This is a genomic window from Streptomyces sp. YGL11-2, assembly GCF_050054615.1.
Taxonomy (GTDB): Bacteria; Actinomycetota; Actinomycetes; order Streptomycetales; family Streptomycetaceae; genus Streptomyces.
The window spans coordinates 170,916-226,406 of the sequence record NZ_JBNHIN010000004.1 but is presented as its reverse complement, the minus strand read 5'-3'; the positions used below and the strand labels follow the sequence as shown (position 1 = coordinate 226,406).

The following is a 55,491-nucleotide window of genomic DNA, read 5'->3' as shown; positions in this document are numbered from 1 at the left end:
GACCAGAGCTCTCAAGTGGCTTGCGTTACTCATGGGGTTCGCCTGCGTCGCGATCGGCGCCTACCACCTCGTTCTCGGCATCAGCTCGGTCCCCGGCGAGGGCGCGACCGGCCCGACCGTCGACAGCCGGGAACGCTTCTACAACGCGATCTTCCTCGGCTACGGCCTCGCCTGGATCTGGACGGCCCGCCGGTCACCGATCCCCTCCACGGCGGTGCGCGCGCTGGCCGGCGTCTTTCTCCTCGGCGGAATCGGACGGGTCCTGTCCGTACTCGTCCACGGCTGGCCGCACTGGTTCCAGATCCCCCTGTCGGCCCTCGAACTCGCCCTTCCCCCGCTGTACTTCTGGCTCTCGACGGCGGACGAGAGGGCGCCGGCGGAGGAGAAGGGGACGGCCGAGGGGGAAGGGCGCGGCTGATCGCGGCCCGTGGGCAGCGGAGGTCCGGCGGACGGCGATGCGTCAGGGCGGCGTCCGGGCCCCCGGTGTCTCGGCGGCGCCCCCTTCGCGTACGGCATGCAGGACGGCCCGGTGGAGAAAGCGCAGACCGCGCGGCGGGATGGGGACGGGGCTGCCTTCGAGGTCGTAGCCCTCGTCGGCACCGGTGTACCGGATGCCGACGCGGGCCGTGCCGTCGCCCTGGTCGGTGGTGGTGACGGTCAGGTCGCCGGTGATCACGCCGACCTGGACCGTCATTGCCCCACCGGGGCCGGCCGTGACCTCGTCACTGATCGCGTCACGGGCAGGGGAGTTCACGTGCAGGTGTCCAGCATCTCGTCCAGCTTGGCCTTTTCCGGCTCGGTGACGTTCAGGTGGTAGACGTGCTTGACGACGGTCCAGGCGCGGGCGTAGGTGCACCAGTACGCATGACGCGACGGGGCCCACTGGTCCGGGGACTGGTCGCCCTTCTGCCGGTTGGACCTGGCAGATACCGCGATGAGTTGGGAATGAATCAGGTCGTTGGCGAACTCCCTGCGCTTGGGCGTCGTCCATTCGTCGGCACCGGAGCGCCATGCGTTCGCCAGGGGCACGATGTGGTCGATATCGAGGCTGCGGGCCTCGGTGAAGGTCTCGCCGTCGTACTCGCTGTACCACTTTCCGGAAATCGCCCGGCACTTGTCGTCCTGTTTCACGTCCTCGCCGTCGCGGGCGAGAACGACTTCCCGGGTGTCGCATTCTCCGTACTGCTTGATCCAGTGCGGGAACTTCGACCGGCTGTAGCCGTTCATGGAATGCGGCGCCGCCACGGGCAGTCCGGCCAGTTCCCTGCGGACGACGCCGGCGGGAGGCGGTTCCGGCGGTACCAGCGTCTCCGCGGGGAACGCGCTTGCGCCGGGTGCGGTGTCGGGATGGCGTGCGGTCGTGGGGGCGGCTGACGCGGCGGACGACGTGGCCGGGGCAATTGCGAGGGCCAGCAGGGCGGTTGTGACGGTGGCTCGGCGCCACCAGGAATTTGCGAACACGTCGAGAGCTTCACCAGGAGAGCGATTCGCCATCCCTCAATTCACTCCAAGGAGCGGCTTTCCCCTTGGCGTGCATACATCGTTGAGCGGCGCGCGAGAGCGGATGTCAGCTGCCGCGTAATGCGGCAGAGGGCGGTGTTCCCTTCCTTCGGGCAGGGCGGGCAGACGGGCCGTCTCCGTCGTCCCGGCCCGGCCTGGCAGCCGCGGTCCGGCACCCGGGCGGGCGGTGTCCGCAGCAGGCTGCCCGGGGGGCGCACCGCGCAGGCACCCGCTTCGGCCAAGCCCGGCGGACGTCCGAAGCCGGCCGCGGGCGGGGGCATCGCGGCTGCGGCCGCCCGGCGATCATTCACGTGTCGGCCGCCCAGGGTCTTCAAGGAGTTTCCCGAGCATGATTTCCTGGCCGGGACAGGCGGACCCTGCGGGCGCGGAGGCGGCTGGTGGCGGGATTGGGCGGGTTTCCCTCTCGGGGGGTGTGGCGGCGGCCGGCGCTGCGCTGGGTGGATGTCGTGGTGGCGGGGGCTCTGGTGGCCCTGCTGTACGGGCTGCTGCGACTGGCGCCTTCGCTGAACGCGCCCTTTCTGCCGAGCACGGCGCCGAGCAGCGTGTCGACGGATCCCTCGCAGCTGCCGTATTACGCGGTGCGGTCACTGGTGCGGATGTTCGCCGCGCTGGTGGTCTCGGTGCTGTTCACCTTCGTGTACGCCACGGCGGCAGCGCGGTTGCGCCGGGCCGAGAAGGTGCTGCTGCCGGTGCTGGACATCCTGCAGTCGGTGCCGGTGCTGGGGTTCCTGTCGGTGACGGTCACCGCGTTCATCCATCTCTTTCCCGGCTCCGAGCTGGGGCTGGAGTGCGCCTCGATCTTCGCCATCTTCACCGCGATGGCGTGGAACATGACGTTCGCCTTCTACTACTCGCTCATCTCGCAGCCGCGGGAGCTGGACGAGGCGGCGCGGGTGCTGCGGCTGACCAAGTGGCAGCGGTTCTGGCGGCTGGACGTGCCCAGCGGGGTCATCCCGCTGGTGTGGAACGGGATGATGAGCTTCGGGGGCGCCTGGTTCTTCCTGGCCGCCTCCGAGTCGATCTCGGTGCTCAACCACCAGTACGCGCTGCCCGGAGTGGGGTCGTACGCGGCGGCGGCGATCGCGCAGGGCGACCTGGGCAAGGTGGGGATCGCGGTCGCGGTGATGGTGGTCCTGGTGATCGGGGTGAACGCGCTGTTCTGGCGGCCGGTCACGGCGTGGTCGGAACGCTTCCGGGTGGAGGAGGCACAGGCCGCGGAGCGCCCGCGCAGTGTGGTGCTGGACATGCTGCGCCGCTCGTCCGTACCGGGTCTGCTCGGCCGGCCGCTGAAGCGGCTGTGGCCCGCGCTCGACCGGGTCACCAGGCCGTTCGGGCTGGCCGAGCACCCCATCGGGGTCTCCCCGGTGCGGGAGCGGACGGGGGACGTGTTCTTCGCCGGGGCGGTCAGCGTCCTGGTGGTCTACGGGGCGTGGAAGGCGTTCGGATACGTCCACTCCACGGTGGGGCTCGGCGAGTTCGGCCACGCCCTGGCGCTGGGGGCGGCCACCTTCGGGCGGGTGGTCGTGCTGACCGCCGTCGCGACGCTGGTGTGGGTGCCGATCGGAGTGTGGATCGGGATGAACCCGAAGGTGACCCGGTTCGCGCAGCCGGTCGTGCAGGTGCTCGCCAGCTTCCCCGCGAACCTCCTCTTCCCGTTCGCCACGGTCGCGTTCGTGGTGCTGGGGATCTCCCTGAACGCCGGGGCCGTCTTGCTGATGGCGCTGGGCGCACAGTGGTACATCCTCTTCAACGTCATCGCGGGCGCGTCCGCGATCCCCTCCGACCTGCGCGAGTCGATGACGATGTTCCGGGTGGGCGGACGGCTGCGCTGGCGCCGGTTCATCCTCCCGGCGATCTTCCCGTCGTATGTCACCGGTGGGATCACCGCGGCCGGCGGGGCCTGGAACGCCTCGATCGTCGCGGAGGTCGTCTCCTACGGGAACCACCACCTGACCGCGACCGGCCTCGGCGCGTACATCACCCAGGCCACCGCCACCGGGGACTTCCCGAAGATCCTGGTGGGCATCAGCGTGATGAGCCTGTACGTGGTCGCGGCGAACCGGCTGTTCTGGCGCCGGATGTACCGGATCGCCGAGACCCGTTACGCCCTCTGACGATCCGGCCGACGACCGATGCCCGACGCCTTCCCGTCCCTCCCCGCTTCCCCGTCCCTCCCCGAGGCAGGATCCCCTCCGTGACCAGTAGCGAACTCCGCTCCGCCGCCCCGCGTCCGACCGGGGACGTCATCATCCGGGCCGAGGCGGTGACCAAGACGTTCACCACTCCCGACGGCCGGGCCCTGCCGGTGCTGGACGGGATCAGCTTCGACCTGGCCGAGGGCGAGATCGTCGCGCTGCTGGGCAAGTCGGGGTCCGGCAAGTCCACGCTGCTGCGCTGTGCCGCCGGGCTGATCGCGCCCTCGACGGGCAGCGTCGCCTACCGGGGCACACCGCTGACCGGCGCCAACCCGGGTGTGGCGATGGTCTTCCAGTCGTTCGCGCTGCTCCCCTGGCTGACGGTGCAGCAGAACGTCGAACTCGGCCTGGAGGCCCGCGGTATCGGCGAGGAGGAGCGGCGGCGCCGGGCTCTGAAGGCGATCGACCTGATCGGCCTGGACGGGTTCGAGAGCGCCTACCCGAAGGAGCTGTCCGGCGGGATGCGGCAGCGGGTCGGCTTCGCCCGCGGCATCGTCGTCGAGCCCGACGCGCTGCTGATGGACGAGCCGTTCTCCGCGCTGGACGTGCTGACCGCCGAGAACCTGCGTACGGAGCTGGTCGGCCTGTGGGAGGGACACGAGGCACCGGTCAAGTCCATCCTCATCGTCACCCACAACATCGAGGAGGCGGTGCTGCTGGCCGACCGGATCCTGGTGCTCTCCGCCAACCCGGGCCGTATCCAGGCCGAACTCACCGTCGGCCTGCCGCGGCCCCGCGACCGCCAGCACCCCCGCTTCGCGGCGCTGGTCGACACCGTCTACGACATCCTCACCGGCCGCGAGGAGGCCGCCGCCGCGGCGGTCGGGGCGGAGCCCGCCGGCGCGCCGGCGGTCGGGGCGGCACACCGGCCGGCGCCGGCGCCGACGCCGATCAGCGCCCCGCTGCCGAATGTCAGCGTCGGCGGGCTGGCGGGCCTGCTGGAAATCCTGGTCGCCCGCGGCGGGGAGGACGNGTGGTCGGGGCGACACATCGGCCGGCGCCGGCGCCGACGCCGATCAGCGCCCCGCTGCCGAATGTCAGCGTCGGCGGGCTGGCGGGCCTGCTGGAAATCCTGGTCGCCCGCGGCGGGGAGGACGGTCTGGCGGAGATCGCCGACGAGCTCAACTTCGAGGTCGACGACCTCCTGCCGCTCGTCGACGCCGCGGTGCTGCTGGGCCTGGCCCGGACCGACGGCCCGCGGATCGTCGTCACCGACGCGGGCCGGGAGCTGGTCGCCGCCGACATCCTCACCAGCAAGCAGCTCTTCGCCCGCCACGCCGCCACCCACGCGCCGCTGGTCCGCGCCATCGTCCAGGCGCTGGCGGCCACCGAGGACCACACCCTGCGCGAGGACTTCTTCCTGGACCTGCTGCGCCGCGGCTTCTCCGCCGAGGAGGCACGCAACCAGCTGGAGACCGCGGTGGACTGGGGCCGTTACGCCGAGCTGTACGACTACAACCGGGACGACGCCGAACTCACCCTGGAACCGGGGGCGCAGGCGAAACTGTGACCCCGGGCCCGTCCGGCGAGTCGGGCCCCGGAGCGCACACGGCACCGGGTGGGCAGGCGGTCTCCCAGGCGCCGGCTACGGCTGCTGGGCGGCCGCCACGATGCGGTACGCGGCGGCCCACGGCAGCCCCACATACCGGGTCAGCCACGCCGCGTCGCGCCCCTGCTGGGCGAGGACGTAGGAGAGGTGGACCCAGACGTCGTACGACGGCGGGGTGTCGGTCGCGAGCGCGGCGGGCGTCGGCGATTCGAGCAGATAGGTGCGCTCGATCCCGTCGTCCAGGACGAGGCGCAGGGCGTTGAGTGCAGGGTGGGTCATGGCGTACCTCCCGGGGGTGCCGTTCAGGAAACGGACGCGACGGACGCGATGGACGCGATGGACACTGCCGGCACGACGGGGCCGGCGGGCGCCGGCGGCTCGGCGAGTCCGGCCGGCTCGATCGTCTCCAGGAATTCCAGGCGGTTGCCCACCGGGTCCTGGGTGTAGAAGCGGCGCTGGCCGAGCCGGCTGACACACCAGACGACCGGGGCGCCGTGCCGTTCCAAGTGGGCGGCGAGCGCATCGAGTTCGGTCACCCGGACCGCGGGGTGCGCCCGGCGCGGCGGACGGAAACCGGTCTCGACGTCCACCCGGATCTGCACCTGGCCGCCGTCGGCCTCGAACCAGCAGCCGCCGTGCCGGGCGAGCCCGGACGGTTTGGGGACCTCCGTCATCTGGAGCGCGGTGAGGTAGAAGGCGCGCAGGACGTCTTCGGAGCCGGCCGGGGCGGCCAGCTGGACGTGGTCGAGTGCGACGAGCATGGTGAACGGACCTCCGTTCCCTGTCCCTTGGTCAGAGGGGCAGCCCCTTGGTCAGAGGGGAGTCGAGGGCCGCGGGGTGGCTACCGCGTGCCGGAAGAGTGCGAGGACAAGCGGGGAAGGGGCCGATGACGGCCCGGACTACTGCAACTGCAATCCATGTCTCTCGCCTCCTTCCGGCCCGGGACGCATGCGGTGCGCGTCGGTGACATCTCGACTCGGCGAAGGGCACACGGCCGGTCCGGCCGCACCGGCCGGCCTGCCCGACTCACCGCGGTTCGAGGGGGCCTGCGCGAAGCGGCCTCTGCGAACCTCAAAGAGTGTAGGCCCGGGTTCGGACGGCGGCACAACCGCTTGGCGGTTTCTTAACTGACCGGCAATGTGTGTACGGGGTCGGCGAGGTACGGAGTCGGCCGGGTGCCCGTCACGGCGAGGCGAGTGCGGTCCCCCTCCCCCGCGGGGAGAAGGACCGCACTCGCCGTCGTTCCGGACCGGCTCGGCTCACCCGGCCTTGTGGACGACCATGGCGGATCCGCCGTCGCGCCGGACGGGTTCGGCGACCGCCTGGATCGTGCCCTGGGGCCGGAACTCCAGCGCGGCCACCGCGCCGATCTCGGGCGACGGGGTGAAGGCCGGCGGTGCCAGCACGAACTTCTGGCCGAGGGCTTCCAGCGCGGCGCGGTCGGGCGACTTGAGGAAGGCGGGTTCGGCTTCGGTCGTGGTCCGGTTCCGCTGCGAGATGCGCGGGGCGGCCACCGCCTGCGGCAGCGTCATGCCCAGGTCGATCCGGTTGACCAGGGTCTGGAGCACGGTGGTGATGATGGTCGCGCCGCCCGGCGAGCCGACGGCGAGGTACGGCTTGCCGTTCTTCAGCACGATCGTCGGCGACATGCTGCTGCGGGGCCGCTTGCCGCCGTCGGGGAGGTTCGGGTCGGGTACGCCGGCCGAGATCGGCGCGAAGTCGAAGTCGGTCAGCTCGTTGTTGAGCAGGAACCCGCGCCCCGGCACGGTGATGGCCGAGCCGCCGGTCTGCTCGATGGTGAGGGTGTACGAGACGACGTTGCCCCAGCGGTCGGCGGTGACCAGGTGGGTCGTCGACGGCCCCTCGTGGGCTTCCGGGCTGCCGGTACCGGCGACGCAGCGCGAGCCCGGCCTGCTCGGGTCCGCGGGAGCCAGCGGGCTGGTGAGCGCCGCTTTCGGACTGATCAGGCAGGCCCGGTCCCTGGCGAACTTCTTGGCGAGCAGGCCCTGGGTCGGCACCCGCGAGAAGGCGGGGTCGCCCACCCAGCGGTTCCGGTCGGCGAAGGCGATCCGGCTGGCTTCCAGGTAGTGGTGCAGGGCCTGGACCCGGTCGGCCGGGGAGAGGCGGAAGTTCTCCAGGATGTTCAGGGCCTCGCCCACCGTGGTGCCGCCCGAGGAGGAGGGCGCCATGCCGTAGACGTCCAGCCCGCGGTAGGTGGTCCTGGTCGGGGCCTGCCCCAGGGCGTGGTAGCTCGCCAGGTCCCTCGGCTTCATCAGTCCGGCGCGCACCGCGGGCGCCCCGGCGGCCATCGGCGGCTTCTGGACGGTCTTGACCACGTCCCGGCCGATGTCGCCGTGGTAGATGGCGCCGACGCCCTTGCGGGCGAGTTCGCGATACGTACGGGCCAGGTCCGGGTTGCGGAAGCGCGAGCCCACCACAGGCAGTTTGCCGCCGGGCAGGAACAGCTCGCGGGTGGAGCTGAACTGCCGGAACCGGGCCTCGTTCATCTCGGTCTGGGCCCGGAACTGGCCGCTGACGACGAAGCCGTCGCGGGCGATGGCCGTGGCCGGTTTGAGGGCCTTGGCCAGCGAGATGGTCCCCCAGTCGTGCAGCGCCTTCTGCCAGAGGGCGGGCGTGCCCGGAACGCCCACCGACAGCCCCGAGTTGACCGCGGTGTTGAAGTCGATCGGCTTGCCCGTCGACGGGTCGATGAAGGAATCCGGCCGCATGCGGGCCGGCGCGGTCTCGCGACCGTCGATGGTGCGGATCTGGTGGGTGCGGGCGTTGTACGAGACCAGGTAGCCGCCGCCCCCCACGCCCGCCGAGTAGGGCTCGACCACACCGAGCGCGGCCGCGGTGGCGACCGCCGCGTCCACGGCGTTGCCGCCGTGCTTGAGCACGTCTATCCCGACCTGGGTGGCATAGGGGTTGACGCTGGAGACCGCACCGCCGTTCCCGACGGCGACGGCTTGTTTGGTGGGGGGCCGCTGCCCCGCCCCGGTGGACGGCTGCGAAGGGGCCGAGCCAAGAGCGGTGGAGGAAACGAGGAAGGGGACGGTGACCACAGTCGCCGCGGTGACGGCAGCGGCAAGGACACGACGGATAGCCATAAACGCTCCGTATACCTCGGGTGCTGAGGGGGGTACCGAAACCCTGGCAGCGAGTGACGGCACCAGCAACGAATGGCGAGAAGAATTGCGCTAAACCTGAGGTTCCCGGCCAGTAGCCGGCCGCGGTCCTCGCCCGTGTCGTCCCGGCCGGCACGTCGCTGCCGCGATGGCGGGAAGCGCCCCCTGCCGGCGCCCGCCGCTTGCCGGTCCGTCGGGTACGGCACTAGCTTCGCCTCGCACCGGCGCCCCGGTGACCTTGGTACCAGCGCGCAGCGACATCGACGGACCACCAGTGGGAGCGCCAACGTGAAGATCTTCGTCTCCTCCGACATGGAAGGCACCACGGGAGTCGTCGACTGGTCCCAGTGCCGGGCCGAGGAGTCGGCCGCCGAATACGCCTACTACCGGGGCCTGTTGCAGCACGAGGTCAACGCCGCGATCGACGGGGCGCGGGCCGGCGGCGCGACCGCGTTCCTGGTCAACGACTCGCACGGACGGATGGCCAACCTGCGCCCGGACGCCCTCTCGGGACGGGCCCGCTATCTGTCCGGCCGGCACAAGCCCCTCTACATGATGCAGGGCCTGGACCCGTCGTTCGACGCCGTCTTCTTCGTCTCCTACCACGGTTCGATGGCGGGCTCCCCGGCCGCGCTCTCGCACACCTACAACCCCCGGGCCATCAGCGAGGTGCTCCTCAACGGCATCACCGCCGGGGAGAGCGCGATCAACGCCCTGGTGGCGCTGGGCCACCGGGTACCGGTCGCGCTCATCACCGGCGACGACACGACGGCCGCCGAGATCGCACCGTTCTGCCCGGACGTCCGCAGCGTCGTCGTCAAGTCGTCCGTCTCCCGGTTCGCGGCGGACAGCCTGCACCCCGAAGACGCCCGCGAGTTGATCCGCAGGACCGCCCGGGAGGCCGTCCGCGCGCTGCCGGAGACCGGCCTCCCGCGCATCACGCTGCCGGCCACGCTGACCGTGCGGTTCCGCAATCCGGACCTGGCCGACATGGCCGCCTGGATCACCGGCGTCGTCCCCGTCGACGCCGTCACGGTCCGGCTCACGGACGAGGACCCGGTCCGCCTCTACCGGCGGTTCGTGACCGTCGTCCTCCTCACCCGGGGCATCGCGGAGTGAGGCAGGCGGCTGCCGACACCCGGATCCCGCAGGTCTGTTGACGTACCGCCGCCCCCTCCGCTGAGGTAGGCGCTGCATACCGTCGGCGGAGGAGAACCCATGCGCATACCGCGATTCCCGGAGCCCGGGGCGACCGGCTCGGTGACCATCCGGACCACGCCCGAGGACGCGTACCGCGTCATCAGCGACCCGCCCGTGATGGTCCGGTTCGCCGAGGAGGCGCATCGGGCCCGGTGGTTGGGGGGCGCCGGAAACGCGGCGGTGGGTGCCCGCTTCCGTGGCTACAACCGCAACGGTCTCCGCCGCTGGGTCACCACCTGCCGCGTCACGGACGCCGACCCGAGCCGGCGCTTCGCCTACGAAGTGGCGGCGTCACCGCTGCGCATCCCCATCTCCCGCTGGCAGTACGACATCGAGCCGACCGCCGAGGGCTGCACCGTCACCGAGACGAACTGGCTGCGGGTACCGCAGTGGTTCGTCCCCATCGCCATCGCGATCACCGGCGTCTCGGACCGCATCGGGACCAACGACGCCCACATCACCACCACCTTGCAGCGCCTCAAGACACACCTGGAGCCGTAGCGCACGAGCCCGCGGATCGCCGGATTCAGGCGAACAGCGCCGGGTCGACGGCGTCGGCGAGGGCCCGGGCACCGGCGCCTCCGGGATGGACGCCGTCGCCCGAGTCGTACGCCGCCGCCAGCCGGGCCGGGTCGTCCGGGTCCGCGACCGCGGTCGCGAAGTCCACGACGGGCCAGTCCCGTTGGGACCTGACCGCGTGATTGACCTCCTGCCGGATGCGCTCGTTGCCCGCGGTCCGGAACGACGCGAGGGTGCTGCCGCCGAAGGGGGTGATGGTGCCCAGGACGGGCCGGATGCCGTGCTGCCGGGCGCGCGAGGCCAGGGCGAGGAGCCCGCCGGTGATCTCGTCCGCGGCCGGGGGCCGTTCGCCGAGCAGACCCGGCAGGGCGATGTCGTTGGCGCCGCCCATGATGATCACGTGGGTGGCCTCGGCGACACCGAGGACGTCACGCCCGAACCGCTCCCCCATCGACGGCCCGAGTCCCGTCCGCAGCAGGCGGTTCGCGCCGAGCCCGGCGTTCAGCACCACGGCGCCGCCGGCTCCCGCGGCGTGCAGCCTGCGCTGGAGGTGGTCGGGGTAGCGCTGCTCGCGGTCCGCCGGGGTGCCGTCGCCCCTCGTGATCGAGTCGCCGTACGCCACCACGACCGGACCGCGCGCCGGTGCGTCGACGAGTACGCGGGCGATCCAGTGCAGCGAGCGGAACGGTTCGGCGCCGGTCAGTCGCGGCCGGTCCCGTTGGTTCCCGGGCGCCGCCTCCCCGGTCCGCTGAGCCGAGTGCAGATAGGTCGCGGAGGGGACGGCACCGGCGAGGAAGCAGCTGACGAGCAGTTCGTCCCCGGCCGCTGCGGGCAGCGTGACGGGGTCGCTGAGCGCGGTCTCCCCGGCCGGCACCTCCCATCGCGCACGGCCGTCGCGGAGTACCGGCCGAGCGCTCCGGGGCCCCCGGTCGCCGTCCGGCGGCCCGCCGCTCCCGCTGACGGCCACCGTGATCCCGTCGATGACCAGCGGGCCGTCGCCGTACTCGTTGCTCAGCACCAGCCGGACGGCCGCGCCGCCGCGCCGGAGGCGTACGGCCTGCCGGACCGTCCGGCCGGCGAGGTCCGGCGGCTGCGGAACGAACGCGAAGGCGGCGTCCTGCCAGGCCAGCGCCGCGAGATGGGCGGTGGTCCAGTTGTCCTTCATGCTTCTCTCCCCCGGTTTCGCTGCGTTGGGTGGATCTGCTCATCGCCAGGAGTTCGATGGCGAACGATCAGATCGACAGGCATCGAACTGTACGATGAGCATCGACATAGCACAACGCCCGTTCTACGCTTGCCCCATGAGGCGAGCCGAGGCGAGGGGGACACCATGACTGAACCGGGCAAGGCGGCTGCCGCCGGCTCGGCGGCCGGGCACGGCGGGGACGACCGGCATCCGGACACCGCCGATCTGCGACTGCCGAAAGTCCTGGCGGCACTGGCCGATCCGGTGCGGCTGACGACGGTCCGGACCCTCGCCGCGCTCGGTGAGTCACCGTGCAGCGAGCTGCACCGCCTCGCGGAACTACGGGTCAGCCGCTCGACGTTCTCGCACCACCAGCGGATCCTGCGCGAAGCGGGCGTCATCCGTGAGCGCATCCACGGCCCGCAGCGCATCCTCACCGTCCGCCGCGCGGACCTGGACGTCTGCTTCCCGGGGCTCCTCACGGCCGTCCTCGCGACATCTGCGGAGTTGACGGGCACGCTGTAGGACGTCGCCACCGGAGCACCGGGCCCGTCAGCACAGGGCACTGCGGCGACCGCGCGGAGGGAGGCCCGCTGCCGGCACCGGACGGTCCCCGGCAGGGCGCTCATACGGCAGCGGTCCCCGGCAGGCCGTGTGACCGTCCTGCCGGGGACCGCTGCCGCGCGATCAGCGTGCCGCGCTCACGCGCCGGCCGCGGTGACGACGGCGTCCGTGGCGAAGCCGAGGATCAGGCCGAGGAAGATGCAGCAGGTGGTGAGGTTCTTGAGACCGGTCTTGCGGGCCACGGCGAGCAGTTCGATCACGACGTAGAGGATCGAGCCGGCGGCCAGGCCGAGGAAGGCGATCGACAGGGTGTCGTTGACCAGGTGCTGGCCGACGACGGTGCCGATGAAGGTGGGGCCGCCGCCGATCAGGCCGAGCAGGAGCAGGGTGGTCCAGGAGGGGCGTTCGCCCTCCGCCGCGAGCGGGGCGACGATACCGAAGCCCTCGGTGGCGTTGTGCAGACCGAACCCGATGATGAGCAGGACGGCGAGCGAGAGTTCGCCCTGCGCGGCGGAGTTGCCGATCGCCAGGCCCTCGGCGAAGTTGTGCAGCCCGATACCGGTCGCGATCATCAGCGCGAGCGAACCGGCCTGGCTGCGCTGCCGCGGCGCCAGCTCGGTGGCCGCCGCGGCTCCGGGGCCGGCGGGACGCCCGGCGGCCTGCCGTCGGCGGGCCATCCAGCCGTCGTAGTACACGAGCCCCACCAGCCCGATCGCCAGCCCCGCGACGAGCACGAGCCCGCCGGACGCGACCGGCCCCCAGTGGTGCTTGCTCAGCCCCTCGTCGATGGGCTCCCAGGCATGGGTCAGCACATCCCACACCAGGAAGATCAGAATGCCGATGGCGACCGCGTTCAGCCCGGCCTTGAGCCGCGGAGTCGGCGTACGCAGCCGGCCCAGTGGCAGGCCGAGGTAGATGGTGAAGCCGGCGATGGCGCCGAGCAGGGCGATGTTCGTGCTGGACATGACGGGGACTCCAGTCAGCATGCGCGGGGACGACCACAGACAGTAAGTCAGGCAAGGCTCACCTAACAGCCCCACGGGTCGGTTTTGGGAAACCTTGGCGAATTCATGGACCGCGGCCGGGTGCGTGGCGGATCGACGGACAACTGGAGGCGAAGGAGGGCGAAACGGTCCCCTTCACCTCATCCCGGACCCCCTTCTAATCAAATTTGACTAGACCCCCTGTGGAGCCTACCCTCGGCCCACTAGTCAAAGTTGAAGACTGTTCGTCGAGTGCTGCCCAAGGAGCCCCTGTGACCGTTCTGCCCGACACCGGGTACGTCCCCACCGATGAAGACCGCACGAGCCTGGACGACTGGTTCGCGGAGTACGACGCGCACAGCGCGCGTCGGAAGATCGAGCGGATGGCCGACATGGCGGTGTTCCCGCTCAACCTCGTGAGCGACGACTCGGCCGGCAACGGCCGTACGGCGCAGTGGAACCGGGAGCAGTTCGTCGCCACGATGACGCGGGTGATGGGCGAGGGCGGCGAGGACATTGCCTTCCGGTCCACGCGGACGCCCGTCTTCCTCTCGCCGTCCCTGGCCGTGGTGTTCACCGATTCGACAATGACGGTGGAGGGCCGGACCCGGCAGTTGCGCTATGCCGACATCCTGGTCAGGCGGCACGGCGTCTGGGCGTTCCAGACCATGATGCAGAGCGGCTGGGGCGACAACCTCTAGCACCCCTGCCGGTAGGGCTCCTCCGTCGGGACCGTTGTCCGCCCGACGTCAGGGCGTCCACATGCCGCCGGAGCACCTGGCGTAGCCGCTGTGGCGGCATGTGGCAGCGCCGCACCGAGGGCACCTGGAAAACGCGCCGGCCGGCGAAACCCGGGTGCGGGGAGGCGGACGCGGCTGCAAGGATGCCCGGTTCGTGGAGGGAAGGGCGGAGATCGGGATGGGGAGAGGGGCCGGAATGGAGGCTGCGGGGGCGGGGGTGCGGTCCGCGGGGTGTCTGGTTCTCTCGGGGATGCCGGGGGCGGGGAAGTCGACGGTCGCGCCGCTGGTGGCCGCGCATCATGAACGGGCGGCGCAGATCAGCGGGGATGTGCTGTCGTACATGGTCGTCCAGGGGCGGGTCGGGTTTCAGGGGCGGCCCGCGGAGGAGTCCCGGCGCCAACTGCGGCTGTGCGCACGCAACATGTGCACACTGGCCAACAACTTCGCCGAGAACGGGATCTTTCCGGTCGTCGAGTACACCGTCGCCGACCGCGAGACGCTGGACCTGATGGTGGCCGTGCTCCGGCCGAGGCCCGTCATGTTCGTGGTGTTGGCGCCCCCGGTGGAAGTCTGCCGGGAGCGCAATGCCACGCGGGCGGCGGTGGCACGCGTCGACTACGACGTGGCACCGTTCTACCGGGCGATGGAAGAGGAGTTGGCCGGGGTCGGCTGGTGGCTGGACAGTGCGGGGCTGACGGCCGAGCAGACGGCCGCGGCGATCGCGGCGGGGGCCCATGACAAGGCCGTTGTCTGAGGCGAGGGGCGGGGAGCGGGAATGAAGGGGCGGACGGTCACCAGCCGGCAGCGCGGCGATCGGCCGCCGCTGGCGCAGGCCGCGTTCGGGGTCGGCGTCATCGTTCTGGACGCGGACGGCAGGATACTGCTCGGGCGGCACCGGGCCGGTACGTGGGAGCTTCCCGGCGGCAAGGTCGAGCCGGGTGAGAGCGTGCAGGCCGCCGCCGCACGGGAGTTGGCGGAGGAGACCGGACTGCGCGCCGAACCGGCCGCGGTCCGGGTGTTCGCGATGCTGCACGATGCGGTCCACGGCCTGAACCGCATCACGATGGCCGCGGTCCTCACCGCGTACGCCGGTGTGCCGTACGCGGCCGAGCCCGAGCACGTCAGCGCGTGGGAATGGCGCTCCCCGGCCGGTCTGCCCAGCCCGCTGTTCACGCCCTCCGCACAGATCCTGGCGGCCTGGCGCCCGGACATCGCCATCGTGTTTCCGGCGGCGCACCGGTTGCCCGTGACGGGAGTCGACGACGGTGCGGTCGACGGCGATGCGGGAGGTGACCGGCCGCGCCTCGTACCGGGTCATCGGCCCGGGAACTCGTGAACCGGCGGCGGACGCGGCTCCGTCGCAGCGGGAGCGACCGGCCTCGGGGCGGTCACGTAGCGGCGCATCACGGGTGGGCGGGGTCGTCGGGGCGCGCGCCGTCGGGGCGGACGAAGCGGCTGCCGGTGGTTCCGGCGAGGTGGGTGCCCTGCTCCACATCGGTGTCGGCGATCACCACATGGTCTCCCGCCGCCGCGAAGCGCCGGACGATGGCCGCTCCGATGCCCTGAGCGCCGCCGGTGACCCGTACGACGCGGGGATGCGCGATCGGTTCAGCCGCGGCCGCGCACCTGGGCGAGGGCGCCGCTGCGGCGGCCGTACACCATCACGACGGCCTGTGCCAGGCAGAGCATCACGACCAGCGCCACCACGCCGAGCGAGGGAACGCTGTCGACCGGGAGCGTATAGGCCATCACCACGCGGGCGACGGCGTCGAGCAGGAACGCGCTGCCCCAGGCCACGCTGGACACCGTCAGCCACCGGCGGACGACGGGGCTGTCGTGCTCCAGGCACTCCAGGCGCCGCGCCATGCCGGGCGGTGTGACCTTGACGGCGACGTCCAAGAGGAAGGGGCGGGCCAGCGCCAGGGATCCGAGGATCCACAGCCCCAGCGCCGCGGTGATCCAGCTCTCCCGCGCCAGCAGCACCCGGGGGTCACCGGTGACCATGGCGACCAGTACCGACAGCAGCATGGCGGCGAGCACGAACAGCGCGGTGGGGTCGGCGCGCCGCTGCCGCACCCAGGTCAGGGCGAGGCCGGCGAGCGGTGCGATGCCGGCGAGGACCAGCGACAGCCACTGGCCGGCGCCGGCGGCCCGGCTGCCGTAGAACACCCCGAGGGGAACGACGACATCGAGCGCCAGCGCCGCCCACGCGCGCCCGCCGGGCGCTCCCCCGTCGCGCGTTCCCCGCGGCTGTGCCGCCTCGTTGGTGACCCCGCGGTCGGCGCGCCGGTCGTGTGTGTGGTCCATCCCTGACTCCCCGTTGCGTGGTGGGGCGTTCCCGGCGAGCGGGCTCATGCCCGCTCCTCCTTCGCTGTGGCGCGGCCGAAGAGCTGGACCAGGTCGCGGGCGTAGCCGTCCAGGTCGAGTGCGGGCAGCGCGCCGAGCTGCGGTCCGATCGCGTCGATGGCCGCGCGGATCGTCATCGCCATCGTGCGGGTGGTGAACTCCCCGAACTGGCCCTGCTCCTGGCCGCGCCGGAGGATGTCCTGGAGTGGCGCGAGGCTGTCGCCGTAGACCGACGCGTCGAGCGGCAGGAGCCGGGAACGGCCGTCCTCGTCGGTGAAGTTCATCGCGATCGACACCAGCGCCCTGACCCGGTCGCGGTGACCGGCGATGTAATCGACGTTGGCCTCGATGTAGGCCCGCAACTCGTCGGCAGGCGTGGGCTGCCGGCGTGACCGCTCGGCCATGAACTCCGCGCCCTGCCGCGTGGCCACGGCCAGGACCTCGTGGATCAGCGCGTCGCGGGTGGCGAAATGGTAGAAGATCGCCTGCTTGGTGATCCCCGCCCGTCGCGCGATCTCGGCCAGCGACGCCCGGTGCAACCCCAGTTCCGCTATGGCCTCAATCGCACAGTCCACCAGCTGCGCACGCCGCGCCTCCTCGATGAAGGTCCGTTCATGTTTACCGCTTGCTCTGTTTTTTGACCGCACGGTAAAAACGTAGCACGCGTCGAACTGGGTGGGTGACCAAATCGGTTTCCACGTCGTGCCGTTGGCGGCAGTCTGGGGCCCCGGGGGGGCGGGCTCAGCCGGCTGCCGGCCCGTCGTCCGGTGCGGGCGGCAGGGCCAGGCAGAGGGCGTCGAGGGCGCCGCCGAAGGCGTGCTCGGGCGGGGTGCCGTAGCCGAGGACCAGGCCGTCGTGGGCGGGCATCGGGCTGTCGGGGTGGCGGTAGGGGGCGAGGCCGTTGAGGGCGAGGCCGAGGCGGTTGGCGGCACGGAGGGACTGCTGCTCGGTGCCGGGCGGGAGAGCCAGGACGGCGTGCAGTCCGGCGGCGATGCCGGTCACCCTGATGTGCGGGGCCTGTTGGGCGAGGGTGGCGAGGAGCTGGTGGCGGCGCCGGCGGTAGATCTGCCGGGTCCGGCGCAGATGGCGGTCGTAGGCGCCGCAGGCGAGGAAGTCGGCGAAGGTGAGCTGCTCCAGGGAGCCGCACCACAGTTCACGGGCGCCCTTGGCGGCCAGGAGGGCGTCGACGAGGTGGTCGGGCACGGCCATCCAGCCGATGCGAAGGGCCGGCGAGAGGCTCTTGCTGAGCGAGCCGAGATAGACCACGCGGTCCGGGTCGAGGCCCTGGAGGGCGCCGACCGGTTCGCGGTCGTAGCGGAACTCGCCGTCGTAGTCGTCCTCCAGCACCAGCCCGCCGGTGGTGCGGGCCCAGTCGACGACGGCGGCCCGGCGCTCGGCGTGCAGCGGGCCGCCGGTGGGGAACTGGTGGGCCGGGGTGAGGAGTACGGCCCGGGCGGCGGTGCCGCGCAGTGCGCCGACGTCTGCGCCGTGGGCGTCCACCGGGAGCGGGACGAGGTCGCGGCCGGCGGTGGTGAGCAGCGAACGGTGGAAGTCGAGGCCGTACGACTCGACGGCCACCGTGCCGCGCAGCACGGTGCCGAGCAGGGTCAGGGCGTGGGCGACGCCGGTGCAGATGATGACGCGGTGCGGCGCGGTCCGTACCCCGCGGGCGCGGGCGAGGTATTCGGTGAGCTGGGTGCGCAGTTCGATACGGCCGCGCGGATCACCCACGCCGAAGACGTCGTTGGGGGCGGCGGCCAGCGCGCGGCGGGCGGAGGTCTGCCAGGCCGCGCGCGGGAACTCGGCGGCGTCCGGAGAGGTGGGGGTCAGGTCGTAGGCGGCGCGGCGGGGTGGCGGAGCGGAGCGGTGGGTGCGCTCCTGCGGGAGGGGGGTGCCGCGCCGGGCGACGCGGGTACCGGATCCCTGACGCGCCGTCAGCCAGCCTTCGGCGACGAGTTCGCCGTACGCGGAGCCGACGGTGTTCGGGGCGACACCGAGGTCCTTGGCCAGGCTCCGGTACGGGGGGAGCCGGGTGCCGGGGGTCAGCCGGCCGGTGCCGACGGCCTCGCGCAGGGCGCGCATGAGTTGCGCGCGTTTGGGGCCGGGGCCGGTGAGTTCGAGGTGGAGGTCGGTACCGAGGGCGGAGGTGGCGGCGGTCTCCGCGGCCTCCACGGGCGCCGTTCCGGACGCCGCCGGCCCCTCTTCGGCCTCGTGCCCCGCGTCGCGCACCGCTCCTCCGCCCCCGTCGGTCGACCGCATCGATTGCCCCAACCACCCGCTACGGAAATGCACCATACCGTGGGGCTGATCCACGCCTACCGTTCTTGGCATGACAGCACACCTGACAGCACAGGAGATCGCCCAGCCCGTCCGGATCCCGCAGCGGATGAACTTCACCGGCGTCGCCCCGAAGGTCTTCAAGGCCGTCCTCGCCCTGGACGCCGCGGCCCGCGAGGGGCTCGACCCGGTACTGCTGGAACTGGTGCAGATCCGCGCCTCGCAGATCAACGGGTGCGCCTACTGCCTCGACTACCACACCGGTGACGCCCGCCGGGCAGGCGAGTCCGAGGACCGGATCCACCAGCTCAGCGCCTGGGCGGAGTCCAGCCTCTACACGGCGAAGGAACGGGCCGCGCTGGCGCTGACCGAGGCGGTCACCCGGCTCCCGGAGGGCGTTTCGGACGCCGTGTACGACGAGGCGGCCCGCCACTTCGAGGAGACGGAGCTGGCGCATCTGATCGCGCTGATCTTCACCGTGAACACCTGGAACCGGATGAACGTCACGACGCGCAAGACCCCCGGCACCCGCTGGTCCCCCGCTCCCGCTCCCCTTTCGGGCGGTGGCCGACCTCAGCGTTCCGCATGACCGGCCACCGCCCGCGGTATGTCCCGCTGCGGCGCGGCCAGGCGCGCCGGTCAACCGGCCGTGGCGCGCCGGGTCTTCGCCGTCACGGTGATGCTGACGAGGGCGAGGACGGTGATCACCGCGGCGAAGGCGGTCGCGGCGGTGCCGAGCGAGGTGGCGGTGACCAGGAGGCCGACGCCGATCGCGGGAACCGCCAGGCCCAGGTAGGCGGCGACGAAGTAGCCGGAGACCAGTTCGCCGGCGCGGCCGGCCGGTGCCTGGGCCACGACCAGCGCGAGACCGGAGCGGAACGCCACACCGCCGCCGGCGCCGGCCACCGCCGCGCCGAGGAGGAACAGCGAGAGGGACGAGGCCGGCAGTGCGGCGACGATGGCGGCCAGGCCGAGCGGGACGACCACCATGCCGGCGATGGCACCGGTGCGCGGCGCCAGCCGGGCGGCGGCGAGTTGGGCCAGCCCGGCGCAGCCGAAGGCGCAGCAGACGACCGTGCCGGCCATGACGGGGCTGGTGGTGTGCAGGCCCTCGGCCAGGAACTTGCCGGCGAGTGCGGAGAGCAGGCCCAGTACCGCGAAGGAGCCGAAGACGGCGACGGCCGCCGCGGTGAAGGCGGAGCGGGCGTCGGCGGGAACGGCGAGGCGTTGCGGGCGGAGGCGGACCGGGGCCGCGTCGCCGGTGCGGACGGTTTCGGGGAGGGCCAGGACGAGTGCGCCGGGCAGCAGCAGGGCGGCCAGCACGGCGTACGGGGTGACCAGGGGGTGCGGGGCGTAGGTGATGAGGAGGCCGGAGAGCAGCGGGCCGACGCCGAGGCCGACCATGTTGGTGACGGCGGCGACGAGGGCGGCGCGGGGCGGCCGGGGGTGGAGTTCGCCGAGGTAGGCGGTGGCGGCGCCGGTGGTGAGGCCGACGGAGATGCCGGAGAGGACGCGGCCGGCGAGCAGGCCGGGGAGGGTGGGGAAGGCCGCGAAGACGGCGCAGCTGAGGATGCCGGTCGCGACGGCAGGGACGAGTACCTTGCGGCGGCCGATGTGGTCGGAGAGGCCGCCGGCGAGCAGCAGGGGGCCCAGGATGCCGAGGGCGTAGGCGGCGAAGACCAGGGCCACCAGGAGCGGGGAGAGGTGCAGGCGCTGGGCGTAGAGGGGGTAGAGCGGGGTCGGGAGGGTGCCGCCGAGCATGACGGTGAACAGGAGGTAGGTGACGGTGAGGAGGGCGGGGTAGGGCGACTTCCGCCGAGTGGTCCGTATCCCGGAGGGGGCGGGGCGGGGGTGGGTGGCGGTCGGGTTCTCCGTGGTCATCTGGTGCGGCTTCCTGGCCGGTGGTGCGGCCGTTGTGGTGGGTGGCGGGTCCCCCGCCGTGGCGGTTGCCGGGCGGGGGCCGGGTGCCGGTGTCAGGCGGCGGTGGCGGGACCCGGCCGGGTCGTCAGGTAGGTGCGGACGCCGCGGCCCGGGGTTTTGCGGCCGAGGTGGCCGTGGGCGACGAGCTGTTCCAGCAGGGGTGTGGGGGCGAACTCCGGGCGCCGGCCCGAGGCGTCGTACAGGTGGCGGGTCACGGTGAGGGCGACGTCCGTGCCGACGGTGTCCAGGAGCCGGGTCGGGCCGATGGGTTGGCCGCCGACGGACTTGAGCGTGGAGTCGAGGAGGGCGGGGCTCACGGTGCCGTCGGCCAGGAAGCGCAGGGCGTCGTTGAGGTAGGGGAAGAGCAGGGCGTTGACGAGGAAGCCGGTGCGGTCGGTGCAGTCGACCGGGGTCCTGCCGAGGCGGGCGAGCACGGTGCGGGCGGTGGCCAGGGCGGGGGCGCCGGTGGCGGGGGTACGGACGAGTTCCACCAGCGGCATGGCCGGGGCGGGGTTGAAGAAGTGCAGGCCGAGCACGTCGGCGGGGCGCCCGCTCGCCGCGGCGCAGTCCCGCACCGGCAGGCTGGAGGTGGTGGTGGCCAGCAGGGTGCCGGGACGGCAGACCGTGCCGAGTTCGGCGAACAACTCCCGTTTGGCGGTGAGGTCTTCGGCGATCGCCTCGACCACCACCTCGGCCCGGGTGAGCGCGGTGCGGTCGATGGTGGCCGTCCAGCGGGCCAGCGCGGCGCCCGGGTCCGGGCCGTCGGCGGCGGTGCGGAGCAGGGCGAACTCGACGGCCTCGGTGGCGGCTGCCGCCTTCTGCGGCGTACGGGCCAGCAGCACCGTGCGGTAGCCGCCGCGGAGGAAGACCTCGGCGATACCGGTGGCCATCGTGCCGGAGCCGACGATGACGGCGGTGGCGGGTGAGGGTGAGGTGTGCGGCGGCTTCTGGGTCGCGCCGTCCTCGTCGTGGCCGTGGCCGTAGTCGGGGGCGTGGTCGTAGTCGGGGGCGTGGTCGTGTCCTTGCCCTGGTCCCTGCTCCTGGCCGTCGTCCTCCGTACGGGGTTCGCCCTCCTCGTAGTAGCCGCGGCCCGTCTTCGTGCCGAGGGCGCCCGCGGCGACCCGCCGGCGCAGACCGGGCGGGGGCGCGAAGCGGGGCCCGAGGCGGCGGTGGAGCCCGTCGAGTACGGCGAGGGCGGTGTCCAGGCCGATGGCGTCGAGGGTGCGCAGGGGGCCGTCGGGCCAGCCGCAGCCGAGCCGGACGGCGGTGTCGAGGGCGGCGCGGCCGGCGTAGCGGTCCTCGTGCATCCAGGCGGCCTGGTTGAGGAAGGCGAAGAGCAGTGCGGGGGCGATACCGCCCGGCAGGTCCGGGGTCCGGTGGGTGGTCAGGCCGAGGTGCTGGAGCAGCGCCAGGGCGGTGGTCAGGTGCTGGTCGGGGGTGTGCGGTGCGGTGGCCACCTCGACCGCGGTGAGCGGGTCGGCGCGGAGGAAGCGCACGGCGGTGAGGCCGAGTTCCGGGGTGCCGGTCGCGTGGGCCAGTTCGGCCGCGGTGAGGGTGAGCGTGGTGGTGAGGACGGGCGTCCGGGAGGCGCGGTGTTCGGCGATGGCCTTCAGGACGGCCCGTTTGGTGTGGGCGCGTTCCGGGACGGCCTCGATGACGGCGTCGGCGACCGCCACGGTGGCGAGGTCGTGCGTCACCTCGACACCGGTGCCGGCGAGCCGGTGGCGGGCGCGGGACGCCGCCGCCGGATCCGCCTCGATGCCGAGGGTGCGCAGGCCGGCCGCGGCGCACCGGCGGGCCAGGGCGGAGCCCGCTGTGCCGAGGCCGACCACCGCCACCGTCCGCGGGAGCGTGCCGGGTTGCGGTTGCGTCGGCGTGTGCATGGGTGTGGTTCCCCGTTCGTTCGGCGTGGTCAGGCGGCGGTGAGGACGAGTGCCGCGTTGTGGCCGCCGAAGCCCAGCGAGGTGCTGACGGCCACCTGGAGGTGTGTCGTGCGGGCCGTGCCGGTCACCACGTCGACCTCGACCTGCGGGTCGAGGGTGGTCGCGTTGGCGGTCGGCGGGACCACGCCGTGGCGCAGTGCGAGTGCGGTGTAGGCCGCTTCGATGGCCCCGGCCGCGGCCAGGGTGTGGCCGGTGACGCCCTTGGTGGAGGTGACGGCCGGCCGGGAGCCGAGGACGCGGTGCAGGGCGCGGGATTCGGTCAGGTCGTTCATCGGCGTCGACGTGCCGTGGGCGTTGACGTGGTCGACGTCGGCGGGTGCCACTCCGGCGTCGTGCAGTGCGGTGCGCAGGGCGCGGGTCATGCCGGTGCCGTCCGGGTCGGGGGCGGTGGCGTGGTGGGCGTCGGAGGAGGCGCCGAAGCCGGTGAGGTGGGCGTAGCGCCGGGCGCCACGGGCCCGGGCGTCGGCGGCGCGTTCCAGGACGAGGACGCCGGCGCCCTCGGCCGCCACGAAGCCGTCGCGGTCGGCGGCGAACGGGCGGGATGCGGTGGCGGGGTCGTCGCGGCGGGCCGAGAGGGCGCCCATGCGGGAGAGTCCGGTGAGGGTGGCCGGGCTGATGGCGGACTCGGTGCCGCCGGCGAGGACGATGTCGCAGAGGCCGGCGGCGAGCCATTCGCGGGCGATGCCGAGGGCGGAGGCGCCGGAGGCGCAGGCGCTCGCGGTGACCAGGCTGGGGCCGTGGATGCGGTGGTCCATGGCGAGGTAGCCGGCGACCATGTTGACCATGGCCATGGGGATCATCAGGGCGGACACCTCGTCGGGTGCGCCGTCGTAGTACGTCCGGTGCTGCGCCTCGAACGTGGCGGTGCCGCCGAGGGAGTTGCCCATCACCACGCCGACGCGGGTGCCGTCCCAGCTCTGCGGGTCGTGGCCGGCGTCGGCGACGGCCTGGCGCGCGGCGACCATGGCGAGCTGGACGAAGCGGTCCAGCCGCCAGGCGGTGCGCCGGCCGAGCAGGGCGTTGGCGTCGAAGCCGGGGACGCGGCAGGAGAAGTCGACGGCGAGGCCGGCGAGTTGCGGGTCGGGGGCGGCAGCGGAGCGGCCGGCGCGGATCCGCTCCCAGTTGGCGTCGGCGCCGATGCCCGCGGGGGTGACGAGGCCGAGGCCGGTGATCGCCACGTCCCGACGCGAGGCCGTCATGCCGCGCCGCCCTTCGCGGCGACGACGGCGACGGCGTCGTCGATGCGGAAGGAGGACTGGAGGTCGCCCTCGGCGAGGACGACGCCCAGCTCCTTGCGGACGAGGAGGCTCAGCTCGACGAGGATCAGCGAGTCGATGTCGAGTTCGTCGAAGGTGGCGCCGGCCAGGATCTCGTCCTCGGGCAGCCCGAACTTCTCGCTGAGGAGGGAGACGAGACGGGGCTTGATGTCGGCGGGGGCGAGGGTGGTCATGTCGCTTCCTTGTGGGTGTGAGTGCCGGTGGTTGACGGGGACGGCGGGCGTCCGGTGATGGGGCGTCAGAGCGGGTCGGCCATGCCGGGGACCGGCTCCACGTGCAGTGCGGACGGCCAGTGGAGCGCCGTCGAGCCCCAGGTGAGGCCGCCGCCGAAGCCGGTGAGCAGGACCCGGTCACCGGGGCGCAGGGTCCGGCGGATGGCCGCGTCGGCGAGGGCGAGCGGGACGGAGGCGGCGACGGTGTTGCCGACGCGGTCGAGGTTGACGGCCAACTGGTCCTCGGCGAGTCCGAGTTGTTCGCCGACGGCGCGCAGGATGCGGATGTTCGCCTGGTGGGCGACCAGGCGGTCCAGGTCCGTGCCGCGCCAGCCGATCCGGTCCAGCAGGGTGTGCGCGGACTTGCTCATGTTCAGTACGGCTTCGGTGAAGACGCTGCGGCCCTCCATCGCGAAGAACTCGTCGCCCGCGGGCGGCGGGGTGGCGGTGGAGCGCTGCCGGGAGCCGCCGGCGCGTACGGTGATCAGCTCCGCGCCGCTGCCGTCGCTGCCGAGGTCGAAGCCGAGCAGGGCGCCCGGTTCGTCGTCGGTGCCGGCGCGCAGCACGACCGCTCCGGCGCCGTCGCCGAAGATGGCGCGGGTGGTGCGGTCGGCCGGGTCGAGGATGGTGGAGAAGGTGTCCGCGCCGATGACCAGGGCCCGTTGTGCGGCACCGGCGGTGATCATCGAGGCGGCGGTGGCCAGGGCGTAGAGGAAGCCGGTGCAGACCGCGCCGACGTCGAAGGCGGCGACACCGGACAGTCCGAGCCGGTGGGCCACCGCGGGGGCGGTCGCCGGGCACGGGTGGTCGGGGGTGCTGGTGGCCAGTACGACGAGGTCGGTGGTGTGGTCGGCGTGCGGGTCGCCGGTGGTCCGGCGGGCGGAGTCCAGGGCCCGGCGGCCGGCTGCCACGGCGAGGTCGGAGGTGGCCTCGCCGGGGGCGATGACGTAGCGCCGGCGGATGCCCGTGCGGGCGCGGATCCAGGCGTCGGAGGTGTCGAGTTGGGCGGCCAGGGCGCTGTTGGGGACGGCGGTGGACGGCACGGCGCCGCCCAGTCCGCAGACGACTGCGGCACGGGTCATGACGGGTCCCCTCCCGGGACGAGGGCGGGCGATGCCACCGTGGTGAGCTGGGTGCGGCCCTCGGCGACGACGGTGTCGTTCTGCTCGAACACGACGCGGAAGCAGCGCGTTTGGGGCAGGTGGGTGCCGAGCGCGCCGTCCTGTTCGGCGGGTTCGTAGGCGCTCAGCCGGACGGTGACCGGGGTGTGCGGTTCGACGAAGCGGTGGAAGGCGAAGTCGTAGCCGGCCACCGCGGTGTGCTGCGGCAGCGCGCCCCAGGTCTCGGCGGCGGTGAAGAGGGACAGTTGGCGCGCCGCTTCGAGCAGTGCCATGGCCGGGATGTGGTCGTGGGCGGGGTCGAAGAGCCCGGGGTTGCCGGACGGCACCCGTAGCCGAGCCTGGGCCCGGCCCTGGCGGAGCGAGACCTGGGTGAGGACGACGTTGGCGGACCGGGTGCGGCCGACGAGGTGGGGCGCGACGGGCGTGCCCGCCGCGACCGGGGCGCCGGGGCGGACGGTGGCGCGCCGGACCCGGGGCGGGCGCAGGCCGTCGTACAGGTCGCGGGACAGATGGCGCACGCGCAGCGCGGCGGTGCCGAGGCGGCCGGCCGGCAGGGTCATGTCGCAGGTGTAGGTGATGCGGCGGGCGGTGCCGGCGCCGGGGCGGTGCCGGGCGGTGACGGCGAGGGCGAGGTCCGCGGGGCCCTCGGTGCGTCCGGCGGAGAGGATGCCGGGCAGCGCGAGAGTGCAGGATTCGAGCAGGAAGCGTCCGTCCGGCTCCAGTTGCAGCAGTTCCCGGCCGCCGTAGGGTCCGGCCTGCCGGCAGCATTCCAGGAGGAGCAGCGGGTCGATTCCGCTGGCCCGACCCATATCGGGGAGCCGGTCGGTGTAGTACGGGTGGTCCGCCGGAATGCGGGCGGTGGCGAGGTATTCGGTCGCGGTCAGGGTGCGTACCGCGGTCAGAAAGAGTTCGGGGAGTGCCCAGCGGTCGATCGCGGGCAGGTCACGCCCGCTGGGCAATTCCTCCGTGGCTCTTGGGAGTTGCATGGTTCCCCCGATGTCATGGCGATGAGGTGTCCGCTGCTGAAGCCGCGGATCAGGTGAATGCGGCGAATGACGTGAATGCAGTGAGTGCGATCACGGCGATGAAGACGGTGCATTCGGTGAAGGCTGCGGAGGCATCGAACGCAGCGCATACCGTCGCGGCGGATTCCCTTACCGGATCGATTTCGCGCTGCGGATTTACCTTTCCGCGTCATCGATCATGTCACTGCATTCGAAGCCTCGTCAACCCGCTTTTCCGACTGATTAGCAAGCCGCCGGAACAATATTTTTCCCGATGTTTACGCAACGCCTGTAATCGCCGTACGGATATCCCGGACCAGCTGTCCGACGACCGCTGCCGACTGCCCTTCGAAGTAGAAATGGCCGCCGGGGAAGAAGTGCTGCCCGAGGTGTTCCTCGGCGCCGTCCGCCCACTCCAGCAGGTCGTCCCGGTGCACGACCGGGTCGTCCTGACCGCCGAAGAGGGACAGCGGCGGCCGGATCTCCGAGGCCGCCGTGCGCGGCTCCCAGGTCTCGACGACGGAGAAGTCGGCACGCACCCGGGCCTCGAACAGCGCCCAGACGTCGTCGTCCGCGAGGACGGTCTCCGGGATCCCGCCCAGGGCGCGCAGCGCCGCCCGGAGCCGGCCGGCGGGCATCCGGTGCAGCGCCTCCCCGCCGGCGCCCTCCCCCGGGATCGCGTCGTACGGAGCCTCACAGGCCGATACGCCCAGCCAGCGCGGCTGCGGCAAGCCGCGGGTGCCGAGCTGGGCGGCGGTCTCGTACGCGACGAGGGCGCCCATGCTGTGGCCGAAGAGCACAAAGGGCGTATCCAACAGGCCGGTTGTCGCCTCGATGAAGAATCCGGCGAGGTCGGCGGCGGTGCGCAGCGGGGGCAGGGGCGCCACCCGCCCCCGGCCGGGCGCCTCGAAGAGGCAGACCTCCCAGTCGTCGGGGAAGTGGGCGACCCAGTCGGCGTAGGCGAGATGGGAGCCGGCCGCATGGTGCAGCAGGAAGACGCGCAGGGCCGGATCGGGTACCGGGCGGGGCCGTACGACGGCGTCGGCGGGGGTGACGGGAGGGCCGGGGGCGGCGGCGACGGCGTAGGGGGCGGATGCGGTGGTCATGGTCGGTTCCTCTGATGGGTCGGTCGTCGGTGGGAGGGGTGCGGACGGGAACGAGGCAACTTCCGTCACACCGCGGCGAGCTCGCGGCGCAGGGCGCGCAGCATGCGGGTCAGCACGGTGCTGCCGCCGGCCTCCTGGAAGCGGGTGCGGCCCTCGGACAGCAGCCCCTCGACGGTGTGCCGCCACAGCACCGGGTGGTCGATCTGTTCCAGCAGCACACCGGCGATCCCACCGGCTCGGTAGGGCCGGGCGGTGCGGTTCGCGACCACGGGGAAGGCGGGCTCCGCCAGCTCGGCCGCCGCCAGCTCCGGCGCGAACTCCGCCGCCGCCGGGGCCATGTGCGAGGTGTGGAACGGGCCGCTGACGTCCAGGGGGCGCACCGCACGGGCGCCGGCGTCGCGCAGGGCGTCGCCGGCCGCCGCCAGTTCGTCCACCGGGCCCGCGATCACGGTCTGGTCGACGGTGTTGAAGTTGGCGGCCTCGACGCCCGTGAGGCCGGACCGGCGCAGCACCAGCCGGAGCACCGCGTCGTCCAGGCCGACCACCGCGGCCATACCGCCGCCGGTGACCGCGGACATCGCGCGGGCCCGGGCCGCCACCAGCCGCAGCCCGTCGGCGAAGCCGAACACCCCGGCCGCTTCCAGGGCGTTGTACTCCCCCAGGCTGTGGCCGATCGCGAGGTCCGGTGCGCCGTCCGCCTCGCGCATCACCCGCCAGCCGAGGGCGTTGACGGTGTAGACCGCGGGCTGGGTGTACTCGGTCCGGCCGAGAAGCCCGTCCGGGTCGTCGACGCACAGGTCGCGGACCGAGTAGCCGAGGATCTCGTCGGCGGCTTCGGTCAGTTCGGGGAAGCGGTCGAACCACTCGGCGCCCATACCGGGGCGCTGGGCCCCCTGGCCGGGGAACATCAGGACGTAGCTCATGGGGTGTGTTCCTCGCTGCGTGCGAATCGAAGGGATGGTGCGGGCCGGAGCCCGGGGGTGGCCGGGGTTCCGGTACGGATCACGGTCCGGGGAGCAGCCGGCTGTCGGCGAAGAGCAGCGGCGGGCCGTCCGACAGCACCTCGAACCGCTCCACCCGGCCGAGCAGCACGGTGTGGTCGCCCGCCGGGAAGGCGGCGGCCAGCGAGCAGTCGAAGGCGGCGACGCCCTCGGTGAGCACGGGCGAGCGGGCGTGACCGGCCGGCCGCCACGGGCGTCCGGCGAAACCCGCGGCGCCGGGCGGGCGGGCCGGGTCGGCGAAGTGGCGGGCGTCCGCCTCCTGGTGGGCGGCGAGCACGGTGACCGCGAACGAACCGCTGTGCAGGGCGTGTTCGCGGAGCCGGGAGCCGTTGCCGAGGGCCACCAGGATCATCAGCGGGTCCATCGAAGCGGTGCTGAAGGCGTTGACGGTGGTGCCGTGCGGCTGTCCGTCGGCCATCGCGGTGACCACGGTGACGCCGGTGGGGAAGCGGCCCGCGGCGCGCCGGAAGCGCCGGCGTTCGGCCGCGTCGGGGGCCGTGGTCCCGCCGGACGGCGCGAGCCCGGTGGCCGTCGCGCTCGCTGCCACGGCACTCATGCGGAAACCTCGCTTCGCTCGGCCCCGCATGCGCGCGGCAGGCACCTTTCGACGATTCGCTCGCTGCGCTCGCTCATGAGGCCGCCTTCCGCAGCTCGTTGAGGTGGCCGAGCCCGTCCAGCACGGTCTTGGCCGGCAGGCCGAAGTCGATGAGGCAGGCCACCTCGTCGACGCCGAGGCCGGCCAGCCGCTCGACGATGCGCGCCGCCTTGGGCACCGTGCCCAGCAGCCCGCCGTCCTCGTAGTGGCGGTCGAAGGCCCGGTCGACAAGGAAGTCCACGTCCTTCTCACGGAGCCTGGCCGGGTCGATGCGCCGGGCGCCGGCGGTCTGCGAGCCCAACAGCAGCCCCAACGAGCTGCGCAGATAGGCCCGCAGCGGCCCGCGCACCTGCTCGCGTACGGCGTCGTCGTCGGTGCCGAGGAAGGTGTGCACCATCAGCGCGACATGGCCCCTGCCGCCGTCCGCGTCCGGTCGGGCGGCGTACGCCTCGCGGTAGGCGGCGATCTTCCCGGCCAGTTCGTCGGGGTCCTGGCCGAGGAGGTGGGTCAGAACGCCCGCGCCGAGCGTCCCGGCGGCGCGGAAGGTCTCCACACCGCCCGCGCTGGTGACCCACACCGGCAACTCCCGCTGGACCGGCTGCGGATACGCGCGAACGCGCCGGTCGGTGCCGCCGCCGTCCCGTACGGTCAGCTCCTCGCCGCGCCACAGGTCGCGCACCTGCCGCACCGTGTCGAACAGGACGGTGCGGCGGTCCGCGTAGTTCTCGGGGCGGAGCGCGAAGTCGACGGCGTGCCAGCCGGAGGCGAAGGCGAGTCCGACCCGGCCGCCGGAGAGGTTGTCGACCACCGCCCACTCCTCGGCGATCCGCAGCGGATGGTGCAGCGGTGCCACGACGCTGCCGGCGCGGACCGCGACCCGGCTGGTGACCGCGGCCACGGCGGCGCCGGTGACCGCGGGGTTGGGGTAGAGACCGCCGAAGGGGTGGAAGTGGCGCTCGGGGGTCCATACGGCGCTGAAGTCGTTCTCGTCGGCGAACCGGGCGCCCTGGAGCACCAGTTCGTAGCGGCCGGGGGCGGCCGGGTCCTGGCCGTCGTCCCCGAAGTAGAACAGGCTGAAGTCCATCGTCTTCTCTCTGCGGTGGGTGGAGGTGGGTAGGGTGCGGTGCGGTGCCCCGCGGGCGTGCCGGGTCAGGCCGAGGTCGGTGCGGCGGCGTCCGCGGTACGGCTCGCAGCGGCGTCCCCGGTGCCGCCGTCGGCCCGTTCGCCGCCGGGGCCGTCGTCCGCGGCGTCGAACGGCCGGTTCCGCTCCGCCCAGCGGGCGACCGCCGGGGTGGCCAGGCCGCCGGCCAGCAGTACCGCCGCGAAGACCAGCCAGCCCGGCCATCCCCAGCCGATGAGCAGGGCGGCGGTCAGCACCGGGGTGATCGCCGACCCGGCGCGCTGGGCGATCCCGTACAGGCCCTGGTACTGGCCGTGCGCATGGGCGGGAGCCAGTTCGTACGACAGCGCCCAGGAGCCCGCCGAGTGCAGCATCTCGCCGATGACCTGGGCGAGGGCGCCGGCCAGCAGGCAGCCGACGGCCACCCAGGCGGGCCGGCCGGCCGACAGCGCGAAGACGCCGCAGGCCACCGCGAGCAGCACGCCCGAGCGGCGCATGGCGCGGGCGCCGCCACGGACGTCCTCCGCGCCGCGGCTCAGGCGGACCTGGAACAGGACGCACATCGCGGTGTTGAGGAACATGATCGCCGCGTAGACGGAGACCGGGGCCTGGGTGCGGTCCGCGATCCAGATCGGCAGCGCGGCGGTCAGCAGGGCGTCGGTGCCCAGCACCAGCACCGCGTTGCACAGCGAGACCGCCAGGTACGGCACGTCCCGCAGGACGTGCCGGTCGCGCTGCCCTTTGGGGGCGCGGCGGGCGGCCTGCGGCGGAAGCGCCAGGCAGGTCAGACCGCCGGCGGTGAAGAGCGCGCCGGCACCGAGCAGCATGGCGGTGTAGACGGTGCGGGAGTCCGCGGACAGCGCCACGCCGCCGAGCAGTGTGCCGCCCGACAGGCCGACGTTGATGACGGACTGGAGGTAGGCCCGGGCGCGGACCCGCTCGCCCTGCGGCAGTGCGTCCGCGATCAGCGCGCCCCGGGCGGCGGTGCTCGCGGAGTCGGCCATCGCGGTCAGGCTCACCACGGCCAGGAATCCCGCGAAGCCGCCGGCCAGGGCGTATCCGCAGACCAGCAGCCCCTGGGTGACGCCGAAGGCGAGGGACGCGGTGCGCGAGCCGAGCCGGTCGGAGAGCTGTCCGGCCGGGATGCTGACGGCCATCGCCAGTACCGCCGAGACGGTCAGCCCCAGGCCGACCTGCCCGGCGGGCACGTGGACGGCGCGGATGAAGTACAGCACGCTGACGGAGAGCAGGAAGCCATTGCCCACCGTACGCGCCAGGTTGCTGATGGTGAGGACAGTGACGACTCCCGGGGGAGGCATCAGGGTGCGGAGTGCCCGCATCGTCTCGCTGCTCCTTCTGCGTCTGCCGGTATTTCGGTAACTGCCGGACTCCCCCGGCCTGTCGGGCTGCTGCCGGAGCGGTCAGGCGGCCGGGGCCGCGGTGCCGAACCGCTGCCGGAGTGCGGGGCGGTCGATCTTCCCGTTGGGGTTGAGCGGCAGCTCGGCCAGATGCACCAGGCGGCGCGGCACCATGTGGACGGGGATGTGCCTGCGCAGCCAGAGCATCGCGGCGGTGGCCTTGAGCTCCTCGCCCGTGTAGCAGCCGACGAGTTCGGTGCCGCCGTCACCGGGCACCGCGACCACCACGGCTTCCCGCATCGCCGGGTGCCGGCGCATCGCCGCCTCGATCTCGCCGAGTTCGATGCGGTAGCCGCGCACCTTGACCTGGTTGTCCAGCCGGCCCAGGTGGACCAGGGCGCCGTCCTCGTGCCGCACCCGGTCGCCGGTGCGGTAGTAGTGGGCGGCGGAGAGCGGGGGGCGGCCGTCGTACGGTGTGGCCCGCTCGCCGTCGAAGGAGAGGAAGCGGCCGGTGTCGTCCGCCGGGTTCAGATAGCCGTCGAAGCGCTGGGAGCCGCGGACGCACAGTTCGCCCTCGGCGGCCGGGCGGCCGTCCTCGTCAAGGATCAGGGTGTCGAGGAAGTCGTAGACGGGCCCGATCGGCACGGTGTCGTTGGAGGTGGCGGGCCAGTCGTCCGGGTCGGCGGGCAGCCGGAACTCGGTGCAGGCAACGGTGAGTTCGGTCGGCCCGTAGACGTTCTCGATGACCGCGTTCGGGGCCACCTCCTGCCAGGCGGCGGCCTGGCGGTAGGTCAGCTGCTCGCCGATGAAGATGCCGTAGCGCAGCCCGGTGGCCAGTCCGGTGGGCAGATTGCCGAGCCCGGCCGCCACCGAGACGAGCGAGGGCACCGAGAACCAGTGGCTGATGCCGCGCTCGACGAGGTAGTCGACCGGTGTCAGCAGCTCGGTGCGGCCCGGAGCGACCAGTGTGGCGCCACCGCCCCAGGTGACGAACAGGTCGAAGACGGACGGGTCGAAGGTCAGGTCGAAGGTGTGCGAGACCCGGCAGCCGGGCCCGACCTCGAAGCGCGCGATGTTGCGGGCGATGTACGGGGAGAGGTTGCGGTGCCGGATCGGCACGCCCTTGGGCCGCCCAGTGGACCCCGAGGTGAACAGGACGTAGGCGATGTCGTCCGGGGCGGTGTCCGGGGCGGGCGGTGCCGGCAGCGTGGCCGCCGTGGCGCCGTACGCCGCCGCCTCGTCGTCGGCCAGGGTGAGACCGGTGTGCCCCGGCTTCGCCAACTGGCCGGCGAACTCCGGACGTTGGGCGGCGCCCGCGTCATCCGTGAGAAGGACCTCGGCGCCGGCCAGCTCGTACACGCCCAGGTTGCGGCGGGCCGGGTAGGCCGGGTTGAGCGGGGTGACCACCGCGCCCAGCCGCAGCGCGGCCAGGTAGCCGGCGAACGCGGTGAGGCTGCGCGAGGCGAGCAGCGCGATCCGCCGCGGCGGGCGGCCGTGCGCCGCGAGGATCCGGGCGGCCACCCCGGTGGCGCAGTCGTGCAACTGCCGGTAGGTGAGGGTGCGGTCCCCGACCTCCAGGGCCGGCGCGTCAGGGAACCGGTCGGCGGAGCGGGTGAACCAGTCGTACAGCGTGCGGTCGTCGGTGCGGTCAGTCATCTCGGTCCTCGGTGCAGGTGGCGGCGAGCAGCGCCGCGATCTCGGGGTCATGGGCGGCGCTGCGCCGCAGGCCGTGCAGGAGGAGGTCGCCGACCGGCAGCTCGCCGTCCGGCTGCCGGTCGCGCCAGGCCCGCCAGGCGCGCGCCTGGATCCGGCCCGCGCCAGGGGCGCTCGCCGCCAGGGTGCGCAGCGCGAGCGGGTCCAGGGCCCGCGGGTCGGGGTCGCTCTCCAGGGCCCGCAGGGCGACCGCGCGCTGCCACCGGCGTACGGGGACGCCTTCGGTGGCGAGGCCGGCCGCGGCGAGCCGGGCGAAGAGCGCGCGGACGGTCAGCGGTTCCTCGTCCACGAGGTGGTACGCGCGCCCCACCGAGCCCGGCGCGGCCAGGAGTTCGGCGATCGCGCGGGCCGCGAGCGGGAGCGGGGTGAGCGGCAGCGGCTGCTCGTCCAGCGGATGCCGGCCGACCGCCGCACTGCCGATGAGGAGGTGTGCGAGGGCGTCCCCGGTGCTGCCGCCCGGCGCCCCCAGGAGCAGCCCGGTACGGAAGACCCGTACCCGCATACCGTCCCGCTCGGCGCGCTCCAGGAGCCGTTCGGCCACCCAGGCGGCCTGCGCCGCGCCGCCGCGCTGCGGGTCGAGCGGCTGCTCGCGGCTCTCCTCGATCACCGCTTCGGCGCCGAGCGCGGGCGCGCAGGCGGCGAGCGGGGAGATCAACGTGCAGTCCGGGACGGCCTGTTCACGCATCCAGCCGAGGATGTCGGCGAACGGGAGGACGCGGTGCAGCCGGGCTTCCCCGTACGGGAGACCCGGGCCGGTGCCGGTGGTCGCGTGCACCACCCGTCCGATACCGGCGGCCGGTTCGGCGTCGTGGTGGTGGCGGAGCGCCTTGCCGACCGCGGACGGCTCGGCGGGGACGATCCGGACCCGGGCGGGGTCGGGCTCCGGGAGGCCGAGCCGGGCCGCCGCCGCGGCGAGCAGCGCCCGGCCGCTCTCCTCGTCGGGCACCGGCAGCAGCCGGTGCACCGGTCCGGCGGACCGTGTCAGCAGCTCGTGCAGCAGGGTGGTTTCCAGTGCGCCGGTGTCGCCGCTGAGCAGCGTGCCGGGGCCCGGTGTGCGGTCGGCGGCCGCCAACTCGCCCAGCGGCAGGGCCAGATCGCCGTCCAGCGGATCGGCCTCGCGTCCTTCGGCCGCCTGTGCAGGCCGTGCCGCCGCCGGGTCCTGCGGGGTGCCGGGGCTCCGGAGCCCGCGGACGATCTGCGCCATCCGCCCGGCGGTGGCCTGGCCGCCGCCGGCCCGGTGGACGTTGACCGACACGCCGTGGCGGCGCTGGACGGCGGCCTCGATCCGCATGGCGGTCAGCGAGTCGCCGCCCAGCTCGCCGAAGGCGCGGTCCGGACCGAGGTCGGGGATCCCGAAGATCTCCCGCCAGAGGTCGACGAGGTCGGCGGTCAGGTCGTCGTGCCGCCGTTCCTCCGGCCGGGCGGCGGGTGCGGCGGCGGGCGCCGCCAGCGGGGCGGCGAGCGGCGGCAGCCGGTCCAGCGCCCAGTAGCGGCGCCGGGTGAACGGGTAGGTGGGCAGCGGCACCCGGCGCCCACGGCCCGCGGCCGGCACCTGCCAGTCGACGTCGACGCCGTGCAGCCAGGCCGCGCCGAGCGCCTCGTCGAGCCGGTCGTCGAGCCGGTCTCCGGCGGGGTTGCCGGTTGCGTCGCCGAGGGGGCCGGTAGCAGCGGCGGACAGCGCCTCGGCCGCGATGACGTACCGGTCGTCCGCCGGACCGCCCTCCTCCGGGTCCGTCACGAACTCGGCGTGCCCCCGGAAGGCCGCGGCCAGCCGTTCGCGTACGCCCTCCGGCAGCCCGGCCGGGGGCAGGACCAGCCGGACGCCGCGCCGGGCGGGCGGGGTCGCCGGTGCGGGGGCGCGCAGCGCGGCGGGCAGGTCCGCCGGGGCCGCGCACACCACCCGGCGCCGCGCGAAGGCGGTCCGCCCGACCCGCAGCGTATGGGCGGCATCCGCGGCGGCGACCGCGCCGTGCTCCAGCGCGTCGGCCAACTCCGCTGCCATCCGGTCCAGTTCGGCGTCGTCCCGGGCCGACAGCAGCAGCCGCACCCGGTCTCCGGCCGGCGCGGCGGGCCGGACGGGAGGTGGCGGCGGGCCGATGACCACGGTCGCGTTGGTGCCGCCCAGGCCCATCGAATTGACCAGGACGTAGCGGTCGTCGCCGGCGATCCGCTCCGGCTCGACCGGAATACGGAACGGGCTGTCGGCCAGCACGCCGGGGCTGCGCGGGCGCTCGAAGAGCGGCTGGGCGGGCAGCACGCCGGTACGAGCCACCTCCACGGCCTTGATGAGGCCGGCGATCCCGGCCGCCGGCCCGCAGTGGCCGATGTTGGCCTTGACCGAGCCCAGACCACAGAAACCGGTGATGCCCGGGGTGACGCCCAACCCCTCGGTCAGACCGCGCAGTTCGATCTGGTCGCCGAGAGGGGTGCCGGAGCCGTGCGCCTCGACGTAGCGCAGCTGGTCGCCGCGGACATCGGCCACCTCCAGCGCGGCGGCCACCACGTCGGCCAGCCCGGCGGGGCTGGGCGCGGTGAAGCCGGACCGGGCGGAGCCGTCGTTGCCGACCGCCGAGCCGTGCACCACCGCGAGCACCGGGTCGCCGTCCGCCAGCGCGTCGCGGAGCCGGCGCAGCACGACGGCGCCGACGCCCGAGCTGAAGGACGTACCGGTGGACCGCGCGTCGAACGGCCGGCACCGGCCGTCCCGGGAGGCCAGCGCGCCGGGGTGGTGCCGGTAGCCGAGCACCGGCTCGTTGACCGTCGCGCCGCCGGCCAGCGCCAGGTCGCACTCTCCGGACAGCAGGCTGAGCACCGCGTAGTGCACCGCGGTCAGCGACGACGAGCAGGCGGTCTGCACGCCGATGGACGGTCCGCGCAGGCCCAGCTTGTACGCCACCCGGGACGGCAGGAAGTCGCCGAGGCCGCCGAGGTGCAGGAGCACGTCGTCGACCGCGCCGAGCACCCCGTCCGTCCGCATCCGGGCAGCCTGGAGCGCGGCCAGGTAGGTACCGGTACTGCCGCCCGCGAACACGCCGGTGATCAGGGGGTCTCCGCTCGGCGCGTGCCCGGCGGACTCCAGTGCCTGCCAGCACACTTCGAGGAAGATCCGCTGCTGCGGGTCGGTGGCCTCCGCCTCGGTGGGCGAGTAGCCGAAGAACTCCGCGGCGAAGTCCTCGGCGCCGGGCAGCGTGGCCGCCGTCGTCACATAGGCCGGGTCGTCCAGGGTCTCCTCGGTCAGCCCCGCGGCCAGCAGCGCGGACCGGTCCAGGTCACGGAAGGCGACCCGACCCTCGGCGATGTTCCGCAGGAACTCCGCGTGGTCGCGGGCATCGGGGAAGCGGCAGCCGACCCCGATGACGGCGATCGCCGCATCGTCGCTCACGCCCGGACCTCCCCGCCGCGCCGCTCCCGGCCGAGCAGCCGGGCGCGTCCGGCGGCCGGGGAGCGCTCAGCGCCCGGTGCCGCCGCGCTCCGCGGCCCGCCCGCGAGCAGTGCCGCCTGGGCGAGCACCGTGCTGTGCTGGAAGAGGTCGGCGGCGTCCATTTCGCGGTCCGTCAGCCCGGACAGCTGGTCCAGCAGGACGATCAGCAGCAGTGAATCGCCGCCCGCGTCGAAGAAGTTGACGTCGTACGGGACACTGTCGACGTCCAGCACCTCCCGCCAGGCGGCGCCGACCCGCTCGGCGAGTGCGGCCGGGTCGGGCCCGGTCGCCGCCGCCTCGGGGACGGTTGCGGGGTGCGGGGTGGTGTTCTGCTGTGCGTCGGTGAGCACGGGAGCCTCCGGATCGGTGGTGAGGTCGGCCGCGGCGGCGGTCAGTTCGCCGAGCAGCGCATCGACGGTGTCGGCGTCGAAGAGGGCGGTGGCATAGGTGAGCTGGAGGCCGACGCGGTCGCCGCCGGCGACGGCGGTCAGCTCCAGCTCGTACTTGAGCCTGAGCGCCGGCGGCCGGGCGTAGCGGGTGGTGATGCCCGCGCCCAGATCGGGCGGCCGGGGCGCCTCGTCCAGGGCGTCGACGTAGACGGGGGTGACCGGCGGCCGGCTCAGATCGCGGCCGGGGTGCAGCGTGGCGGCCAGCGCGTCGAACGGGGCGTCCGCGTGCCGGAAGGCGGCCATCGCGGAGGTCCGCACCCGGGTCAGCAGAGTGCGCCAGCTCGGATCGCCGGTCAGATCCGCCCGGACCAGCAGGGTGTTGACGAACATCCCGACGGTCCCGGCCGCCCGGGCGCCGTCCCGGCCGGCCCAGGGGAAGGCGAACAGGAAGTCCCGCTGGCCGCCGCGCCGGGCCAGGACCGCGGCCAGCAGTGCGGTCGCGGTCATGAACGTCGTGCAGCCCAGTTCGGCGGCGATCTCCCGGATGCGGGCGCTGTCCGCGGCCGGCAGCAGCGTCTCACGGACGTCCGCCTCGATGCTCTGCGCGGCCGGGCGCGGCCGGTCGTACGGCAGGGCGATGTCCGTCGGCGCGCCGCGCAGCCCGTCCAGCAGGGCGCCGGGCGCGCCGGGCGCCGCCGGAGCGGCGGGGAGCCGGGCCGGGTGCGGGGCGTCCGGCAGGTCGCCCGGCAGCCGCCCGCCACCGCTCAACGTGCGGTAAGTGTCGGCCAGTTCGGTCATGACCAGGCCGAGCGACCAGCCGTCCGTGACGATGTGGTGCACCGCGTACAGCAGCACCGTGCGCTGCCCGGCCAGGGCGATCACCTCGCCGCGTGCGGGGGCCTGCCGGGCGAGGTCCACGGGGGCCCAGCACGCGCGCGCCAGATGCTCGCGCAGTTCCCCGTCGGTCCAGGCCGTGCCGTCGACCCGGTCGACCTCCGGCGGGCCGCCGTCGGTCCGGTAGTGGACGCGCCGCGCCCGGGCGTCCAGCGTGAAGCGGGAGCGCAGGCCGGGGTGGCGGGCCAGTACGGCGGCGAAGGCGTCGCGCAGCAGCGCGCGGTCCACCGGCCCGTCGATCTCGACGACGCTGGGCGCGAGATAGGCCGCGCGGAGCGCGGGCAGCCGGTCCATGAACCACAGCCGCTGCTGCACGGGGGACGCCGGGTAGCGGCCGTCGTGCGGGTCCGCGGCGGTGTGCTCCTCCCGGGCCGCGTCGGGGGCCCGGTCGAGGAAGCGGGCGAGCCCGGCCACCGTCGGATCGGCGAGGAAGTCCCGCAGCGGGACCACGGTTCCGCATTCCCGTTCGACGGCGGCCAGCATCCGTACGGCGAGCAGGGAGTGCCCGCCCAGGGTGAAGAAGTCCCCGTCCGGGGGGATCGCGGCGCCCGCCCCGGCGTCCTCGGCGGCCGCGGTGCCGTCCGGCGACGCGCCGCCCGCGCCCGCTTCTGCCAGGGTCCTGGCCATCAGGCGGGCCACCCGCCGCTGCGTGTCAGTCAGTTGCGCCGGGTGGCGCTCGCCGCGCGGCAGCGTACGGCCGCCACCCGCCGTCAGCGCCGCGAAGTCGACCTTGTCGTTGGCGGTGCGCGGCAGCGCGTCCACCACGTGCACCTCGGCGGGCAGCACGGCCGCGGGCAGCCAGCTCAGCAGCGGGCGGACGACCTCCTCGTGGGTGGGGGCGCGGCCGGGGGCCAGCACCACGTAGGCGACCAGGCGCTTGGGGGAGCCGGCCGGGTGGACCGCGGCCGCCGCGACGGCCGGGTTCTCCTCGATGAGCGTGCGGACCTCGTTCGGCTCGATCCGGTTGCCGAGGATCTTCACCTGGTCGTCGATGCGCCCCAGGTATTCCAACTCGCCGTCGGGGCGCACCAGTACGCGGTCGCCGGTGCGGTACATCAGCGCGTCCGGGTCCGGTGCGTACGGGTCGGGCAGGAACGCCGCGGCGGTGCGCTCCGGCTGCCCGAGGTAGCCGAGCGCCACCCCGGTGCCCGCGACGTACAGCTCACCGGGCACCGCGGCGGGCAGTTCCTCGCCGTGCGGACCCAGCACGTAGGCACGGGTGTTGGGGAGCGGCCGGCCGATGGCCGGGGCACGGTCGTCGCCGGGGTCGGCCACCGCGCGGGTGCTGTTGCAGGACGCCTCGGCGGGGCCGTAGACGTTGCGCACCTCGGCGCCCCACCGGCGGGTGCAGGCGGTGGCCAGGGACCGCGGCAGCGCCTCACCGCCGGAGTAGACGACCCGCAGCGAGGACGGGCCACCCGGGCCCGCCCCGTCGGCATCCGCCGCAGCAGCCGCTTCGAGCATCGCGTGCAGCAGGCTGGGGGTGACCGAACCGGCCACCGTGGCGCCCTCCGGGCCGTGGATCAGCCGCAGCAGCGCGGCCGGATCGCGGCGTTCGACATCGTCGGCGAGGACGATCCGGGCCCCGGCGAGCAGCCCTTGGACGACGTTGAAGGCGGCGGGGTCGAAGGCGGTACCCGCGGTCACCAGCAGCCGGTCGGCGGTGTCCAGCGCGCAGTCGTCGGCCCACCACAGGGCGGTGTTGAGCAGACCGCGGTGCGGGACCAGGACGCCCTTCGGGCGCCCGGTGGTTCCGGAGGTGTAGATCACCACGGCCGGGTCCTCCGGACCGGGGCGCCCGGCGTCGAGGGGCTCCACCGCGGCCCCGGAGACCGGAGCCTCCCACAGCGCCCGGATCTCCTCCAGCGCGACCGGCTTCGCCGCGGTGTCCAGCCCGCGAAGCAGCTCCGCGCCCGCCTCGTCCACCAGCACCGAGGCGGCCCCGGTCTCCTCCAGGACGTAGCCGATGCGGGCCGGCGGAGTGTCCATCGCCAGCGGTACGAACGCGGCTCCGGCGCGCAGTACGCCCAGCCAGCCCGCCACCAGGGCCCCGCCGCGGGCGGCCAGCACCGGCACGAAGGAGCCGGGGCCCGCACCGTGCGCCACCAGGTGCCGGGCCACCCGGCACGACCAGTCGTCCAGCTCCCGCCAGCTCAGGTCGGTCCCGGCGCATCGCACCGCGGTGCGGGTACCGCCGTCGGCGACCTCCTCGGCGGCGAACCGCAGCTCCAGCAGCTCCATCGCGGTTGCGCCCGGACCGTTCACGGCCGGTGTACTCCTCATGCCTCTCCCCCTCGTGAGACGTCCCGGCCGCCGGTCACGGCGCCGATCCGCTGCCGGTAGTGCGCGGCCAGGTCCCGCCGCCCGCCGTCGAGTACGGTCACCGGCCGCCGGCCGGCGGTCCGCTCGGTGAGGGGCAGCGCGCGCAGCGCGGTACCCGGAGCGGCGACCGCCGCCGCGAGCAGCGTGGTGAAGTTCCCGGCGAGCTGCCGGGCGGTGGCCTCGCCGTAACGGTCGAGGTCGTACTCGACGGTGCCGAGCAGCCCGTCGTCGCCGTACTCCAGCGTGAATGTGACATCGAGCTTGGTGGTGCCGGTCGGCAGCAGTCGGGGCGGGCCGAACCGGGGCCGGTCGCCGAGCCGCGGCGCGGGCGCGTTCTGGAGGACGAAGCCGACGCTGACCAGCGGGCCCGGTTCACGGAGGCGGTCCGCGCCCGCCGCGGCCGCCAACTGCTCGTACGGCAGCCGCTGATGGGACAGCGACCGGAACGCCTCGCCGCGCACCTCGGTGCACAGCCGCGCGAACGGCCGGCCCGGCTCGGGCCGGCAGACCAGCGGCACGGTGTTCACGAAGAACCCGATCAGCCCTTCGACGGCCGGGTGCGCACGGTTGGCGGCGACGGTCCCGAGCAGGAACTCCTCCCGGCCGGTCCAGCGCTGCACCACGGCCTGGAAGGCGGCGAAGAGGACGACGAACGGGGTGGCCCGCAGCCCCGCCGCCAACTCCTCGGCCGCGGTGGACAGTTCGCCGGGCACGGTGAAGAGGTGCTGGGCTCCCCGGCGGTCCCCCTCCGGGACCTGGGGGCGGGGCGGGCAGCTGCCCAGCGCCAGGTCGCCGGAGGCACCGCGCAGCTGCGCGAGCCGGGCGCCGATCCGCTCGGCCATCGCCGACGGGGCCGAGACCTCCCGGTCCCACTCGGCGAAGTCGGTGTACTGGAGCGGTAGTTCCGGCAGCCGCGGGACGCCGCCGCCGAGCGCCTGGCCGTACGCCGCGGCCAGGTCCTCGTACAGCGCGCCGAGCGACCAGCCGTCCACCGCGATGTGGTGCACCACCAGCAGCATCAGATCGCCGTCCGGGCCGCCCTGCCACACGGCGCAGCGCAGCGGCGGCCCCGCCGCCAGGTCGAACGGCGCACGGGCGTGCCGGGCCAGTTCCTCGTCCCCTTCCGGCGGCCGGGCCGTCACCTCCAGGGGCTCCGGATTCGGCGCGCCGACGTGCTGGACGGGGCGGCCGTCGCGCAGTCCGTAGGTGGTGCGCAGGATCTCGTGGCGTTCGACGACGGCGGCCAGCGCCGACGCCAGCGCGCGGGGGTCGAGCGGCTCGTACCAGCGGGTGAGGAGCGGGACGTTGTAGGCGGCCGATCCGGGCGCCGCGGCGTCGATGAACCACAGCCGCTCCTGCGCGCGGGACAGCGGCGCGGTGGCGGCGTGGCGACGGGTCAGCGGGGGCGAGGGGAGCCGCGCCATCAGGACCCCTTTCTCGGGTCGTTCTCGGGCCCTTTCGCGGGCCGTGTCTCGGACGTTTCTCGGGCTGCGCCCGGGTTTCGGCGACCTCCCGGGAGCGGGAGCGGTGGCAGGGGCGTGGGGACGGGGAACGGGAACGGCAGCGGGGCGGGCGCCGGGACGGCCCGGCTCCGACGGCCGGCGGTCATGGCAGGCTCGGCGCCGACTCCGCGACGCGCTCGGCGAGTTCGTCGATCCCGGCGACGAGCAGGACGTCGTACGGTTCGAGGTCGACGGCGAGCAGTTCGCGGATCCGGGACGCGGCCTGGGTGGCCAGCAGCGAGGTGCCGCCGAGCGAGAGGAAGTCGTCGGCGGGGCCGATGACGCGGACGCCGAGCAGCTCGGCCCAGACGCCGCGCAGGACATCGGCGAGTTCGGTGCCCGCGGCCTCCTCCCCCGCGGGGACCGGGTCCGTACCGGCGGACTCCGCGTCCGCGGCGATCAGGGCTTCTATGCTCCGCCGGTCGGCCTTCCCGGTGGAGTGCAGCGGCAGGCTCTCCAGGGGCGTCCAGCGGCCGGGCAGCATGTACGCCGGGAGCGACGCGGCCAACTCGGCGGTGAGCGCGGCGATCTGCTCGTCCGCGCCGGCGGGCGGACCGGACGCCAGGAACGCCCCGGCCAGCCGGGCCGCCGGCCCCTCCCCCACCTTCACCACGAAGGCGGCCTCGGTGCGGCCGGTGGCGACCGCCGCGCGCTCGATCTCCTCCAGCTCGACGCGGAAGCCGCGCAGCTTGACCTGGCGATCCGCCCGACCGATCAACTCCAGCTCGCCATTAGGGAGTTGGCGTACGAGGTCGCCGGTGCGGTACATCAGTGCGCCGGTGCCCGGCTCGGGGACGAAGGAGCGGGCCGTCCGCTCCGGCCGGCCCAGGTAGCCGAGCGCCACGCCGGGGCCGCCGATGCACAGTTCGCCGGGCTGCCCGGGTGGCACCGGCCGCAGCGCCTCGTCCAGCACGGCGAGCCGGGTCTGCTGGATGGCTCGGCCGATGGGGACCCTGTCGCGTCCGGCGAGCGAAGCGTCGGTGCAGTCGAAGAAGGTGGCGAACACGGTGGTCTCGGTCGGCCCGTAGCCGTTGACCAGCCGCCCGGGGGCGCCGGCGGCCAGCACCGCGCGCACCGCGGCCGGTTCCAGCTGCTCGCCACCGACGACGAGGGTGCGCAGCGACGCGAGTGCGCCGGGGCTGCTGCGGGCGACCAGGTGGAAGAGCGAGGTGGTCAGGAAGAGGGTGGTGATGCCCTCGTCCCGCAGGAGGGCGGCCCAGCGGTCCAGGGCGAGGTCGACGACGGTCGGCAGGACGACGAGGGTGGCGCCCGCGGTGAGCGCGCCCCAGACCTCGAAGGTGGTGGCGTCGAAGGCGGGGTTGGCGGCCTGCCCGACCCGGTCGCCGGGTGCGATGGTGCAGAAGGTGGCGTCGGTGACCAGCCGGCGTACGGCGCGGTGCGGTACGACGACGCCCTTGGGTGCGCCGGTGGACCCCGAGGTGTAGCCGACGTACAGGGGACTGTCGTCCGTCACCGCCGATTCCGGGACCGCGGCCTCGCCGGCCTCCGCCCCGTCCTCGCCCTCGCCCTCGCCCTCGCCTGCGGGCACGGACAGCCGCCGCAGCCCGTCGACCGCGGCCGTGCGGCCGGCCCGTGCGGTGTCGTTCCCGTCGGCGACGAGGGTGCGGACCCGTGCGTCGGCCAGGATCGTCGCCACGCGTCCGGCGGGCGCCTGGGCGTCGAGCGGCACGTAAGCGGCGCCGGCCCGCGCGATGCCGAGCAGGGCGACGATGAGGTCGGCGCCGCGGGCGAGGTCGACGGCGACCGGTTCGCCCGCCCGCACGCCGTGTGCGGCCAGGGCGGCGGCCAGCCGGCCGGCCCGCCACCACAGCTGACGGTAGGTCAATTCGGGGCCGCCGGGCTCGCGTACGGCACAGGCGTCGGGGTACTCCCGGACGCGGTCGGCGACGATGTGGTGCACCCCGCGCGCACCGGCCCGGGGGGCGGCAGCGTGCGCATACATACCCATGGGTCAATTCCTCAGGTCGAATTCGTGGAACGCGGTCCGCGCGGGCACACCACGGCTTCCGGCATGGCATGCCGGACCGCCGCACGGCAACCGCCGCGCTGGTAAGGGGAATGAGGCGCGGGAAAATATCCGTCCCGGCACCCGGGCATGCGGAATCGCGCGGCGCCGGCGCGTGCACCACACCGGCGGCCGAATGCGACCGCAGCCGAAGGAAACCCCCGCCCCGCGAAACTGGAAAACCGGCATCGAAAGAAGACGTGGACGCCCCAGAGGAAAATGCGCGCAGGCGCCCCATCGCGCTTGCGCCGTCCTCTCACCGTGCGATCGCCGGTGGCTTTCAGTCATGAGTTGCGCGGGAATCCCGTTTGGTTTACGCCCCGGCCGCACCTCGTGGAGTGACCTGCGCCACTCCGTACCGCGCGCCAAAACGCGAACGGGCCGGCCCCAGGGACCGACCCGCTCTCCGGCCGACGCGATCCGGACACCCCGACTCAGGCGTGAACCGTTCGCTCACACCAGATGCCGGCCACCGTCCACCAGCAGCACCTCGCCCGTGGTGTACGCGGCGTGGGCCACCGCGTGGACCGCCTCGGCGACGTCCTCGGGCGTACCGACCCGGCGCTGCGGGGTGTTGGCGGTGATCCAGTCCCGCGAGCCCTCCCACACCTCCTGGGCCCCGTCGTACCAGGCGGTGTCGACCAGGCCGGGCGCTACCGCGTTGACCCTGACGTCCGGGCCGAGGGTGGCGGCGAGCAGCCGCGTCATGTGGTCGACGGCGGCCTTGCTCACGGCGTAGGGGATCGAACTGCCCATCGCCCGGCTGCCGGAGACCGAGGAGATGTTGACGATCGATCCGGCCCCGGTCGCCTTCAGGTGCGGCACGGCCTCGGTGATCACCTGCCAGGTGCCGAAGACGTTGACGTCGAAGATGTCGCGCCAGACCGCGGGTCCGGCGGCCGGCAGGTCGCCCAGCGGGATGAACCGGGTGCGGCCGGCGTTGTTGACCAGAATGTCGAGCCGGCCGAACGCCTCGACCGCGGTCTCGACGATACGCCGGGCGTCGGCCGGGTCGGAGATATCGCCCTGGACGTAGACCGCGTCCGGCAGCGCGGCGGCGAGTTCTTCACCGGCACGGACCGACGAGGCCGAATTCACCACCACGCGCAGTCCGGCGTCCGCCATACGGCGCGCGACGGCGGCGCCGATTCCCGAGGACGAACCGGTGATGAGGGCAACGCGTTCTTCACTCACACAGACCTCCGCATAACTGCCTTCAGAAAGGGGCCATTTCATCTCCCGGGCCGGCCGCCCGCAGTGAGGGCGGAAGAGCCTTGACGGCCCGTGGGGCAATCCCTAGGGTATCAGTGCATGGAATTCATATTCCACATTACGGAATATGAAGGTGGGAGTGGGGGTCTCTCGCCTGCCCCGTCGCCGCCCGCCCGTCCGCCGGGGCCGCCACGGAGAGGGACCGCCCGCCGATCGAGGGGGTAGTCATCAACGCGGCACTGTTCGTCCCGTTCGCGCTCGTCGTGTGCGGGGCGGTGCTGGTCGGGGTCGCCGGCCGGCCGTCCCGAGAACTTCCGCACCCCAGAGGCTGGGCACTGGGTGGCGGACGACTGGGCACGCTGCCCACCGGCTTCCTCATGGGCGGCACGGTCATCACCGCCTACACCTATGTGGCCATCCCGGGGCTGATGTTCGGCGCGGGCGGGCTGGCGCTCTACGCACTCACCTACCTCCTCCTGCTCACCCCGCTGATCACGCTGGTACTGCCTCGGCTCCACCGCGTCGCGGCCCGGCACGGCATGGTGACCGCGGCCGACTACGTACGCGCCCGGCACGGATCGCACGCGCTGGCGCTGGCCGTGGCCCTCACCGGAATCCTCGCGACCATGCCGTACCTGGCCCTCCAGGTCATCGGCATGGCCACCCTGCTGGACGCGATGGGCCTCCCGGCCGGCACCGCCGCCGGTTGCCTCGGCCTGGCACTGCTCTTCGGGTTCTGCGCCGCGGCCACCCAGCCGGCCGGACTGCGCGCCACCGCCCGGATCGCCCCCGTCAAAGCGCTGCTGACCACCACCGCGCTCGCCGTCACCCTCGTCCTCGCCATCACCCGCCTCGGCGGCCCCGGCGCGGTCTTCGCCGCCGCCGGCCACCGGCTCTCCGGCGAAGGACTGGCCCTGGTCGTCCCGCCGCAGTCCGCGTTCGCTTACGCCACCCTCGCCCTCGGCACGGCGCTCGCCCAGCCGATGTACCCGCAGATCGTGACGGTCGCGCTGGCCGCCGGCGACCGCCGTCGGCTGCACGCCGCCACCGCCGCACTCCCCCTCTGGGCCGCCTCGCTCGCCCTGACCGCCCTGCTGGGCGTCGCCGCCCTGGCCGCGGGCGTACGGGCCCGGCCCGGCCACGCCGAACTCGCCGTCCCCCTCCTGATCCGCACCCTGACCCCCGACTGGCTGACCGGGCTCCTCTTCGGCGCCCTCGCGGTCGGCGCCCTGCTGCCCGCCTGCGTGATGTCCATGAGCATGGCCACACTGCTCGTCCGGAACATCTACACCGAATACCTCAACCCCACCGCCACCCCCAAGCACGAGGTGCGGATCGCCCGCACCAGCTCCCTGTGCATCATGGCCGGCGCGGTGCTCTTCGCCCTCGTCCTGCACCCGCAGGACGCGGTCAACCTCCATCTCCTCGGCGGCGTCTGGATCCTGCAGACCCTGCCCGCCGTGGCGATCTCGCTCTTCACCCGCTGGTTCCACCACCGTGCCCTGATCGCCGGCTGGGCCGCCGGGATGGCGGCCGGCACCGCGCTCCTGTGCCTGCACGACTTCTCGTCCGTCGTGAACCTCTCCCTCGGCCCGCTGCACGCCTCCGTCTACGCGGCGCTGACGGCCCTCGCCCTCAACCTGGCCGTCTCCGCGGTGCTCACGCCCGTGCTGGACCGCCTCGGCATCCCCCGCAACAGCGACTCCACCCTCTCCGGCCCGCCCCTGGAACGACGCGGCTCCAAATACACCGTCATCGTCGACTGACCAAGGACGCCACCACCATGACATGCGACACCACCACGAAGACCCCTCCCGCACCGCAGCCCGGCCCCGCCCCGGTCGGCACCGCCCCGCCGGCCCGCCTCACCCCGCTCGCCCTCGACCTGAGCGACGCCGACCGGCAGGCCGCCATCGCCCATCTCTTCGACACCCACTACACCCAACTGCTGCGACTGGCGGTGCTCCTCGGCGCGGACGCCGACGCCGAGGACATCGTCTCCGAGGCGTTCTACCAACTGCACCGCCGCTGGCCCAGGTTGAAGACCCCGGAGGCCGCGGCCGGCTATCTCCGCTCCATCGTCTGCAACCTCACCCGGATGCGGATCCGGCACCTGCGCGTCGCCCGCCGCCACGCCCACCGCGAGGTCGACGAACACGTCAGCTCGGCCGAGCACCAGGTACTCCTCCAAGACGACCACCACGCCCTCGTCGCGGCACTGCGCTCGCTCTCCGCACGCCAGCGCCAGGCACTCGTCCTCAAGTACTGGCTGGACCTGAGCGAATCGGAGATCAGCGCGACCATGGGCATCTCGCCCGGGGCCGTGAAGTCGCACACCGCACGCGGCATGACCAAGCTCAAGAGCGTGCTGCGGGGTGCCCTCCGGTGATCGACAAGGCACATCCCGCAAGCGAGAAGGCGAAGCCCGCGATGGACGAGGAAGAGGACTGGCTCCGCCGGGCCTTCGACGAACTCGCCTGTTCCGTATCGGCCCCTCCCCAGGCGTACCGCAAGGGCCAGGCCCACTGGCGCCGCCGCGCCTACCGCCGCAAGGCCCTCATCGCCACCATGGTGCTCGTGGTCGTCACCGTCGTCTGTCTCATCGGCCTCCTGGTCCTGAGCAAGGGCTCGGCCAGTACCCACGTCATCTACGACGACAACCGCACCGGGGCCGGAATCCCGTTCCCGCCCGCGTCCTCCTGAGCGGGCGCGCCCGGACGCCTCCCGCACAATGGCCCCATGGCAACCGTCCTCGCGTTCCACGCACACCCCGACGACGAAGTGCTGATGACCGGCGGCACGCTCGCCCGGGCCGCCGCCGAAGGCCACCGGGTGGTGATCGCGGTCGCCACCGACCACATGGCCGCCGGCCCGCACACCGAGTCGCCCCGGCTGCGCGAACTCCGGGCGAGCGCCGAGGTGCTCGGCGCGCACCGGGTCGTCCACCTGGGATACGCGGACAGCGGCCACGGCCCGGTGCTCCACCCCGACCCGCCGGGCCGGACGCGCTTCGCACGGGCGGACACGGAGGAGGCCGCCGAACGCCTCGCCGCCCTGCTGCGCGAGGAGGACGCCGACCTGCTCCTGGGCTACGACGCCAACGGCGGCTACGGCCACCGCGACCACGTCAAGGTGCACCAGGTGGCCCGGCGCGCCGCCGAACTGGCGGGTACGCCACGCCTGTTGGAGGCCACCATGCCGCGCGAGACCATCGCGCGCACGGTGCGCCTGATCCGCGTCCTGCGGATCCCGTTCCGCTACGACCCGGAAGCGCTGCGCACCGCCTACAGCCCGCGCTCCGCCATCACCCACACCCTCGGCGTCCGGCGCTTCGCCCGGCAGAAGCAGGCGGCACTGGCCGCACACCGCTCCCAGGTCACCGGAAACGGCCGGCTGGCGCCGGTGATGCGGACGCTGATCCGCCTCCCCGCCCCGCTCTTCGGGCTGCTGCTCGGCCGGGAATGGTTCGCCGAGGTGGCCCTACGGCCGGCACACCGGCCGCCCACCGCCAAACAGCGCGCACAATGACCGCAGGCAACGACAGGTCCCAGTAAGACAGTTGCGCCACCTGCCACCACTCACCCCACCCGGCGCAGGAACTCCGTCACCGCGGCGGCGACGCCCGCCGGATCGTCGTCGTGAATCCAGTGCCCGGCGTCCGGCAGGGTGACCAGGTGCGTATCGGCCCGGCGGTCGACCATCTCCCGGGCCAGGTCGGCGGGCAGCATGGTGCTGCCGCCCCCGCGGAGCACCAGGGCGGGGCAGGTCGAGCCGAGCCAGTCGGCCCACCACTCCCCCGTGTTGCCCTCCTGGACGGCCATCATGTCGTCCCAGTCGAACAGGAAGCGCCACCGGCCCCGTTCCTCGTCCCGGACCGCGCTCTGGAGGAAGTAGCCGACGTCGGCGATGCCGGCCGCCTCCGACACCTGCCGGGCGAGTTCCTCCTTCGTGGGGGCGGAGGCGGGCCAGCCCCGCACGTCCAGCACGGGATGGGCGATCTCCGGTCGGCGCATCAGCGGACCGGCGTCCTCGATGACCAGCGCGCGTACCAAATCTGGGTGGTGCGTGGCGAGTTGAAAAGCCGTCACACCACCCGACGAGTGCCCGAGGACCACCGCGGGCCCCAGCCCCAGCGTCCGCAGCAGATGCGCGGCGTCCTCGACGAAGTCCTCGCGCGTATAGCCGTCGGTGCGGTCGCTCAGACCGTGGCCGCGCTGGTCCGGGGCGATGACCCGGGCGTGCGCCACGAGCCCCCGCGCCAGCTCCGCGAAGATCGCCCCCCTGCCGAAGGTGCCGTGGAGCAGCAGCAGCGGTGTTCCGCTGCCGCCGTAGTCGACGTACGAGAGCGCGGGGTGGCCACGGTGCGAGGAAAGCTGACGCTGCTGCATGGTTATCAGCCTATTGCGGCCGTGCGCCGCCCGGTGTCCACTCCCGCCCCTTGCTTCCGACCCGTCTTCCCCATCGGCAACTCCCGCTTCCGCCACGGGCCGGACGCGCTACCCGGCGTCAGGTGACCGTTCCCCGCGGGGCACGGCGAAGTCGGTGAGCAGAGCCGTCCGCGGGCCGGCCGCCGACCAGGTGCCGCGCTGCGCGAGGACCGCGATCGCGCTGGTCGGGAACTTCTCCCGGGCACGGTCCAGGGCGTCGCCCAGGGCCTGGGCGGCACACCGCAGCACCACGTCCTGGACGGCCGGGTTGTGGCCGACCAGCAGCAACGTCCCTACGTCGTCCGGGGTTTCCCGGACGACGGCGATGACGTCGGCGGGCTCCGCGGCGTAGAGGCGGGGGTCGTGGCGGACCGGCGGCGGGGCCGGGAGCTGCGCGGCGGCGAGTTCCCACGTCTGGCGGGCGCGGGCGGCGGTGGAGCAGACCACCAGGTCGGGTACGCAGTCGGCGTCGCGCAGCCAGCGTCCCGCGGCCGGCGCGTCCCGCCGGCCCCGCCCGGCCAGCGGGCGGTCATGGTCGGCGACGTCCGGCGGCCAGGCGGACTTGGCGTGCCGGAGGACGACCAGTCGGCGCGGTCCTTGCATGGGGGTGGCCTCCCTGTCTCGGTGAGCGGCGACCGTCTCGGGCGAGTCTCGCATCCCGCCCCGCCGTCCCCGCGGCGGCGGACGCCGCGATTCGGATGCGCCGGCGTCCGCGTCCGCGTCTCCTCCGTACCGTTCCGCGGTCCGCTCACCGTGGCCGGGACCACCGGCCCCCCGCCCACCTGATGCGATCACGCTGATAGCGTCTCCGCCGATGTTGAGGGCATGTCACCGGCATGCCACCGAACGGGGAGGACACACCCACCATGATGGGCCACTCGCACGCGGTGAGCGGCGCCCTGCTCTTCGCGGGCACCGCACCTTTTCTGCCGCCGCTGCTGATGCACGCTCACCTGACGCCGCAGGAGATCCTGATGGGCACGGTGCTGTGCGCCGGTGCCGCTCTGCTGCCCGACCTGGACCACCACGACGGCACCATCGCCAACTTCCTCGGCCCGGTCTCCAAGATCCTGTGCCGCTTCGTCGCGTGGATCTCCGGCGGCCACCGGCACGCCACCCACTCGCTGTTCTTCATCGCCCTGATGACGGCCGGCACCTGGGCCGGGGTGACGTACCTGGGCCGGCCCTTCACGCTCGTCATGACCTTCTTCCTGCTGGCCCTCGCGGTGCGCGCCCTCAACCTCTGCCCGCCCGGCCACGGCTTCTCCGCCTGGAGCACGATCGTCGCCATGGCCGGCATCGGCACCGGCGTCATCGCCAAGTTCATCCCCTCGGCCCCCGGCTGGCTGCCGTACGCGATCGGGCTCGGCTGTCTGGCCCACCTGCTCGGGGACTCCATCACCAAGCAGGGCGCACCGTGGCTCTGGCCGCTGAAGACGCGCTACGAGATCGTCATCATCAAGCACAGCGGCAACAAGCTGGAGACGGAGATACTCACCCCGATCATGGGCGTCGCCACCGTCGTGCTGCTCTGGTTCACGGCGCTCTCGCCGCACTCCTTCAGCTAGGGCCGGTCCGGCGGTTCCGGGGGGGACTGACAAGGTCAGGGGCGGCCGCCCGGACCGCGCCCCGCGGCACGTCCGGGCCCGCCCCGCCGCGGCCGTTGCGGCAGACTGCGGGGCATGGCCACCAACCGCACCTCCGCACTCGTGCACCCGGTCCCGTACCACTCGCAGTGGGCGTCCCCCGAGCTCGTTCCCGCGATCCTCGGCGGGGCGATGTCGGCGGAGGAGGATCCGCGCTGGTCGGCGTACGGGGCCCGGAGCCCCGAGGAGTACGCGTGGTGGTCCTGGCGGCTGTGCGGTGTGGCGTGCCTGCGGATGGCGCTCGCGTACTGGCGGGACGCCGCTCCGACCGCGATGGAGCTGGCCGCCGAGTGCCTTGAGGCCGGTGCCTATGTGCGGCACGACGAGGGCCTGCACGGTCTGATCTACGCGCCGTTCGCCGCCTACGTCGAACGCCGCTGGGGCCTGACCGCGCAGTCCCGGCCCGCTCTCCCACGGAACGAGATCCCCGAACTCGTCGCCGCCGGCAGGCTGCCGCTGCTCTCGGTGCATCCGTCCATCCGGGATGCCGACCCCCGGCCGCCGCACCGGGGAGGTCACCTGGTGCTGGCCGTCGGCAGCACGGACGACCATCTCGTCGTCCACAACCCCTCCGGACTCCCGGCGCACTCGCAGGAGTTCGCCCGCGTGCCCTGGGAGACCTTCGACCGGGTCTACGCGGGCCGCGGCGTCGTCCTGGGCCCGCGGCCCTGACGCCCCTCGGCGGCTCCCGTACTCCCGCGCCCGGTCACACGCCGATCGCCCCGTCGATGCGTTCACGGAGCAGATCGGCGTGCCCGTTGTGCCGGGCGTACTCCTCGATCATGTGGATGAGCACCCACCGCAGCGACACCCGACCGCGCCAGCCGTCGTCGCCCGCGACGTCCAGTCCGGGCGCCGCGGCGACGAAGGCGTCGGCGAACGCCACCTCGGCGCGCCAGGCTTCCCATGCCGCGGCGATGACCGCGGGGTCGGCCACGGCGCCGTCGAAGTCGCCGTCCGGGTGCGCCGTGGAGGAGAAGAGCCGCGGTGCCTCCTGCCCGGCCAGGACGTGCCGGAACCAGCGGCGTTCGACGTCGGCGAGATGCCGCACCAGCCCGAGCAGCGAGAGCGTGGAGGGTGCGACGGAGCGGCGCGCCAGCTCCGATTCCAGGCCGGAGCACTTCAGTTCCAGGGTCCTGCGCTGAGCGCGCAGGAAGCCGGCGAGCACGGCGCGTTCGTCGCCGGTGGTCGGTGCGTCGAGCCGGTCGTCCCGCTCCTCGTCGACGAACAGTTCGGCTCTTCTGCGCGGACCGCTGGTGCTCATCGTCATCAACTCCGTTACGGGTTCGGGCGGGTGGGTCGGCGGCGAGGTCCGGCGGCGCGCCACCGAACCCGCCCTACTTCCCCTGCTCCTGAGGATCGTCCCGCCGCGGGCCGTCAGGCGCATCGGGCGCAGCGGTCGGCACCTGCTCCGCCGGGAACAGGATCGGGCTGAGCAGATACCGCCTGCGGTCCGGCGACGGCTCGTTCGCCAGCTGCCCGAGGATCGCCGCGCGCATCTGGCCGATCAGCGTGGCCAGTTCCTCCTCGCTGAGCCAGACCGCGTGCTGCCGGTAGCCCACGGAGTCGGCGGTCGGGTCGGCCCCGTCCCGGTCGAGGTAGGCGTCGAACTCGGCCAGCAGCGCGGCCATCGCCACCGCGAAGATCCGGCGGTGGTCCTCCACGGGCACCGCGGCCGCGGTCTCCGCGTCGACCACCGCCCGCGCCCGCTGGAGCCGGTAGCGGCGCTCGACCGAGCCGCGCACCCGCTGTTCGCCGACCACTTCGAGGAGGCCGCCGTCGGCCAGCGTGCCGACGTGCCGGTAGACGGTGGCCTTGGACACGTCGGGCAGCAGTCCGCACAGCTCAGACGTGGTGAGCGTCCGCCCGCCGGACATGGCGTGCACGATGCGCAGCCGCACCGGGTGCAGAAGCAGTTCGACGCTGTCCATGGACGAATGTTCTCACATCAGATACGTTTCTCAAACTTGAGAACATTCGACGAGGGAGCCCCCATGCCACTCCAGCCGACCGACGGCCGCCCCGGAACCGCCGTCACCTCCACCACCGAGCCGCCCCTGGGCCACCTCTACGAGGTCGCGCCCGGCCGCCGGCTGATGCTGCACCGCTCCGGCACCGGCGGACCCACCGTGGTCTTCCTGCCCGGTGCCGGTCTCGTCGGCCTGGACTTCCTCAACACCCACGACCGGGTGGCCGAGTTGACCACGAGCGTGCTCTACGACCGGGCCGGCACCGGCTGGAGTTCACCGGTCGACCTTCCCCGCACCGCCGCCGACGTCGTCGGCGAGCTGCACGGTCTCCTGCGTACCGCCGCGGTCCCCGGCCCGTACGTCCTGGTCGGCCACTCCCTCGGCGGGGCCTATGCGCGCCACTTCGCCCAGCGCTTCCCCGACGAGGTCGCCGGCCTGCTCCTCCTCGACCCCTTCCACGAGGACATCCACGACCGCGCACCCCGCGAAGTCCGGGAGAAGCTCGCCCTGATGACCGGCCAGGAGGAGCCGCCGGAGCCCACCCGGGAGCAGCTCGACGCCGCCCGCACCCAGATCGCGCCGCTCTTCGCCGCATGGCCGGACACCGTGCGCGAACCGCTCGTCGACTACCACCTCACGGCCTGGCGGACCGCATTGCGCGAGGGCAGGAACGTCTACGACGAGGTCGCCGACGAGCTCCGGCACGCCCCCACCCTCCCCGACGTCCCGCTGATCGTGCTCAGCGCGACCGGCTACGACGCCACCCAGTCCCAGCTCTGGTCCGAGGAAACCCTCCGCGAGATCAACAGGGGCAAGTGCGCCCTGCACGCCCAACTGGCCGCGTCCGTACCGCGCGGCGCACACCGCGTCCTCGACGACGCCGGCCACGGCTTCCTGCACGAGGAGCGCCCGGACGCGGTACTCCAGGCCATCACCGACCTGCTCGCCCGGCCCGGCGACTGACCGCCGCCCCATCCCGGGCCCCCGGTGGCCCGCGCCCCTCGCGCGTGCGTCACCGGGGACCGCGCGCCGACACCCCGGCGCGGCGCTGCCGTTCTCCCCGCGTCCTTCCTGAAGTATGGGGGCAAACCTCCCACAACCGCGCATAGCTCACTGCGCCCGTCGCACCCATCCCCAGCAGAACAAGGGCCCGCACCATGGAGATGCACCAGCCGGCCGCCCCGGCCGCGCCCAGGAACCCCGGCCTCAGGCGGGACATCGGACTGATCGGCCTGATCTGGGCCTCGGAGGGGTCCATCATCGGATCCGGGTGGCTGTTCGGCGCCCTGTTCGCCGCGCAGGCGGCCGGCACCGCGGCGCTGGTCTCCTGGGGCATCGGCGCCGTCGCCATCATCATCCTGGCGTTCGTGCACGCCGAGCTGGGGGCGATGTACCCGGTCGCGGGCGGCACCGCGCGCTTTCCGCACTACGCGTTCGGCAGCGCGGCCGGGGCGTCCTTCGGCTGGTTCTCGTGGTTGCAGGCGGTCGCCGTGGCGCCCATCGAGGTCATGGCGTCGCTGAACTACCTGAGCGTGCACGTCCCCTGGGTCCAGACCGAGAAGAACCATCTCACCGGCGCCGGTTACGGTCTCGCCGTCGCCTTCATGGCGTTCTTCGTCGTCGTCAACTTCTTCGGCGTCAGGTGGCTGGCGCACACCAACAGCGTGGCGACGTGGTGGAAGGTGGCGGTCCCGGTCGTCACCATCGTGGTGATGGCCGCCGCCACCTTCCGGGCCGGCAACTTCGGTTACCAGGGTTTCTCCCCGTTCGGCGCCAAGGGCGTGCTCTCCGCGATCAGCACCAGCGGCGTCATCTTCGCCCTCCTCGGCTTCGAGCAGGCCGACCAACTGGCGGGCGAGAGCCGGAATCCGGCCCACGACATCCCCCGCGCGGTCATCGGCTCGATCCTGATCGGCGTCCTCATCTACATGGCCCTCCAGGTGGTGTTCATCGGCGCCCTCCCGCACAGCGCGTTCGCCCACGGCGGCTGGGCCGACCTCTCGTTCAGCGGCAAGGCGGGCCCGTTCGCCGGACTCGCCGGCTCCATCGGCCTCGGCTGGTTGGCCACCCTCCTGTACGTGGACGCGGTCATCTCCCCCAGCGGCACCGGCCTGATCTACACGACCGCCACCTCCCGCATCTCGTACGGCCTCTCCCGCAACGGCTATGTGCCGGAGATCTTCGAGCGCACCAGCAAGCGCGGTGTCCCGTGGTTCGGCCTGCTCTTCGCGTTCGCCATCGGGCTGATCGTCTTCCTGCCGTTCCCCACCTGGCAGAAGCTGGTCGGCTTCGTCACCTCCGCCAGCGTGCTGATGTACGCGGGCGCCCCGCTCGCCTTCGGCTGCCTGCGCAAGCAGGACCCGGACCGGCCGCGTCCGTACCGCCTGCCCGGCGGCCTGTTCTGGGCCCCGGTGGCCTTCGTCGTCGCGAACCTGATCATCTACTGGACCGGCTGGGACACCCTGTGGCGCCTCGGCGTGGCGATCGTGCTCGGCTACCTGCTGCTCGGCGGCTCGGCGCTGTTCCGGCTCAACCCCAGGGCCCCGCAGCCGAACTGGCGGAACGCGCAGTGGCTGCCGGTGTACCTGGTGGGGATGGGCGTCATCTCCTGGCAGGGCGGCTTCTGCAGTACGGGCCCGGCGTCGAAGGTCTCCTGCGGCGCGACGGACGCCCTCCCCTTGTGGTGGGACATCGCCCTCATCACGGTGTTCAGCCTGGTCATCTACTTCTGGGCGCACTCCGTGCGACTGCCGGCCCCCCAGACGCAGGAGTACATCGGGTCCGTGGAGGTGGTGACCGGACGATGAGTGCGAAACCGCCCTCGGGATCATAGAATCACCCGAACGGGGAAGATCCGCGAAGGGGGACCGGATGGACCGCGACATCCGCACCGTGGACGACGTACTCAGGCTCCTGGACGGCCTGTTCAGTCCGGACGCCGACCGCTGGACGGAGACCGGGGCCTCCTGGTGGGACGGGTTCTACGCGGACCGCACCAAAGACGTGCCGTTCTTCGTCGCGAAGCCCGACGAGAACCTGGTCTCGTACCTCGACCGCGGTCTGATCACCGCCGGTCGCGCCCTCGACCTGGGCTGCGGCCCGGG

At 73.5% G+C, this 55,491-nt stretch carries 50 protein-coding genes and 2 pseudogenes (1 of these 52 cut by a window edge); 20 read left to right on the top strand and 32 right to left on the bottom strand.

The window, feature by feature from the left end; all coding sequences use genetic code 11:
* A protein-coding gene (locus ACO1BR_RS07415; RefSeq protein WP_426794206.1) for a DUF4345 domain-containing protein crosses the window boundary here: on the top strand, window positions 1-418 show its 3' portion. The gene continues 8 nt to the left of window position 1, outside the view; 418 of the gene's 426 nt are visible here — the last part of the coding sequence; the start codon falls outside the window, past its left edge; it ends in the stop codon at window positions 416-418.
* Between the two features lie 42 nt (window positions 419-460).
* Here ACO1BR_RS07415 and ACO1BR_RS07410 read toward each other — a convergent pair whose 3' ends face one another.
* Both ACO1BR_RS07410 and ACO1BR_RS07405 read right to left on the bottom strand, forming a co-directional pair.
* Complete coding sequence (locus ACO1BR_RS07410; RefSeq protein WP_426794205.1) at window positions 461-754, bottom strand: hypothetical protein; 294 nt, start codon at window positions 752-754, stop codon at window positions 461-463.
* Complete coding sequence (locus tag ACO1BR_RS07405) at window positions 751-1,461, bottom strand: HNH endonuclease family protein (protein ID WP_426794204.1); 711 nt, start codon at window positions 1,459-1,461, stop codon at window positions 751-753. Before ACO1BR_RS07405 ends, ACO1BR_RS07410 begins: the two co-directional genes overlap by 4 nt.
* 470 nt (window positions 1,462-1,931) lie before the next feature.
* On the opposite strand from ACO1BR_RS07405, the gene ACO1BR_RS07400 reads away from it, so the two are divergent.
* The 3 genes and pseudogenes from ACO1BR_RS07400 (at window position 1,932) to ACO1BR_RS07390 (ending at window position 5,226) form a co-directional block, all read left to right on the top strand.
* Window positions 1,932-3,635 (top strand): ABC transporter permease, encoded by a 1,704-nt coding sequence (locus ACO1BR_RS07400; RefSeq protein ID WP_426794203.1) that lies wholly within the window; start codon window positions 1,932-1,934, stop codon window positions 3,633-3,635.
* A gap of 80 nt (window positions 3,636-3,715) precedes the next feature.
* A pseudogene (locus ACO1BR_RS07395) lies at window positions 3,716-4,189 on the top strand (ABC transporter ATP-binding protein); the annotation flags it as partial.
* Between the two features lie 500 nt (window positions 4,190-4,689).
* Window positions 4,690-5,226, top strand: a complete 537-nt coding sequence (locus tag ACO1BR_RS07390; protein WP_426794202.1) for an AAA-associated domain-containing protein — start codon at window positions 4,690-4,692, stop codon at window positions 5,224-5,226.
* 75 nt (window positions 5,227-5,301) lie between these two features.
* Here the strand turns inward: ACO1BR_RS07390 and ACO1BR_RS07385 are convergent, their stop codons facing one another.
* The 3 genes from ACO1BR_RS07385 to ggt form a co-directional block, all read right to left on the bottom strand.
* A complete protein-coding gene (locus ACO1BR_RS07385) occupies window positions 5,302-5,544 on the bottom strand; it encodes a hypothetical protein (protein WP_426794201.1) in 243 nt (80 codons plus the stop codon).
* Window positions 5,545-5,567: 23 nt separating this feature from the next.
* Window positions 5,568-6,026, bottom strand: a complete 459-nt coding sequence (locus ACO1BR_RS07380; protein ID WP_426794200.1) for a VOC family protein — start codon at window positions 6,024-6,026, stop codon at window positions 5,568-5,570.
* A gap of 498 nt (window positions 6,027-6,524) precedes the next feature.
* Entirely contained in the window at window positions 6,525-8,375 is a 1,851-nt protein-coding gene (gene ggt / locus ACO1BR_RS07375) for a gamma-glutamyltransferase (RefSeq protein ID WP_426794199.1), read from the bottom strand.
* 306 nt (window positions 8,376-8,681) lie between these two features.
* Between ggt and ACO1BR_RS07370 the strand changes: the two genes are divergently transcribed.
* Together ACO1BR_RS07370 and ACO1BR_RS07365 are read left to right on the top strand one after the other, a co-directional pair.
* Window positions 8,682-9,512 carry a M55 family metallopeptidase gene (locus ACO1BR_RS07370; protein WP_426794198.1) on the top strand — a complete coding sequence of 277 codons (831 nt, stop codon included), beginning with the start codon at window positions 8,682-8,684 and terminating at the stop codon, window positions 9,510-9,512.
* Between the two features lie 99 nt (window positions 9,513-9,611).
* Window positions 9,612-10,094: an SRPBCC family protein gene (locus ACO1BR_RS07365; RefSeq protein WP_426794197.1), complete on the top strand. Its 483-nt coding sequence runs from the start codon at window positions 9,612-9,614 to the stop codon at window positions 10,092-10,094.
* A gap of 25 nt (window positions 10,095-10,119) precedes the next feature.
* Here the strand turns inward: ACO1BR_RS07365 and ACO1BR_RS07360 are convergent, their stop codons facing one another.
* Window positions 10,120-11,277, bottom strand: coding sequence for a GDSL-type esterase/lipase family protein (locus ACO1BR_RS07360; protein WP_426794196.1), 1,158 nt, complete (start codon window positions 11,275-11,277; stop codon window positions 10,120-10,122).
* 165 nt (window positions 11,278-11,442) lie between these two features.
* Here ACO1BR_RS07360 and ACO1BR_RS07355 point away from each other — a divergent pair, with 165 nt between their 5' ends.
* Window positions 11,443-11,823, top strand: coding sequence for an ArsR/SmtB family transcription factor (locus ACO1BR_RS07355; protein ID WP_426794195.1), 381 nt, complete (start codon window positions 11,443-11,445; stop codon window positions 11,821-11,823).
* Window positions 11,824-11,999: 176 nt separating this feature from the next.
* On the opposite strand, the gene ACO1BR_RS07350 is transcribed toward ACO1BR_RS07355, so the two are convergent.
* Entirely contained in the window at window positions 12,000-12,827 is an 828-nt protein-coding gene (locus tag ACO1BR_RS07350) for a ZIP family metal transporter (RefSeq protein ID WP_159505236.1), read from the bottom strand.
* A 290-nt stretch (window positions 12,828-13,117) separates the two neighbouring features.
* Here ACO1BR_RS07350 and ACO1BR_RS07345 point away from each other — a divergent pair, with 290 nt between their 5' ends.
* From ACO1BR_RS07345 to ACO1BR_RS07335, 3 genes are all read left to right on the top strand, one after another.
* Window positions 13,118-13,546: a nuclear transport factor 2 family protein gene (locus tag ACO1BR_RS07345; RefSeq protein WP_426794194.1), complete on the top strand. Its 429-nt coding sequence runs from the start codon at window positions 13,118-13,120 to the stop codon at window positions 13,544-13,546.
* Window positions 13,547-13,781: 235 nt separating this feature from the next.
* Window positions 13,782-14,339, top strand: coding sequence for an AAA family ATPase (locus ACO1BR_RS07340; protein WP_426794193.1), 558 nt, complete (start codon window positions 13,782-13,784; stop codon window positions 14,337-14,339).
* A 21-nt stretch (window positions 14,340-14,360) separates the two neighbouring features.
* Entirely contained in the window at window positions 14,361-14,921 is a 561-nt protein-coding gene (locus tag ACO1BR_RS07335) for a nucleotide triphosphate diphosphatase NUDT15 (RefSeq protein ID WP_426794192.1), read from the top strand.
* Between the two features lie 67 nt (window positions 14,922-14,988).
* Here ACO1BR_RS07335 and ACO1BR_RS07330 read toward each other — a convergent pair whose 3' ends face one another.
* The 4 genes from ACO1BR_RS07330 to ACO1BR_RS07315 form a co-directional block, all read right to left on the bottom strand.
* The gene (locus ACO1BR_RS07330) at window positions 14,989-15,189 is read right to left on the bottom strand and encodes an SDR family NAD(P)-dependent oxidoreductase (protein ID WP_426794271.1); all 201 of its coding nucleotides are present in this window, start codon (window positions 15,187-15,189) and stop codon (window positions 14,989-14,991) included.
* Window positions 15,190-15,193: 4 nt separating this feature from the next.
* On the bottom strand, window positions 15,194-15,892 hold the full coding sequence (locus ACO1BR_RS07325) for a VC0807 family protein (protein ID WP_426794191.1): 699 nt from the start codon (window positions 15,890-15,892) through the stop codon (window positions 15,194-15,196).
* Window positions 15,893-15,936: 44 nt separating this feature from the next.
* The gene (locus ACO1BR_RS07320) at window positions 15,937-16,506 is read right to left on the bottom strand and encodes a TetR/AcrR family transcriptional regulator (RefSeq protein ID WP_426794190.1); all 570 of its coding nucleotides are present in this window, start codon (window positions 16,504-16,506) and stop codon (window positions 15,937-15,939) included.
* A gap of 166 nt (window positions 16,507-16,672) precedes the next feature.
* Window positions 16,673-18,103 (bottom strand): PLP-dependent aminotransferase family protein, encoded by a 1,431-nt coding sequence (locus ACO1BR_RS07315; protein WP_426794270.1) that lies wholly within the window; start codon window positions 18,101-18,103, stop codon window positions 16,673-16,675.
* 214 nt (window positions 18,104-18,317) lie between these two features.
* Between ACO1BR_RS07315 and ACO1BR_RS07310 the strand changes: the two genes are divergently transcribed.
* Window positions 18,318-18,797 carry a carboxymuconolactone decarboxylase family protein gene (locus ACO1BR_RS07310; RefSeq protein ID WP_426794269.1) on the top strand — a complete coding sequence of 160 codons (480 nt, stop codon included), beginning with the start codon at window positions 18,318-18,320 and terminating at the stop codon, window positions 18,795-18,797.
* A gap of 50 nt (window positions 18,798-18,847) precedes the next feature.
* On the opposite strand, the gene ACO1BR_RS07305 is transcribed toward ACO1BR_RS07310, so the two are convergent.
* The 17 genes from ACO1BR_RS07305 to ACO1BR_RS07225 form a co-directional block, all read right to left on the bottom strand.
* A complete protein-coding gene (locus ACO1BR_RS07305; RefSeq protein WP_426794189.1) occupies window positions 18,848-20,089 on the bottom strand; it encodes an MFS transporter in 1,242 nt (413 codons plus the stop codon).
* A gap of 92 nt (window positions 20,090-20,181) precedes the next feature.
* A complete protein-coding gene (locus ACO1BR_RS07300) occupies window positions 20,182-22,011 on the bottom strand; it encodes a 3-hydroxyacyl-CoA dehydrogenase family protein (RefSeq protein WP_426794188.1) in 1,830 nt (609 codons plus the stop codon).
* Between the two features lie 29 nt (window positions 22,012-22,040).
* Window positions 22,041-23,270 carry a beta-ketoacyl-[acyl-carrier-protein] synthase family protein gene (locus tag ACO1BR_RS07295; protein WP_426794187.1) on the bottom strand — a complete coding sequence of 410 codons (1,230 nt, stop codon included), beginning with the start codon at window positions 23,268-23,270 and terminating at the stop codon, window positions 22,041-22,043.
* Window positions 23,267-23,521, bottom strand: a complete 255-nt coding sequence (locus ACO1BR_RS07290) for an acyl carrier protein (protein WP_426794186.1) — start codon at window positions 23,519-23,521, stop codon at window positions 23,267-23,269. Before ACO1BR_RS07290 ends, ACO1BR_RS07295 begins: the two co-directional genes overlap by 4 nt.
* 65 nt (window positions 23,522-23,586) lie before the next feature.
* Complete coding sequence (locus ACO1BR_RS07285; protein ID WP_426794185.1) at window positions 23,587-24,642, bottom strand: beta-ketoacyl-ACP synthase III; 1,056 nt, start codon at window positions 24,640-24,642, stop codon at window positions 23,587-23,589.
* Window positions 24,639-25,640 carry an AfsA-related hotdog domain-containing protein gene (locus ACO1BR_RS07280; RefSeq protein WP_426794184.1) on the bottom strand — a complete coding sequence of 334 codons (1,002 nt, stop codon included), beginning with the start codon at window positions 25,638-25,640 and terminating at the stop codon, window positions 24,639-24,641. Before ACO1BR_RS07280 ends, ACO1BR_RS07285 begins: the two co-directional genes overlap by 4 nt.
* Window positions 25,641-25,963: 323 nt before the next feature.
* Complete coding sequence (locus tag ACO1BR_RS07275; RefSeq protein WP_426794183.1) at window positions 25,964-26,791, bottom strand: thioesterase II family protein; 828 nt, start codon at window positions 26,789-26,791, stop codon at window positions 25,964-25,966.
* A gap of 65 nt (window positions 26,792-26,856) precedes the next feature.
* On the bottom strand, window positions 26,857-27,714 hold the full coding sequence (gene fabD / locus ACO1BR_RS07270; RefSeq protein WP_426794182.1) for an ACP S-malonyltransferase: 858 nt from the start codon (window positions 27,712-27,714) through the stop codon (window positions 26,857-26,859).
* A 79-nt stretch (window positions 27,715-27,793) separates the two neighbouring features.
* Window positions 27,794-28,348, bottom strand: coding sequence for a flavin reductase family protein (locus tag ACO1BR_RS07265; protein ID WP_426794181.1), 555 nt, complete (start codon window positions 28,346-28,348; stop codon window positions 27,794-27,796).
* 73 nt (window positions 28,349-28,421) lie between these two features.
* Window positions 28,422-29,471: a MupA/Atu3671 family FMN-dependent luciferase-like monooxygenase gene (locus ACO1BR_RS07260; RefSeq protein WP_426794180.1), complete on the bottom strand. Its 1,050-nt coding sequence runs from the start codon at window positions 29,469-29,471 to the stop codon at window positions 28,422-28,424.
* A 65-nt stretch (window positions 29,472-29,536) separates the two neighbouring features.
* Window positions 29,537-30,847 (bottom strand): MFS transporter, encoded by a 1,311-nt coding sequence (locus ACO1BR_RS07255; RefSeq protein ID WP_426794179.1) that lies wholly within the window; start codon window positions 30,845-30,847, stop codon window positions 29,537-29,539.
* An 81-nt stretch (window positions 30,848-30,928) separates the two neighbouring features.
* Window positions 30,929-32,521, bottom strand: a complete 1,593-nt coding sequence (locus tag ACO1BR_RS07250; protein WP_426794178.1) for an amino acid adenylation domain-containing protein — start codon at window positions 32,519-32,521, stop codon at window positions 30,929-30,931.
* Window positions 32,514-35,960, bottom strand: coding sequence for a beta-ketoacyl synthase N-terminal-like domain-containing protein (locus ACO1BR_RS07245; protein WP_426794177.1), 3,447 nt, complete (start codon window positions 35,958-35,960; stop codon window positions 32,514-32,516). Before ACO1BR_RS07245 ends, ACO1BR_RS07250 begins: the two co-directional genes overlap by 8 nt.
* On the bottom strand, window positions 35,957-39,547 hold the full coding sequence (locus ACO1BR_RS07240; RefSeq protein WP_426794176.1) for an amino acid adenylation domain-containing protein: 3,591 nt from the start codon (window positions 39,545-39,547) through the stop codon (window positions 35,957-35,959). The genes ACO1BR_RS07245 and ACO1BR_RS07240 overlap by 4 nt, the downstream gene beginning before the upstream one ends.
* A gap of 14 nt (window positions 39,548-39,561) precedes the next feature.
* Window positions 39,562-41,028 (bottom strand): condensation domain-containing protein, encoded by a 1,467-nt coding sequence (locus ACO1BR_RS07235; RefSeq protein WP_426794175.1) that lies wholly within the window; start codon window positions 41,026-41,028, stop codon window positions 39,562-39,564.
* Between the two features lie 181 nt (window positions 41,029-41,209).
* Window positions 41,210-43,075 carry a non-ribosomal peptide synthetase gene (locus tag ACO1BR_RS07230; protein WP_426794174.1) on the bottom strand — a complete coding sequence of 622 codons (1,866 nt, stop codon included), beginning with the start codon at window positions 43,073-43,075 and terminating at the stop codon, window positions 41,210-41,212.
* Window positions 43,076-43,585: 510 nt separating this feature from the next.
* Window positions 43,586-44,326, bottom strand: coding sequence for an SDR family NAD(P)-dependent oxidoreductase (locus tag ACO1BR_RS07225; RefSeq protein WP_426794173.1), 741 nt, complete (start codon window positions 44,324-44,326; stop codon window positions 43,586-43,588).
* A gap of 395 nt (window positions 44,327-44,721) precedes the next feature.
* On the opposite strand from ACO1BR_RS07225, the gene ACO1BR_RS07220 reads away from it, so the two are divergent.
* Genes ACO1BR_RS07220 through ACO1BR_RS07205 form a run of 4 tightly spaced genes read left to right on the top strand, consistent with a single transcriptional unit; the run spans window position 44,722 to window position 47,872 of the window.
* Complete coding sequence (locus ACO1BR_RS07220; protein ID WP_426794172.1) at window positions 44,722-46,110, top strand: sodium:solute symporter family transporter; 1,389 nt, start codon at window positions 44,722-44,724, stop codon at window positions 46,108-46,110.
* 17 nt (window positions 46,111-46,127) lie between these two features.
* Window positions 46,128-46,733: an RNA polymerase sigma factor gene (locus ACO1BR_RS07215; protein ID WP_426794171.1), complete on the top strand. Its 606-nt coding sequence runs from the start codon at window positions 46,128-46,130 to the stop codon at window positions 46,731-46,733.
* Complete coding sequence (locus ACO1BR_RS07210; protein ID WP_426794170.1) at window positions 46,730-47,047, top strand: hypothetical protein; 318 nt, start codon at window positions 46,730-46,732, stop codon at window positions 47,045-47,047. The genes ACO1BR_RS07215 and ACO1BR_RS07210 overlap by 4 nt, the downstream gene beginning before the upstream one ends.
* A 36-nt stretch (window positions 47,048-47,083) precedes the next feature.
* Entirely contained in the window at window positions 47,084-47,872 is a 789-nt protein-coding gene (locus ACO1BR_RS07205) for a PIG-L deacetylase family protein (RefSeq protein WP_426794169.1), read from the top strand.
* A 50-nt stretch (window positions 47,873-47,922) separates the two neighbouring features.
* Here ACO1BR_RS07205 and ACO1BR_RS07200 read toward each other — a convergent pair whose 3' ends face one another.
* Both ACO1BR_RS07200 and ACO1BR_RS07195 read right to left on the bottom strand, forming a co-directional pair.
* Window positions 47,923-48,732, bottom strand: a complete 810-nt coding sequence (locus ACO1BR_RS07200) for an alpha/beta hydrolase (RefSeq protein WP_426794168.1) — start codon at window positions 48,730-48,732, stop codon at window positions 47,923-47,925.
* Between the two features lie 108 nt (window positions 48,733-48,840).
* Window positions 48,841-49,374 carry a SixA phosphatase family protein gene (locus tag ACO1BR_RS07195; protein ID WP_426794167.1) on the bottom strand — a complete coding sequence of 178 codons (534 nt, stop codon included), beginning with the start codon at window positions 49,372-49,374 and terminating at the stop codon, window positions 48,841-48,843.
* Between the two features lie 233 nt (window positions 49,375-49,607).
* Between ACO1BR_RS07195 and ACO1BR_RS07190 the strand changes: the two genes are divergently transcribed.
* Window positions 49,608-50,339: a metal-dependent hydrolase gene (locus tag ACO1BR_RS07190; protein WP_426794166.1), complete on the top strand. Its 732-nt coding sequence runs from the start codon at window positions 49,608-49,610 to the stop codon at window positions 50,337-50,339.
* 114 nt (window positions 50,340-50,453) lie between these two features.
* Window positions 50,454-51,089, top strand: coding sequence for a C39 family peptidase (locus ACO1BR_RS07185; RefSeq protein WP_426794165.1), 636 nt, complete (start codon window positions 50,454-50,456; stop codon window positions 51,087-51,089).
* Between the two features lie 34 nt (window positions 51,090-51,123).
* Here the strand turns inward: ACO1BR_RS07185 and ACO1BR_RS07180 are convergent, their stop codons facing one another.
* Window positions 51,124-51,681, bottom strand: coding sequence for a DinB family protein (locus ACO1BR_RS07180; RefSeq protein WP_426794164.1), 558 nt, complete (start codon window positions 51,679-51,681; stop codon window positions 51,124-51,126).
* 73 nt (window positions 51,682-51,754) lie between these two features.
* On the bottom strand, window positions 51,755-52,348 hold the full coding sequence (locus tag ACO1BR_RS07175; protein WP_426794163.1) for a helix-turn-helix domain-containing protein: 594 nt from the start codon (window positions 52,346-52,348) through the stop codon (window positions 51,755-51,757).
* 63 nt (window positions 52,349-52,411) lie between these two features.
* On the opposite strand from ACO1BR_RS07175, the gene ACO1BR_RS07170 reads away from it, so the two are divergent.
* The 3 genes and pseudogenes from ACO1BR_RS07170 to ACO1BR_RS07160 form a co-directional block, all read left to right on the top strand.
* Entirely contained in the window at window positions 52,412-53,350 is a 939-nt protein-coding gene (locus ACO1BR_RS07170; protein ID WP_426794162.1) for an alpha/beta fold hydrolase, read from the top strand.
* 194 nt (window positions 53,351-53,544) lie between these two features.
* Window positions 53,545-55,194, top strand: coding sequence for an APC family permease (locus tag ACO1BR_RS07165; protein ID WP_426794161.1), 1,650 nt, complete (start codon window positions 53,545-53,547; stop codon window positions 55,192-55,194).
* 64 nt (window positions 55,195-55,258) lie between these two features.
* A pseudogene (locus ACO1BR_RS07160) lies at window positions 55,259-55,491 on the top strand (SAM-dependent methyltransferase); the annotation flags it as partial.

Coding starts and splice junctions, on each gene's coding strand:
- ACO1BR_RS07165 (WP_426794161.1), top strand. CDS start 53,545: ATGGAGATGCACCAGCCGGCCGCCCCGGCCGCGCCCAGGAACCCCGGC.
- ACO1BR_RS07350 (WP_159505236.1), bottom strand. CDS start 12,827: ATGTCCAGCACGAACATCGCCCTGCTCGGCGCCATCGCCGGCTTCACC.
- ACO1BR_RS07365 (WP_426794197.1), top strand. CDS start 9,612: ATGCGCATACCGCGATTCCCGGAGCCCGGGGCGACCGGCTCGGTGACC.
- ACO1BR_RS07290 (WP_426794186.1), bottom strand. CDS start 23,521: ATGACCACCCTCGCCCCCGCCGACATCAAGCCCCGTCTCGTCTCCCTC.
- ggt (WP_426794199.1), bottom strand. CDS start 8,375: ATGGCTATCCGTCGTGTCCTTGCCGCTGCCGTCACCGCGGCGACTGTG.
- ACO1BR_RS07260 (WP_426794180.1), bottom strand. CDS start 29,471: ATGGACTTCAGCCTGTTCTACTTCGGGGACGACGGCCAGGACCCGGCC.
- ACO1BR_RS07340 (WP_426794193.1), top strand. CDS start 13,782: ATGGAGGCTGCGGGGGCGGGGGTGCGGTCCGCGGGGTGTCTGGTTCTC.
- ACO1BR_RS07235 (WP_426794175.1), bottom strand. CDS start 41,028: ATGGCGCGGCTCCCCTCGCCCCCGCTGACCCGTCGCCACGCCGCCACC.
- fabD (WP_426794182.1), bottom strand. CDS start 27,714: ATGAGCTACGTCCTGATGTTCCCCGGCCAGGGGGCCCAGCGCCCCGGT.
- ACO1BR_RS07250 (WP_426794178.1), bottom strand. CDS start 32,521: ATGACTGACCGCACCGACGACCGCACGCTGTACGACTGGTTCACCCGC.
- ACO1BR_RS07380 (WP_426794200.1), bottom strand. CDS start 6,026: ATGCTCGTCGCACTCGACCACGTCCAGCTGGCCGCCCCGGCCGGCTCC.
- ACO1BR_RS07195 (WP_426794167.1), bottom strand. CDS start 49,374: ATGCAAGGACCGCGCCGACTGGTCGTCCTCCGGCACGCCAAGTCCGCC.
- ACO1BR_RS07335 (WP_426794192.1), top strand. CDS start 14,361: ATGAAGGGGCGGACGGTCACCAGCCGGCAGCGCGGCGATCGGCCGCCG.
- ACO1BR_RS07325 (WP_426794191.1), bottom strand. CDS start 15,892: ATGGACCACACACACGACCGGCGCGCCGACCGCGGGGTCACCAACGAG.
- ACO1BR_RS07205 (WP_426794169.1), top strand. CDS start 47,084: ATGGCAACCGTCCTCGCGTTCCACGCACACCCCGACGACGAAGTGCTG.
- ACO1BR_RS07220 (WP_426794172.1), top strand. CDS start 44,722: ATGGGCGGCACGGTCATCACCGCCTACACCTATGTGGCCATCCCGGGG.
- ACO1BR_RS07180 (WP_426794164.1), bottom strand. CDS start 51,681: ATGAGCACCAGCGGTCCGCGCAGAAGAGCCGAACTGTTCGTCGACGAG.
- ACO1BR_RS07215 (WP_426794171.1), top strand. CDS start 46,128: ATGACATGCGACACCACCACGAAGACCCCTCCCGCACCGCAGCCCGGC.
- ACO1BR_RS07360 (WP_426794196.1), bottom strand. CDS start 11,277: ATGAAGGACAACTGGACCACCGCCCATCTCGCGGCGCTGGCCTGGCAG.
- ACO1BR_RS07300 (WP_426794188.1), bottom strand. CDS start 22,011: ATGCACACGCCGACGCAACCGCAACCCGGCACGCTCCCGCGGACGGTG.
- ACO1BR_RS07175 (WP_426794163.1), bottom strand. CDS start 52,348: ATGGACAGCGTCGAACTGCTTCTGCACCCGGTGCGGCTGCGCATCGTG.
- ACO1BR_RS07275 (WP_426794183.1), bottom strand. CDS start 26,791: ATGACCACCGCATCCGCCCCCTACGCCGTCGCCGCCGCCCCCGGCCCT.
- ACO1BR_RS07310 (WP_426794269.1), top strand. CDS start 18,318: ATGAACTTCACCGGCGTCGCCCCGAAGGTCTTCAAGGCCGTCCTCGCC.
- ACO1BR_RS07285 (WP_426794185.1), bottom strand. CDS start 24,642: ATGACCCGTGCCGCAGTCGTCTGCGGACTGGGCGGCGCCGTGCCGTCC.
- ACO1BR_RS07255 (WP_426794179.1), bottom strand. CDS start 30,847: ATGCGGGCACTCCGCACCCTGATGCCTCCCCCGGGAGTCGTCACTGTC.
- ACO1BR_RS07230 (WP_426794174.1), bottom strand. CDS start 43,075: ATGGGTATGTATGCGCACGCTGCCGCCCCCCGGGCCGGTGCGCGCGGG.
- ACO1BR_RS07295 (WP_426794187.1), bottom strand. CDS start 23,270: ATGACGGCCTCGCGTCGGGACGTGGCGATCACCGGCCTCGGCCTCGTC.
- ACO1BR_RS07185 (WP_426794165.1), top strand. CDS start 50,454: ATGGCCACCAACCGCACCTCCGCACTCGTGCACCCGGTCCCGTACCAC.
- ACO1BR_RS07170 (WP_426794162.1), top strand. CDS start 52,412: ATGCCACTCCAGCCGACCGACGGCCGCCCCGGAACCGCCGTCACCTCC.
- ACO1BR_RS07355 (WP_426794195.1), top strand. CDS start 11,443: ATGACTGAACCGGGCAAGGCGGCTGCCGCCGGCTCGGCGGCCGGGCAC.
- ACO1BR_RS07190 (WP_426794166.1), top strand. CDS start 49,608: ATGCCACCGAACGGGGAGGACACACCCACCATGATGGGCCACTCGCAC.
- ACO1BR_RS07385 (WP_426794201.1), bottom strand. CDS start 5,544: ATGACCCACCCTGCACTCAACGCCCTGCGCCTCGTCCTGGACGACGGG.
- ACO1BR_RS07265 (WP_426794181.1), bottom strand. CDS start 28,348: ATGAGTGCCGTGGCAGCGAGCGCGACGGCCACCGGGCTCGCGCCGTCC.
- ACO1BR_RS07200 (WP_426794168.1), bottom strand. CDS start 48,732: ATGCAGCAGCGTCAGCTTTCCTCGCACCGTGGCCACCCCGCGCTCTCG.
- ACO1BR_RS07305 (WP_426794189.1), bottom strand. CDS start 20,089: ATGACCACGGAGAACCCGACCGCCACCCACCCCCGCCCCGCCCCCTCC.